This window comes from Fibrobacterota bacterium (assembly GCA_019509785.1).
GTDB lineage: Bacteria > Fibrobacterota > Fibrobacteria > UBA11236 > UBA11236 > Chersky-265.
Genome location: JAEKLQ010000053.1, coordinates 1 through 48,866, shown reverse-complemented (window position 1 = coordinate 48,866; position 48,866 = coordinate 1). Strand labels below are relative to the sequence as shown.

The following is a 48,866-nucleotide window of genomic DNA, read 5'->3' as shown; positions in this document are numbered from 1 at the left end:
GTAAGGCATCCGCTTCGGCCCGATGACCCCGATGATTCCCTGGCCGCCACCGAGGTGGAAGGCCGAGGTCACGATGGACACCGAGCGGAGGTTATGGCCTTCCCGATTTTCTTCTCCGATGGTAACGTGGACTCCCTCTTTTTCGTTTCTTTGTCGCAAGAAATGTACCAGCGCCATTTTCGAGTCCAATAGGTCCAATATCGCTTCTAAATCCTCTAGTTTCTCGAAATCCGCCTTAGAGAAGATATTCTTAGTGCCCGAAAATTGAACCTCGGAGTGGCTTTGGGACTTAAATAGCTTCGAAATAGAACGGTCAAAGAAAGAAAACGCCCTCTTTTCTTCGTCCGACGAGGGCGCATCTTCAGGATTCCGAAGATAGTTGTTCAAAAATGAAACAGGCTTGCCTTGCATCCGTTCATTGATGCGACGCGCAATGGATTCCAAGCGATAAATCGAAGTATCAATCTGGGCATCCACCAAGGTGGTCCGGAAGACGGATTCGGAAATGGATAGGACGATCATGAGGCGGTTTTCGTCGAGGGGGACCAGGGACAGGTTCTTGAACTGCGCCTGTTCCACGGCGGGGGAAACCGCTACGCCCAATTGACGCGTCAGTTTTCCCAACAGTCGGGCGACCTCGGCCATGAGGTCTTGTTCATCATTCGTTTGCGACACCGCGGATTCGATGACCCGGGCCTCTTCGGCAGGCAAGGGTTCGACTTGCATCAGGTCGTTGACATAGGTGCGATAGCCCCGATCGGTGGGGGTGCGACCCGCCGAGGTATGCGGCTGCTCCACGAATCCCATCTCTTCGAGTTCGGCCATGGTATTGCGGATGGTGGCGCTGCTCGCGGCCAATACGGGATTCTGGCTCTATTCTAAAGCGAAAAGTCCCCGGACTCCTTGCGGCGTCCGGGGACGGATTGCTGAGGCGAGAGGCCCAGAACTACAGGCCCCGCACGCGTCGGGACCCGGTTCCGGATGGCCGGGATTACATCATCCCGTCCATGCCGCCCATGCCACCCATTCCTCCCATGCCGCCGCCCATTCCGCCGGCGCCGCCGGAAGACTTCTCTTCCTTCTTCTCGGCGATGAGGCAGTCGGTGGTCAGCAGCAGGCCGGCGATGGACGCGGCGTTGCGCAGGGCGGTGGTGGTCACCTTGGCGGGGTCGATGACGCCGTCGGCCAGCAGGTTGGCGTACTTGCCGGTGCGGGCGTTGAAGCCGTAGTCATCCTTGCCTTCCTTCACCTTGTTCGCCACCACCGACGGCTCTTCGCCGGCGTTGAGGGCGATCTGGCGCAGGGGCTCTTCGATGGCGCGGCGCACGATGGCGGCGCCCACGGCCTGGTCGCCTTCCAGCTTCAGGCTATCCAGCGCGCGGGCGGCGCGGATGAGGGCCACACCTCCGCCGGCCACTACGCCGGATTCCACGGCGGCGCGGGTCGCATGCAGGGCATCGTCCACGCGATCCTTCTTTTCCTTCATGGCGGTCTCGGTCGCGGCTCCGACCTCGATCACGGCAACGCCGCCGGCCAGCTTGGCCAGGCGTTCTTGCAGCTTTTCGCGGTCATAATCCGAGGTGGTCTCGTCGATCTGGCGGCGGATCTGGGCCACGCGGGCCTTGATATCCGAAGCCTTGCCGGCGCCGTCCACGATGGTGGTGTTGTCCTTGTCGATCTTGATCGACTTGGCGGTCCCGAGATCGTCGAAGGTGGTGTTCTCTAGCTTGAGCCCGGTCTCTTCCGAGATTACGCGCCCGCCGGTCAGGATGGCGATGTCCTCGAGCATGGCCTTACGGCGGTCGCCGAATCCGGGGGCCTTGACGGCCGCGACCTTCAGGGTGCCGCGCAGCTTGTTCACGACCAAGGTGGCCAGGGCTTCGCCCTCGACATCCTCGGCGATGATCAAGAGGGGCTTGCCGCTCTGGGCGACCTTCTCCAGGATCGGGAGCAGGTCCTTCATGGCGGAAATCTTCTTGTCGTAGATGAGGAGGGCGGCGTTTTCGAGGACCGCTTCCATCGAATCAGGGTTGGTCACGAAGTAGGGCGACACGTAGCCGCGGTCGAAGAGCATGCCTTCGGTGACGCGCACCTTGGTCTCGGCCGACTTGGCCTCTTCGATCTGGATGACGCCGTCCTTGCCGACCTTGTCCATGGCTTCGGCGATGAGGTTGCCGATCTCGATCTCGTTATTGGCCGAGATGGAGGCGACCTTGGCCCATTCTTCCTTGGTCTTGACGGGCTTGGCCATCTTGTCGATTTCCTTGGCCACCGCGTCGGCGGCGGCGTCGATGCCGCGCTTCAGCTCGATGGGCGAGGCCCCGGCGATGACGTTCTTCAGGCCTTCCGTGACGATGGCCTGGGCCAGCACGGTGGCGGTGGTGGTGCCGTCGCCGGCGATGTCGGAGGTCTTGGAGGCGACTTCCTTCACGAGCTGGGCGCCCATGTTCTCGAAGGGGTCTTCCAGCTCGATTTCCTTGGCGACGGAGACGCCGTCCTTGGTGCTGGTGGGCGAGCCGAAGCTCTTGGCGATCACGACGTTGCGGCCCTTGGGGCCGAGGGTGATCTTGACGGCGTTCGCCAGCTTGTCCACGCCCCTCTTGAGGGCGGCGCGGGCGGCAGTATCGAATACGAGTTGCTTGGCCATTGTGTTTCTCTCCTTGTTATGAATCTTCGTTCGGGGGCGCGGCCGTCCGGCAGGGCCCGGGTTGAATCATGAGGTCTTAGATGATCGCGAGAACGTCGCTCTCGCGCATGATCAGGTAATCCTTGCCGTCCACGGAGACTTCGGTGCCGGAGTACTTGCCGTAGAGGACGGTGTCGCCGACTTTGACTTCCAACTTCACGATGGTGCCGTTGTCGGCGGCTTTGCCGGGACCGGCCGCGATGATACGGCCCTTCTGGGGCTTCTCTTTGGCGGTGTCCGGTACATATAGGCCGCCGGCGGTTTTTTCCGCGGCTTCCAGGGCTTCGACGAGGACGCGATCAGCGAGGGGCTTCACGTTCATGGTTCTACTCCTTATGGGGTGGGTTTACGAAAATTTGAAGTTGATTTTTAGCAGTCATATTGATTGAGTGCTAATGTTGCGGGCTAATATACTGCCTGTTTTCCCCGATTTCAAGTATCGTGCAGGTTTCAGCGGCGAAGTTTTGGCTGCTCCGTACTATTGTGAAACGTCGGTCGGGAATTTTCGGCAAATAGACGGCCGCGGTTAAGGCCGAAATTTTTGGACCTATTTTTCCGTATCCATGCTTCGCGCCTTCGCCCGCCGCCGCAAGGCCGTCTTACTGGTGCTCTTCCTCACGGCCTGGGGTGCAGGGCTCTTGGAAGGCTTGTTCGTATGGATCGCCAAGATGGCGGTGGCCAACGAGCTCGGGGGCGCATGGGGCTGGCCTTTGGCTAGCCTGGCGGCCATCGTGACGGCGCGTTCCCTGCTTCTCATCTTCGCGGCGCGCCTGGAAGCGCGGGCCGTGTTCGCGTGGTTGGCGGAGAGGCGCGCTTCCTTGCTGAACGCGGCCGCCGGCCGGGACTTCCCCGCCTACCGGGATCCCTGGCGTAACATCCTGGTTACCTCCCTGGAGGCGGGAGTGAACGCCCTCGCGGAGGGGATGGGCGCGGGTTTCCGTTGCCTGGCCGCCGCGGCGAACGCCATCGCCTTGGCGCCCATGCTCTTCCTGTTCGGATGGCGGCCCGCGGCCGCGGCCGCGGCCCTCGCGTTTCCGGCCTGGTTGGCGGGACGATGGAAATCCCGATCCCTAACCTCATCCGCCGATGCCTGGAACCGTTCGCGCTTGGAGCTCTCCGGGGAATTGGAAGCCTTCGCGGACGGTTTGGAATCGGAGGCGGGAAACGGGCGGTTGCCCGGGGCGGCGGCGCGGGTCGGGACCGGCCTCGATGCCCATGCGGAACGCGCTTGGCGCTGGGAAATCTCCAAGTCCATATTCCCGCCGGCCCTCGAGTGGTTCGGCTTCATGGCCTTGGCCGTCCTGGCCTGGGCGGCGCGGGGGGCTGGACCCGGCGGCGCGCCATCGGCCGGTTCCGGCGGCGGTTTCATCGCTCTGCTGCCCTTCGGGGCCTTGCTGATTCTGTTGTACCGTCCCATCCGGGAATGGGCCCGTAATCATCCCGCCTATGCTTTGGGCAAACGCGCCTTCGCGGACCAGGTTAACCTCCAGGTTACCCTGGAGGGGTTCCCGCGCCGCGCGCCGCGCCCTCCGGTCCCCGGGGGTGGCGTGGCGCTGGAGGGCGTGGCTTTCGGCTACGGCTCGGCGCCGGTTTTCTATGGGCTGGATTTGCGCCTAGCGGGCGGGGAATTGGCCTGGATCACCGGGCGCAACGGGGCGGGAAAGTCGACCTTGCTGAAATTGATCGCCGGCATCGAAAGCCCTGCTGCGGGCCGCATCCTGGGGCCGGGCGGCGAGGCGCCTTGCGCATACCTGCCGCAACGCGCCTACATGGAGCCGGATTATGCCGACTGGGCGCGGGCCTATCGCTCGACCCATCCTTCCCAATGGAGGGAGCTGGACGCGGTCTTGGGCCTGGAAAGCTTGCTCGAAAAAGGGGACGGGCGCGGACGCTGGGAGGGCCTTTCGGGCGGCGAGCGGCAGAGGCTTTGCCTGGGGCGGGTTTTCGCTTCGCCGGCGGCCTTCCTTCTCTTGGACGAGCCGACTACCTGGCTGACTGCCGCCGATCGGGAGCGTATCCTCGGCGATCTGCTGGCCTTCTGGAGGCGGCCCCGCGCAGATGGATCGCAACGAGGCGGGGCCTTGGTTTCCCATGAGCCGTTCCTAGGCGAATTCTGCGCGCGCACGGTTCCGCTGGGGGCCATGCGGGCGGGTGTGGCGGTATGAAGCCAGGGGGCCCGGATGAAACCCCGAGGCTAGGAGGTATCAGGATCGTAAGCGGCATCCATTTCGCCTGGCGCGGATGGATCTTGGCCGCGCTCTTGGGCGCCTTGGCGTTGGCCCGCTACCGTTCCCATGCGCCTTTACAGCCCGCATGGCTGGCCTTGTTGGCCGCGGGACTGGGCTGGCGCGCCTGGGCGGGAGCCCATATCGATGGCCATAGCAATGGGGCCGTTCTTTCCGGGCCTTCCCTGGCCGCGGGGGGACCGTACCGGATTTCCCGTCATCCCCTGTACTTCGCCAACCTGCTTTGCGCCGCGGGCATCGTCCTATATGCCCATTGCCTGCCGCTTTGGGCGGCGGTTTTGGGAATCGCCGTGGCGGTCGCCCATCATGAGGCCCTGGCGCGCGCCGAGGAGAAGTTCCTGCTGGCGCGTCATGGCGAAATCTACCGGCGTTACATGCAGGTTACCCCACGATGGCCGGGAATGGCGATGCGGAAGGAAGGTCAGGGCGCCCCCGGCCAAGCGGACGGCGGAGGGTCCGGTCCAGGGGAAGCCGATCGCGGAAGGGACGCGCCCGCGAAGGCGGAAGTTTGGCGGCCGCTCATGGCCCGGCAAGGGTGGAACCTCGCGAAAGGCTGCGCCTGCGCGCTTATCATCCGCATCGCGGCGGCGGCGTCGGGATGACCGGATTCCCGTCGAGTGCGGCTTGTTGGCTCTGGCTTTACCGCTCGGCCTGGATCCTGGCGTTGCCGGGTATCCGCCTGTTGGCGCGCGCGCGCCTCCTCCCCCGTAACTGGCGTGTTACGGAACGCCTCTCGACCGATTCCCCTTGGCCGGCGTCCATGCGCCCCCTCTGGATGCACTGCGCTTCCCTGGGCGAGGCCAAAGGCCTCTGGACCTTGGCCCGCGCCCTGCCGCCGGACTTTCCCGTATTGCTCACGGCCGCGACCGCCGAGGGGATCGATTATCTGGCGCTCCAATGCGCCGGTTCCGAGGCTTCCCGGCGTACCCGGTTGGCGCCGTTCGATCATCCCGGCCTCATCGATGCCTTCCTGGAGCGCGGGGGCATCCGGGGATTGTGCTTGTATGAAGCGGAGCTGTGGCCGAATGCCCTTGCGGCGTGCGCCCGCCGAGGCCTTCCGGTAGCCCTGGCCGCCGGCCGCCTCACTCCGGAAGCCTTACGGGTGTATCGTCGTTTCGGGGGCGCGGCCCTCCGTCTTCTGGACGGCATGGCTTGGATCGATGCCCAGTCCGAAGGGGATCGCTCCCGCTTCGCCCAAGCGGTTTCGGCCCCCGTCGTTTCCGGCGGCGATTATAAGGCCTTGGCCTTCCTCTCCGGCGCTCCCTCGCGCGAAGGGCCGCGTTCCGGATTCGCATTCGTCTCCCTGCACCTGGAAGAGCTGCGCCTCTTGCTGCCGGTGCTACCGGCCTTGCAGGCCCGGAGCGGGATCGTGGTGTTTCCGCGTAGGCCTGGCGAGTTCGAGGGTTTCGACAAGGCGCTCGGGCCCATGGGGTTCGCCCGCGCCAGTGATAATCCGGACGCGCGCCATCTTTGGGTGGACGGGTTCGGGCAGGTGCTTGCCCGGTTGCCGCATTGCCATACGGCTTTCGTCGGCGGAAGCCTGATCCCGCATGGTTGCCATAACCTGTGGGAGCCGCTGGCCGCGGGTTGCCGAATCCTGTTCGGGCCGCATTATAGCCATCAACGTTCCATCGCCGATCTGTTGCTGGCGCGCGACCTGGCCCAAGTGGTCGCCGAACCGGCGACGCTGGCCGCCTGGCCCGAACCGGATGCGGGCCAACCGGTCGCTTGCGCCGCCTTCGCGCGGGAGCTCGAAAACGCCTTGGGCGCGTCCCTGCAGGCATGTCGCGAAAGGATAATTGCTACTTTCTTCCCCATCGCCCCGGCCCCGCCGGCGGGCCGGCAGGCCGGCCTCGCGGCACCCGCGGGTAAAGGAAATAAACGGTGAAAATCTTCCTGGCTTCCCCCCGCGGCTTCTGCGCCGGCGTACAACGGGCCATCAGCATCGTCGAAAAGGCCTTGGAGCGTTTCGGCGCCCCGGTCTACGTACGGCACGAAATCGTGCATAACCAGGCCGTGGTTTCGCGCCTGCGCGAGAAGGGCGCGGTCTTCGTCGAGGAATTGGAAGAGGTCCCCATCAATTCGGTGGCCATCTTCTCCGCGCATGGGGTACCCACCGCGGTCTACACGGAAGCCGATTCCCGCAAGCTTCTCACCATCGATGCCACATGCCCGCTGGTCAAGCGGGTGCATTCCGCGGTGATGCGGCATAACAAGAACGAATTGCAGATCGTCCTCATCGGCCACGCCGGGCATCCCGAAGTGGTAGGGACCATGGGCCAGTTGCCGGAAGGCAAGATGATCCTGGTGGAGACCCCGGACGACGTGCGCAAGCTGGAAGGCGTCAATGAGGATGGCCTGGCCTACACCACCCAGACCACGCTTTCCATCGAAGAGACCAAGGACATCATCAAGGCGCTGAAGCAGCGGTTCCCTAACATCAAGGGCCCGGAAAAGGGCGATTTGTGCTATGCCACCACCAACCGCCAATCGGCGGTGACCGAGATGGCCAAGCTGGTGGACATACTCTTGGTGATCGGGTCGGCGAACAGTTCCAATTCCAACCGCCTACGCGAACTGGGCGAGCGCATGGGCAAGCCCTCCTACCTGATCGACGGCCCCGGGAACATGAAGTCCGAATGGCTGCTGGGCGTGGAGAACGTCGGCATTTCTTCGGGCGCATCCGCTCCCGAGGACCTGGTGCAGGACGTGGTCAGGTGGATCCAGAAAGAGGTTCCCGGCACGACCGCCGAGGACTACGTGATCCTCGAGGAGAACGTGCACTTTTCCCTGCCCGACATCCTCAACGCCCCCGCTTGAAGCGCGTCGCCTTCTTCCTCTCGGGACATGGCTTCGGCCATGCCGTACGCCAGTCGGCCCTGATCGAGGCCCTGCCCGCCCACGTCTCCGTCGATATCTATACCTCGGTTCCCGAGTCCTTCTTCCGCGACGAGGTGCGCCGAGAGGTACGCGTGATCCCTTGCGAGATCGACTGCGGTTGCCTCCAGACCGATACCGTGGAAGTGGACGTGGAAGCCACGTTGGAGCGTTACGCCGGCATCGAGTCGGGCCGGAGCGATCAGGTCGCGCGCTTCGCGCCGATGCTGCGCGCCGCCGGGACCGACCTGGTCGTCGGCGACACTCCGCCCCTGGCTTTCCCCATCGCCCGCGCCGCCGGGGTCCCGGCCTGGTGCGTTTGTAACTTCACTTGGTTGGACATCTACGGCCCTTACGTCGCGAAATACCCCCGTTACCTGGGCATGCTCGCGCGCATGCGCGAAGATTACGCCTTGGCTGATCGGCATCTCCGCATGTTTCCGCATATGGCCGGCGATGTCTCGTTATCCGCGGAATCGGTGGGGATGATTTGCCGCCCGGGGCAATCCCGCCGCGAGGAGTTCGCCCGCCGCTTCGGTTTCGATCCGCAAAAGAAATGGGCCCTCATCTACGTGGGCAGTTTCGGGTTGGAGGGAGTGGACTGGCATCGCCTCGCGCGCTATCCGGATTGGGAGTTCATGGGGCTGTATCCCTTGGAAGGGGCGCCGGCCAATTACCGCTTCCTCAAGAAGGATTTGTCCTTCCGTTATTCGGACCTGAACGCGTCCTGCGACTTGGTAATCGGCAAACTGGGGTACGGCCTGGTGGCGGAATGCCTGGCCTCGGCCAAACCGGTCCTGTTCCTGGGCCGCAAGGATTTCGCCGAATTCGAACTCCTCAAGGGTTTGGTGGAGGGGCGGGGAATGGGCCGGGAGATCCCCTTGGAACGCTTTAAAAAGGCCGATTTCGGGGAAGATTTGCAGGCATTGGCCGGTAAGTCCATGGAGCCGCTTCAGGCCGCGGGGGTGGCCGATATCCTTAGATTATTAGGTGTTGGCCCCTGATCCCTGGAATCCACGGGACTTTTTTCTATAATTGTCCCTCCAAGTTTTCACCCAGTTTTCAGCTGGTATCAGCCAAGAGGCGAGGTTTTTCATGAGCCGCATTTGCGACGTGACCGGGAAGAGAAGGCAGAAGGGCAATCAGGTTTCCCATGCCATGAACCATACCCGGAAGTTCTTCCAGCCCAACCTGCACAAGAAGCGTTTCTGGCTCGCCAACGAAAAGCGCTGGATCACCCTCAAGGTGAGCGGCGCGGGCCTTCGCTTCATCGCCAAGAACGGCATCGAAGCCGCCCTGAAGCGCGCCGACGAGCTCTGCAAGGCCGAATAATCCAAACGCCTTAGTCCTCAGGAACCGGACCCAATCGGGCCCGGTTTTTCTTTTTCGGCGCTTTCCATTCCGGCCCTTCCGTATTCAGCCTCACGGTGACTCCGTGAACGGGCTTTTTATCCCTTAACGAATCAGCGCTGGTCCGAAGCGGGGCGGAAAACGAATTCGACCAGCAGCAATACGGTTCCGACCGTGATCAACGAATCGGCCAGATTGAAGACGGGGAAGTCCCAGCGGTCGCGCCAATGCACGTATACGAAGTCGACCACGTAACCATGGGCGAGGCGATCCTGCAGATTTCCCAACGCCCCGGCGAGGATGAGCGCCAAAGGGACGAGGCGGGCCACGCCTTGCCTGCGCATGCTCCAGATGAGGGATAGCAAGGCGGCCAGCGCCAGCGAGCTCAAACCCAATACCAGGGGCGCGCGGGATTTGTCCGGAAGATTGTGCAACATGCTGAAGGCGATGGCGCGGTTCTCGGCGTAGCGGAGCTCGAGCATCTGGGGCACTACGGTCATCGGCCTTTCCTGGATGGACCCTTTGGCCCATGCCTTGGTGGCCATGTCGGCGCGGCACCCCGCCAAGAGCAGGGCGCTGAGCGCTATCCAACGGAGCAGGGACCGGAAGGCGGCCGTGGAAGGGGATTGTTCCAGCATTCTATTGCAATCTAGCGAAATCGCGGCCGGGGCGACAAGCCGGATCCGCCCGAATCAATCGGGACGGGCCGCGGTCTTGGTTTCCCGGGGCGCCGCGGCGCGGGCCTGGGTGAGCTCGGGCCAGGAAGAACGGGGGGCTTGCAGCTTGGCCGTCTTGCGGAACAGGTCGGAGGCCACCTCGGCATAGCCGTCCTCCTCGGCGAATTTGGCCGACCAGAGCACAGCCAGATAGTCGCGCGGATCCCGGCTTAGGAGGAATTGCACGATGGAGGCGGCCATTTTCTTTTCGCCTTCGGCTCGATAGGCCCGCGCCCGATTGATATATACCTCGTCCGATTGCGCCCCCAAATCGATGGCGGTCTGCAAGGCGCCGCTGGCGGCCTTCAAATCCGGGACCAGCGCCAGGGCATTGCCGAGGTTTTCCCATGCCGAGGCGTCCGTCGGATGCGCTTCCGCCACGCGGCGGTAGTGCCGGGCGGCCTCGCCGTATTCATGGGCCGCTTGGCGCACCGCTCCCATGGCCGCATTGGCTTCGGGATTCAGGGAATCGACCCGGTATACGGCGCTGTAAGCCGCGGCCAGTTCCGGCTTACCGTCGAAGCGTTTGGCGGTGTTGAGCATTTCCACGGCGGCCTCATCCGATGCGGAGTCCGAGGTCAAGGCGGAGGCGTAAGCGGCATAGGCCTCCCGCCATTGCTTCTTCTCCGCCAAGCACTCACCCAACCGCAACCACGATTCCGTGAGGCCGGGCATCTTCGGCGTCGCGGCCTTCAGGCCTAGACCCAAGGCGGCTATGGCCTTGTCCAGTTGGCCGTCGTGGGCCATTTGCATGCCGTATTGCAGGGCGGCTTCGCTCCACCCTTCTCCTTCGCGCTCTCCCGCGGGCAATACGGTACGGCCACGGAAGAGATCCGCGTAGATCGCCATCGCGCCGCGCCCATCGCCCGTGGCGGCCTTGACCAGGCCGAGGCGAAGGCGCTCGGCTTCGCTCGCCCAAGCGCTGTCTTGCAAGGACTGCAAGGCTTCCTTTTCCTTGGGAAGATCCCCGGCAAGGCGGCGCATGCGCGCGGCGGCCCGCAAGGATTCCTTGTTTCCGGTGCGGGCGAAATGGGTTTCGTAAGCCGAGGCCGCGCCGGGGTAATCCTTGCTTGCGAGCAGGCATTCCGCCAGCATGGGGCCCGCTTCGGGAAAGGAATCGCGGGCGGCGCGCAGCCGCGGGATGGCCGAGTCCCACGCCTGCGCGGCCCAATACGAGCGGCCCAGGAGGAAGTCGGCTTCCGGGAGGGACGCATGCCCGGCGATGGCGGTCAGAACCTGGCGGGCTTCGGCCTCTTTTCCCGCCGCGAGCAAGGCCTTGGCGGCCTCCAAGGAATGCGATGCATCGTCCGGGTATTCGGCGGCCAAGCGGGCGGCATATCCGGCCGCCACGGGGAAGTTCCGCGATTGCAGGGCGAGGGCGATCATGGTTCGTCCGGTTTCGCGGTCGAAGCCCAAGGCAAGTTGCTTGGAACCGATGAGCATGGCCAGGCCCAGCGAAGCCGGATCGCCGCAGGCGGCGAGATCCTGGAAAGCGTCGCGCCGTCCTTCCAGCGACTTCGGTTCCAATTCCGCCAGGCGCGTCCAGGCCCGACAAGCGCTCGGCCGATTTCCCGCGAGGCTGTAGGCGCGGGCCGCCAGCAAGTCCAGCCGGGGCGAAGCGGCATCCTTTTCGAAACGTTCTTCCAAAAGGGCGGCATGCGCCCGGATCAGGCTGTCGCCTTCGATGGCCTCGGGCAAGCGCTCAAGGTATACGGTATTACCGGGAGATGCGCGTAAGGCGAGCTCGAGATGGGCATAGGCCGCTTTGCGATCCCCGGACTTCAGCAACAGCCCGGCCATGCGGAAATGCAGGTCCGCGGAGGCGTTGTCCCGTGCCATGGCCTTTACGAGCAATCCATTCAAGGCGCCCTCGCCGGCCGCGCCTGCGCCTTCCAGGATGGAAAGCGCATGGCGGAGCGCAGCGCTATCGGCCGGGTCGCGGGACCAGATTTCGGACCAGATGGCGGCGGCAGCGGCCTTATCCCCCATGGCTAGGTGGATGTTCGCGAGCCGGGCGCCTAATGCTTTATTCGTGGGATCTTCCACGCGCGCTTGGACCACCAGGACGGCGGCATCGGCGAGCCGTCCATGGATCGCGAGCAAGTCCGCCGCGCGTCCGGCGGCCCCTGTGTCCTTCGCCAAACGATCCCGTTGCTTCCAATAAAGGTCCATGGCTTCGCCGAAACGCATTTGCGCTTCCATGCGGCCGGCCAATTCCACTTCGGCTTGCCCATCGCCGGTCCGGATGGCGAGGTAACGTTGATACAGGACGATGGACGCGGGATCGGTGGCCGGTAGGGCCCGCGCCGCGCGTAAGCGCCATGCGGCGGCCTCGTAACCATCCCCGCAACCTTCCAACGTTTCAGCCATGAACAACATGGCGGCGGGCCGGGGCGCGACGAGCTGGCCGAAGTAAGCTTTCGCTTCGGTATATTCCCCGCGATCCAGGTAGAGGATGCCCTCCGCCTCGATCAGCCGTTCGTCCTTCTCCCCCCATTTGAGTCGCCCCGCGATGCGCTCGAGCAAAGCAATGGTGTCGATACCCGGATAGGCATGCGCCAACACGGGACGGATGTCCTGAAGCAGCGCTGCGGATGATCCGGCGGCGGAATCTCCGGCTGCGGCGGTCGCGTCACCGTTCGCGGCGCGGACGGCGGAAACGCAGGCTAAGAGGGACAAACCCCAGGCCGCAAGGAGGCGGATTCCAATGCGGGGGCGATAGAACATAGAGACATCCTTCCAGACTCGGGCCTTGGCTCGCGAGGAGCCGAGACCCGATGCCGGTCTGACGTCTGAAAACTAAACAAATAAGGATCCGCAGGGAGAGCCCCATTTTTAAAAGAGGATCACCCAATAACGCAAAATTCGCGCACTACGGCGGAAGAGTGTAAATGAATCCGGCGTTATCAGGCGAATTGCGCGAAGCTCAAAGGCGCTCCGTGTACGCTTTCGAAGGATTTCACCGCTTGATCCATCGCGAGGTCCTTGTCCTGATAACGCTTGCGCAGGCACGTGCACATGACCTCTTTGAGCACCACGCAATCATAAGTGGCGCGATGCAGCTCCCCGCGGTTCAGTACCATTCCGGTTTGATCCCCGAGCTTGCGCGCGATCTCGCTAAGCTTGTGGGAAGCGTATTCGGGCATGATTTTGCGGATGAATTTGAGGCTGTCGATGATGGGATTCTGGGGCATCACCAGGCCCTGCTTGCGGATGGCTTTGCCCAGGAAGGCCGCGTCGAAGGAGGCGTTATGCGCGACCAGGATGGGGCTGAGCCCGCAGAAGCGGAGGAATGCCTGGAGCACGGGCTTCTGGTCCGGAGCGTTCTCCACCATTTGATTCGTGATATTGTTGACGCGCGTTGCGTCTTCGGGGATGAGCTTGGAGGGCCTGACCAGGCTGCAATACTGCGAGATCTCCTTGGTGGCAAGCTTGCCGTCGCGTTTTTCGAACGTGAATTTCACTCCCGCGATTTCGAGCAAGTCTTCTTTGTCCGGATCGAGCCCTGTGGTTTCGACGTCGAAGGCGACCATGGTGACGAAGGGAAGCAAGCGATCCTCCTGAGCGGAGACTAAATATAGGAAAGACGGGTTTCCGGATTCGGCGCTTCCGCATCTTCCATGGCCCGCGCCAATTCGTCGGTAGACCCTGGGAAAACCGGCGATCCCAGCTTTATTTCGACGCGCGAAAACGGGAACGGAACGAGGGCGCGGTCCCAGGTGCCCAGCCGGAAGGCCTTGGGGGCTTCGATGAACACGGGGACGATGGGAACTCCCAGGCGCCGCGCGAGCCATAAAGAACCGGGCTTGGGCTCCCGGCGCGGCCCGCGGGGACCGTCCAAGGCCATGCCGACGAGGGATTTCCCCGTTTCGGCGGCGCGGGCCAAGGTCCGCAAGCCCCCGAAGGCCTTCGCCTGCGCCCCCGCCGATATCCGGGCGGTGGCCGAGGAAGAGCCGCGATGCACGCGGTAGCCCATACGCGCGCAGGCGCGCGCGGCCCATTCGCCGTCCCCGCTCTTGGATATGAGTACGTGGATGCCGCGCCCGGCGAAGGCGCGCATGCAAATGGGCAAATGCTCATGCCAGAGGACGATGACGGCGCCGCCAGGCAAGGCGGAGCCTGCCGGCCAACGCAGGCGCAGGGTCTTGAGCCAGAGGCACGCGAGACCCAACAGCAAGGTTCGCAAGGTTTTCAGAGCGGAGGGAGAGGGGCCGCGGATCCCAGCGCCACACGGAATTCGCGGATACGGTAGACACCGGGCTTTTCGTATAGGCGGCGCAGGAAATCCTTGCGGCGGAATTCAGTGCGGTGGTTTTCGCAATATTTCGGATATAAGGCTTGATTGGGCACCAGGGTAATCGCGAAGCTTCCGGTGCAGCCCATTAATTGGCATTCGCAGGTGCGCGCGACCGTATGCTTGAAATTATGCACCAGGATCTGGTTGTTCCGGGTCACCCGTTCCAGCAGGGGATTGCCTTGCTGCCCCAGGGCCGCCAGGATGGCTTTCTCCACGTTCCCGTCGCTCATAATCCTAGTATGCTTTCCGCTCCCGGGTTTGTCCAGGGGCAAACGCCTTCCCCCGAATATACGTCTTATCGGCGCCTGCGCCTGCCCGTTATAGTTACGGTTGGCGGCATTTTTCCCTTGACGGAACGGCCCGAACGCAGTAATGGGGCTCGGGCTGCGGGGCCCGGCGCGATTGGCCCCCGGGGAGGGTAACGCGCACGTTACCTACGGCGTTTCGGGGCGGGTTGGCAACTTGGGCAATGGACCGTGCCGCGTTGGGCGACTACGGATTTCACTAAAGGCGTTCCGCATTCGAGGCAGGGTTCGCCTCCCCGTCCGTACACTTGCAAGCGCTCATAGTTGCCTCCCTCGCTGCCGTCCGGTTTACGGTAATCGGAGAAGGATGTGCCCTGGTTCCGGATCCCCTTGCGCAGTACGACCTTGATCGATTCCATCAGCGCGATGCGTTGGGCTTCCTTCAGATCGCGCACCTTGGCCTGGGGGTGGATGCCGCTGCGGAAGAGCGCTTCGTCGGCGTAGATATTGCCCACGCCGGCCAGGAAAGATTGATCCAACAGCAAGGCTTTGACGGGCCGGGCGCTGTCGCTGGGGAAGGCCTCGGCCAGGAAGGCCTTCACCTTCACGTCCAGGGGCTCGGCGCCGAGGATGCGCAAGCGCGGATGCTCCGGCCAGGAGCGGCCCGGAACCAGGAAGATTTTCCCGAAGGTCCGCGGGTCCCGGAAAAGGATGCGTTCGCCTCCGTCGAGATGAAGGAGCAAATGGGTGTGTTTGTCGACGGGATGGACGCCCTTCGCCCGTTCCAGGCCGGTAAGGGTGCGCGCGAAGCCTTCGGTTTCCCTGTACTCCGCGGGGGACCAGGTGAGTTGGCCCGTCATGCCGAGATGGACGACCAAGGTGCAGCCTTCCAATTCCACCACGATATATTTCCCCCGCCGCAGGACGCGTTCGATACGGCGGCCCGCGAGGGCGGCGGGGAGTTCGGCGGCGGGCATCCCCAACAGGATGCGCGGTAGGCGCAGCTCGGCCGCGGCGATGCGGCGCCCTTGGGCATTGGGGGCCAGCATGCGGACGATGGTTTCGACTTCGGGGAGTTCCGGCATAGGTCGGGGGCCCAATATATTAGATTTGGGCGTGGGAGCGTCATGCATGACGCCCTCAAACCAAAGATAGCAAGGATCCGGAGGGAGGGCCGCCAGGCCCATGGCCGCCGGGGGAAGGCGAAGGCATGCCCGCGCAAGCGGAAATCCCGCGGACGGCGACGGCCGCGGCGTCGGAACGGATGAGCGTGAAAACGCTCATCCTGCGGCTGGATTTGCCCGCGGAAGGTTTCCGCTTGGTATCCGGCCGCTTCCTCAAGGAAGTCCAGGTCGCGTACGAGATCTACGGGACGCTCAACGCGGCCAAGTCCAATGCCGTGATGATCTGTTCCCCCCTCACGACGGACGCGCATGCGGCCGGGTACAACCCCGATTACGAGCGCGAAAAGGATCGCATCGGCTGGTGGGACGACATGATCGGGCCCGGGAAGGCCATCGACACCAACCGGTATTTCGTCATCGCGTCGAATATGCTGGGCGGATGCAAGGGAACGACGGGGCCGGGCTCCATCAATCCCGAGACCGGACTGCCGTACGGGGCCTCCTTCCCCAAGATCACCGTGGAGGACATGGTCGCCGTGCAGCGGCTGCTGGCGACGCAATTGGGCATCGACGTGCTGGAGGCGGTGGTGGGCGGCAGCATGGGCGGCATGCAGGCCCTGCAATGGGCCGTCGCCTATCCGGACAAGGTGCGCAAGTGCATTTGCATCGCCGCGGCGACCTGCCTTTCGGCGCAGGCTTTGGGATTCGAGATCATCGGGCGGAAGGTAATCGTCAACGATCCGCATTTCCAGGACGGAAACTATTACGGCGATGGCCAACTGCCGGCGCGCGGCCTTGCCTACGCGCGCATGATCGGCCATCTCACCTACCTTTCGGCGCTTTCCATGCATGAGAAGTTCGGGCGCAACCGGAAGGAAGAGTGGAACGAGGTCCGATTCGAAACGGGTTTCGAGGTGGAGAGTTACCTCAACCATCAAGGCGATCAGTTCGTGAAGCGCTTCGACGCGAACTCGTACCTGCATATCACCTGGGCCATGGATCATTTCGATCTGGTCCAGCGCTACGGTTCGTTGGACAAGGCTTTCGCGCCCTCCAAGGCCGAGTTCGTCCTGGTGGCGCTTTCTTCCGACTGGCTCTTTTTCCCGGAGCAGACCCGGGACCTGGGGCGCGTGTTGTTGCGCCAGAAGAAAATCGTTTCCCTGGTGGAACTGGAGTCGCCCTATGGGCACGATGCGTTCTTGCTGGAGGTGGCTAATCTTTCGCAGGTGATCAACGGCTTCATGGAAAAGCCCGCCTTCGCGGAAGCCGCTAAAGGGGTGGCCGCCGGGGTTCCGCCGAAAAACGGGTCCGCCAAGGGCGGGACGGCTTCGGATGCGGGCGTCCGCAACGGCGGGTCCGTGGCCGCTTTCGGAGCGGGCCAGGACATCCGCGCGATGGCTTCCTTGATCGGGCCCGGCAGCCATATCCTGGACATCGGATGCGGCGACGGGCAGTTGATCGACAGCCTGTACCGTAGCCTGGGAGTGACGGGTATCGGGATCGACATCGCCTTGCCCCACGTGGTGGAATGCCTGCGCAAGAACGTGCCCGTGCTGCAGAGCGACGTGGATATGGGGTTGTCCTTGATCGGCGACGGCGCCTTCGACTACGCGGTGCTGAACCGGACCTTGCAGGAAGTTAAGAAGCCGCAACTCGTGCTGAACGAGATGCTGCGGGTGGCCCGCAAGGGCATCGTCGCATTCCCCAATTTCGCGTTCGTGGGCAACCGGTTGTCCTTGCTGGCCACCGGGGTGATGCCGGTTTCGGAAGCCCTGCCTTACAATTGGCATGATACCCCCAACATCCATCTATTCAGCCTGGACGATTTCCGCATCCTATGCCAACGCGAAGGCATCCGCGTCGAGAAAGTGCTTTTCCTGGGGGCCTCCCTGCTTTCCAAGGCATTCCTGGGATTGGGCCGGCCCAACCTGGGCGCCGAATTCGTAATCGCCCGCATCGCCAGGGACGGCGCTCCGGCGCGGCCGGCCGATCGGTCCTGAGCCCGAGGGCGATTCATGTCTCGCCATTACTTCGATCACAACGCCACGACTCCCATGCTGCCCGAAGCGGCCGAGGCCTACGCCCGCGGCGCTTTCGGGAATCCTTCCAGCCTGCATTGGGCCGGTCGCGCGGCGCGGGCCGCGGTGGAGGACGCCCGCGAGATGCTGGCCGGCTGGCTGGGCGTGTCGCCTGGCGAGATCGTTTTCTGCGCGGGCGGTACCGAAGCCGATAACCTGGCCTTATTGGGGGCCGCGGATTCGGGCAAGTTGCGCGGCTGCCATATCGTGGCCGCCTCCTTCGAGCATCCCGCCGTGCTGGAGCCGATCGGCAAGCTGGCGGCCGCCGGGTGGGAAGTGACCTGGGTGGATCCCGATCGCGACGGGGTGGTCCGGCCCGCTGCCGTAGCGGCGGCGTTACGTCCGGATACCGCCTTGGCGACGGTGATGGCGGCCAATAACGAGACGGGGGCGCTGCAGCCGGTGGCCGAGATCGGGGCCCTGCTGCGGGACCGCGGGGTGCCCTTCCATTGCGATGCGGTCCAGGCTTTGGGCAAAAGCGAGGTGCGCCCGCGCGATTGGCAGACCGATTACGTCGCGCTGTCGGCGCATAAGATCAACGGGCCCAAGGGCGTGGGGGCTCTGTACGTCCGGAAGGGCGCGCCCCTCGCGGCCCGATCGTTGGGCGGGCCCCAGGAACGGAAATTGCGCGGAGGCACGGAGAACGCGCCAGGGATCGCCGCCTTCGGGGCGGCCGCCGCATGGTGGCGCGGGCATGCCGATGCCGAGCGCGTCCGTTTGGCCGCCCTCCGCGATGCCTTGACCCTGGCCCTTAAACAGCGCATCCCCGATCTGATCGTGAATGCAGAACGGTCCCCCCGTGTTCCCAATACGCTTAACCTGACTCTTCCCGGTTGTCGCTCCGATCTGATGGTGATGGCTCTGGATATGCGCGAAGTCGCGGTCTCGGCGGGTTCGGCCTGCGCTTCGGGCGCCGTGCAGCATTCCCACGTGCTGCTTTCGATGGGTTTGGGGAAAGAGGCTGCGTCTACCGCCTTGCGCTTCTCTATGGGACTAGGGAATACCCTTGAGGAAATCGGACCTTGCGCCGATCGCGTGGCCGAGGCGGCCACCGCGGTGCGGGGGACCTGATCCCCGGTTAGCGGAGCGCCAATGGCGCTCCGAATGGCGCTCCATTGGCGCGCCAGCCCTTCAAGCCTTAAGGTAGCCGGTACCCCAAGCGGATGCCTGCCACCGTGCCGCCCCTGTAGTCGGCCCCGCTTCCGCCTCCGCCGCCCGTTCCTCCGGCCCTTTCGATGCGGACCCGGGATGGCAACACCGCCTGGCCCCCGAAGGTAACGGAGAAGTTACCCCAGGCCCGGAACAGTTCCGCGGACAAGGGAATCAGGTCCGCTTCGACGGTAGGGTAGATCCGATCCTCGTTCGCTTCGGAATAGCCGAGCAGGAACTCGGTGCGACGGCGCGTGAGATGCGAGTTCGCTTCCAGGATCAGGTATTGGTACCCGGCGGAAAACCGATAAGCGAAGCCGGCCAAGTTATAGCGCCACCATAACCCGAGGCCGGCATGGCCCGCATAGGCCGCGCCGTTCAGGAGCCAGGTCTCTCCGCTGAACAAACCTAACAAGCTGCCTTGGTAGGAATCCACCACGCCGTTCCGGTCCCAGAACCAGCGTCCATAGGCGCTATTGTCGGGACGGAGCGCGTCGTACTCGGATTCGCCGGCGGCCAGCCATGCGCCCAACGTGTCCTTGCGCATAGCCATGGAGACGTCGGTCCGCACCGAGTAGTCCGCTTGCTCGCCGCCTTGCCAGGAGAAGGGATACAAGGTCCCGTCCTTGCGGGTGAGACCGCGGAAAACGTGGTGGCCGCCCCCCAAGCCCAAATCCAGGGCCGCCGCGAAGCCGCCCCGGGCATACGCGGCGCGGGTCTCTTGCTGCCATACGGCGCCGCTATCCTCCAGGGAATAGCCTACGGGCCGGGTCGAAGGCGGCCTGGCCCAGGTTCGGCGGCCCGACCACGATAGATCCCAAGGGCCGAGGGAATAGTCCAGTCCGGCTTCGGCGAAATCCTGCCGCAGCAAGAAGGGCAAGGAAAGGGAAGCGTAACCGGGAAGCTTCAGGTCGACAGGATAATCGCGATGGATGCGGCCCCAGGCGCAGGACCAGGAAAGGCCGATAGGCGCGGCGCCGCGGAAGGCCAGGGCCTCAAGGGCATCGGCTGCGGGGTCGGAAGAGCGCGCGCCCACCACCACGGATGGGATCAGAAACGGGGTGAGGGGGAAGGACAAGGCGGCGCGCCATCCCCAATCGGTCCCGTCCAGGTTGGCGGAGACGGCGGTATCGCCGATGGAGAGTTCCCGGGCATCGCGATCGGCGGCGAAGCGTAGTTCCACCCCGGGTATCGCCGTCAAGAGGAAGCCGAAAGCATCGTCGGAGCGGTGATGCGAGAAAGAGAAATGGGCATCGCGACGGATGAGATCCCGTTGCCACAGGGTCGCGGTGGCGGTTAGTCGGGCCGGGCGTTCGTTCACGTCCTGCGGCCCTGGCACTTCGTCGCCGCCCGTCATGCCGGGAGCGAACGGGAAGGAACCGGAAAAACCCGGCAAGGTCCCGACGGCGGGGCGCGGGGCCACCGGGGTGGGCAGCAATTGGCGGGAATAATCGATGCCTAATGCGTCCTCGAAAGGATCGCCCTCGCAGAGAACGGGCCGGGCGCAAAGGAGGAGGCAAAAAGAAAGGCGGGCCAGGGGCCCGCCTTTCCGTGCGAAGACGAAGGGCATGCGCGGAAAACTAGTTCCCGATCAAGGACAGGGCGAAGTCGGGCCGCAGGGTCGAAGCGGCGGTTTTGACGAACACCACATGGGTGGAATCTTGAATCGGTCCCAGGTGGGTTTCCGATTGCTTCGCCTTTTTCAGGAGAATGCTCCAAATGGCGTCCTCGGTGGCGCCGGGCAAGAAACCTTGGAAGGTCGGGTCTTGCAGATGGATCACGGCGCGGATCTGGGCGACCACCTCGGAGGCCGGCGTGCCGAGGCTATCGGCCGCGTCGGAGATGTGCTTCAAGGTCATGATGTCTCCCGTGATATTGCCGGCCTTATCGGTGAAGTAGATCGCCGGCTTGGCGTCGCTCCAGTCCTTGGGATCATAAAAACCGTAGTAAGGGAGCATCTTCTTATAGTCTTGCACCCGGAAGTAGGCGGAGAAATCCACCTTGATGGAGGTATCGATATCGGTCAAGCGGACCACGAAGGGCTGATTCATGTACTTGCGGGCGCTGTCCACCACGTTCATAGCGTTCTGGTAATCCGGAGAGGCGATGCAGGAGCCCGTCTCGAAGGAAGCGCAGATGTGGATCAAATCGTCGTCCTGCGCGTCCGTCTCCTTGGCGATGGAGCCCAGGCTCTCGCGCACGATGTCCAGGGAAGCATTGATCTCGTCGTCCACCTTGGACAGGCGGTCCTTCCAGGCGGGCCGCACGGCCAGGAACGGGGCGTTGGGCCCGAACAGCTCGGTGCCTTTCCTGAGGGCGTCCCGCTGATCCGCCGTTAGGTCGGAGAATTTCTTGACCGAGCCGATATCGTTCAAGGCTTCGATCCAGGCGTAGGATCCGTTATAATCGATGTCCACGTCGTAAGACAGCCAAAGGGTGACCAAGCCATGCAGGGCATGGATCCCGGCCAAGAGGATGCCGGCTTCCGCATGATCGAGCTCGCGGGTCGTTCCCTGGATGGTCAGGGTCATGGAAAAGTTCGGGTCGTCATAGGCGATCTTGACGCGCGCGATGGCATCCTCCAAAGCGGGCAGCAGAACCTTTTCGATGGAGTCCTGGATCTCGTGGAACTCCGGCCAGGTCGAGGCATCGGCGACTTTGGCAAGTACCACCGAGCGCAACAATGGGGCGCCGCCCGCGAGCTTCGAGTCGAAAGGGGACTTGCCGTCGACGGTGCGATTGAGGACGTCGGCGAGGCGGGGATCCTGGGCGGCCAAAAGGATATTGGTCAAGGCCAGCCCCAATTGGGCCTTGGAGTTGCCCGGGTTGAGGCGGGCGGCTTCGGCGTAGTTGGCTTGGGATTGCTTCAGCTGGGTCAAATCCTCTTTGCCGTACTGGAATTGGGAACTCGTCAAATTGGTCACGGCGCCTTCCAACTGTCCGGAACCTTGGGCGGTAACCGCATCCGATTGCTTTTTCTGATCTGCGGTGGGTCCGCTGTCGTCGGCGCTGAGGAAACAGCCCGCGAGCCAGACTGAAGAGGCCGCCACCGCGGCGGTGAAAAGGATCCTGGGTGTCGTGCGCATGCGTTCTCCTTCGGCGGGTATGGCTTCATCCGCCCCCGCGAGGGCGGCGTATCGGGTAAATCGGAGCGATCCGGAGGGACCGCTGCCTTGCTTTGACGAATCGCGTCGGGCCTTTGTTCCAGGCCGGGTATCCCGAAAGATAACACCGTGGCGCCGGAAGCGCTTAGTTTGATATAAATAGACCATGATACCTGCACATACGGACATTAACGAAGCCATCCTTAAATCGGGCCGGGAAATCTGGGAAGAAATGCGGGGGGAGGTTCCCGGGATTTTCAACAAGGATTTTTGGCAGGGTCGCATCCTGGAGTGGGCCATGAAGGATCCCTCCTTCCGGGTGGACTTGTTCCGCCTGGTGGACGTGCTGCCGGTGCTGAAGAGCCGCAAGCAGGTTTGGCACCACATGCGCGACTACCTGCTTAGGGAGGGACGCGAATTGCCCACGGTGCTCAGCGTGGCGCTCAAGGCGGCTTCGGGCGGCCTGACCGGCGTGGTGGGCGTGGAAGTCATCAAGCGCAACGTGGTGAAGATGGCCGAGAATTTCATCTTGGGGCGGGACGCTTCCGAAGCCATCCCCATCTTGCGCAAACTGCATTCGCAGGGGATCGGGTTCACCGCCGATCTGCTGGGCGAGGCGACCCTGACCGAAGGCGAAGCCCATGCTTATCTCGCCCGTTACCGCGATCTCATCGAAACCTTGTCGGCCGAGGTGCGCGGCTGGAAACCGGACCCGGTGCTGGATACCGGGCATACCGGTCCCGTCCCCCTGGCCAACGTGTCCCTTAAGCTTTCGGCCCTGGAAGGCCGCCTCGACCCCGTCAATACGGCCGGTTGCGTGGCCCGCCTGAAGGCTAAGGTGTTGCCGCTGTTCCTGCTGGCCAAGGAACGTGGTGTCTTCCTCAACGTCGACCTGGAAAATTGGCAATTGCACGGGATCACCTACGATTTGTTCGAAGAGGTGCTGGCCCATCCCGAACTGCGCGGCTGGCCGCATATCGGGATCGTGGTGCAGGCCTACCTGAAATCGGCGCCGGCCGACCTCGATCGGCTGCTGGCCCTGGCGAAGGGCCGCGGAACGCCTCTCACGGTGCGCTTGGTTAAGGGCGCCTATTGGGATTACGAAGTGGCGATGGCGAAGCAATGGGGCCTTCCCTGCCCGGTGCTGACGGCGAAATCGGCCACCGATGCGCAATACGAATCGCTCAGCCGCAAGCTCTTGTCGGAGTACCGGCATTTGTCTCCCGCCTTCGGAAGCCATAACCTGCGTTCGTTGGTGCATGCCGTGGCCGCGGCCGAGGAAATGAAGGTCCCGAAGAACGCCTTCGAGATGCAGATGCTGTACGGCATGGCCGAACCGGAACGCAAGGTCCTGCGGGGCCGGGGATACCGCCTGCGGGTGTATTCGCCCGTGGGCGCGCTGCTTCCTGGCATGGCCTATCTGGTGCGGCGGCTTTTGGAGAATACCTCCAACGCGGGTTTCCTGCGGCAGAGCTATCACGAAGGCGAAGACATCGCGGCGCTGCTGGCCGCGCCCAATCCCGCCCCATCGCCCGCCGCGTCAACGGGGGCCGTGCCTCCGGGGCCGGCCACCGCCGGCCTTTCGCCCGAGGTAACCGACATGGTACCCGGGGATCTCGCGAGCCCGTTCCGGAATTGCCCGCGCAGCGATTTCACCCGGCCGGAGGCGCGCCGGGAATTCGCCCGCGCCATCGCGGATTGGAAAAGCCGTTTCCCGGTGCGCGTTCCCGTGATGCGGGACGGTCGCGAGGATGCGGCGCGCGAGTCGATCCCATGGACTTCGCCCAATGATGAAAACCTCATCGTCGCCCAGGTGGACATGGCTTCGGCCGCGCAAGCCGACTTGGCCGTGGAGGCCGCAGATATGGCATTTCCCGCTTGGCGGGATCGTCCTTTGATGGAGCGCGCGGCCCTGTTGGAAAAGCTGGGTTCGATCCTGGAGGCGGACCGGGTGCGCCTGGCGGCCTTGCAAACCTTGGAAACGGCGAAGCCTTGGCAGGAAGCGGACCTCGACGTCGCGGAGGCGGTGGATTTTTGCCGATACTACGCGCGGCAAGCCTTGATCGAATTGGGGCCGCGTAGTCAGGGCCAGGTTCCCGGGGAGCAGAATACCTTGGCCTATATGGGCCGGGGGCCCGTGGCGGTGATCGCCCCCTGGAATTTCCCGTTGGCTATCCTTTGCGGGATGGCGACGGCGGCCTTGGTCGCGGGCAATCCGGTGATCCTGAAGCCGGCCGAGCAGAGCAGCTTGATGGCTTTGCTGTTATACCAAGCCATGCTCAAGGCCGGCTTTCCGCCCGGGGTCGTGCAATTCCTTCCGGGACAAGGCGAGGTGGCGGGCGCCCGTTTGGTGGAACATCCCCGCGTGGCGCAGATCGCTTTCACCGGCAGCCTGCAAGTCGGCACCGTAATCCTGCGCGAGGCCGCGCGAATCCGGCCTGGACAACCGCGCCTCAAACGCGTGGTCTGCGAGATGGGCGGTAAGAACGCCATCGTGATCGACGACGACGCGGATTTGGATGAGGCCGTGACCGGGGTCTTGAAAAGCGCTTTCGGCTACGCGGGCCAGAAATGCTCCGCGTGTTCGCGGGTGATCGCGGTGGGCGATGTTTACGGGCCTTTCCTGGAGCGGCTGGCTGCCGCTTGCGCCACCTTGGCCATAACGCCCGCCGATGATCCCGCCTGCGACGTCCCTCCGGTGATCGACTCCATGTCGCGCGACCGCCTGTCCGCCGTGATCGCCGATCCCGGCCCTGGCGCCCGCTTGATCTATCAAGGCCCCGCGCCGCAAGGGGGGCGATTCGTGGGGCCGGCGCTCTTCGAGGTCACGGATGCGGGCCATCGGCTGATGCAGGACGAACTCTTCGGCCCGGTGTTGGCCATAATCAAGGCGGTGGATTTCGATGAAGCCTTGCGCCTGGCCGGAGCGACCCCATTTGCATTGACGGGAGCCGTTTTCACCCGCAGCCCTAGCCACATCGAGGCCGCGCGCGAGAAGTTCCGGGTGGGCAATCTCTACGTCAACCGCGGATCGACCGGAGCCCTGGTGGACCGGCAGCCTTTCGGGGGGTTCGGGCATAGCGGTTTGGGGACCAAGGCCGGCGGTCCCGGGTATCTTGCCCATTTCGCGGATCCCTACTGCGTTACCGAAAATACGATGCGGCACGGTTTCACTCCCGACATCGCCTAGCCGCCTTCATTTCGATCCTGTTACTTTCGCTTCCCCTCACCCGGGGAGAAGCTTATTTTGCATGCTCCCGGGTTACCTTCCGGCCGGATTCAGGAGTCTAAATCGCGTGCAAATCAGTACCTCATTTTCCTCTTACGGGGTTTTCATCTTGGGAATGTTCGGGATAGTGCTCGGATTACTCGCCATGCGCGGCGGCGTACGCAAGCCGGCCGGGCTACCGGGAAATGGCTTAGGCAAGGGTTCGGGCAAGGATCCGGAGCGATTGCTGAGCGAAATCGGCCGCGGCTTGCGCATGTTGTCGACACCGACGCGGTTCGGGGGCACGGGGCTCCTGCGTGAGAAGCAATACGAGGTGGCCCGTCAATTGGGCGAATTGCAACGTTGCCTACGCCATCTCGAAGATAAAGCCCGGGAACGGTACGAAGATCGCGCCCAGCGGGTCTTGGAACTGGCCGCCCGCTGCGGGATTACCGTACCTCCTCCTTAGCGCGGCCCGAATCCCCCTTTTTCCGGTTCTTATCCGGGTTTCACTATATTTAAGGGCTTTTCGGAAGGCCCCCTCCATGGATTCACATCCTCTGCCCTCGCGCTTGAATGCCCTTGATCTGGCCGAGAAGAGCTTGGCGGGCGAGGAATTGACGCGGGAAGAGGCGTTGGCCGTGCTGGCCTGGCCGGACGAGGACATCCTCTCCCTGATGCAGGCCGCCTATAAGGTACGGCATGCGGCCTTCGGCAAGAAGGTGCGCCTCAATTACCTGGTCAATATCCAAAGCGGCATTTGCCAGGAGGATTGCGGATACTGCTCCCAATCGGCGGTGGCCGACGTGCCGGTGGAGAAGTACAAGCTGATGACCCCGGAAGAGGTGGAGTCGGCGGCGGAAAAGGCGGTGGCTAACCACGCCGCGCGTTTGTGCATGGTGGCTTCCATGCGCGGGCCATCGGACCGGGACGTGGCGGGTGTGGCGGCCGCGGTGCGCCGGGTGAAGGAACGGTTCCCGCAATTGGAATTGTGCGCCTGCTTAGGGCTGTTGAAGGATGGCCAGGCGGACAAATTGAACGAGGCGGGCGTGGACGCCTATAACCATAACCTGAATACCAGCGAACGCCATTACGGTGAAATCTGCTCCACCCATGGCTTCACCGATCGCCTGGACACGGTGCGGAAAGTGCGCGAAGCGGGAATTTCCTCTTGCAGCGGCGCCCTTTTCGGCATGGGGGAGACCCGCGACGACGTGGTCGACGTGGCGTTCCGCTTGCGCGAGTTGGGGGTGGATTCCATCCCGGTGAACTTCCTGATCCCCTTTAAGGGCACCGCCCAGGGCCATCGCGAGGAGTTATCGCCGGTGTATTGCCTAAAGATCCTGGCCCTGTTCCGCTTGGCCAACCCATTCTCCGAGATCCGCATCGCGGGAGGCCGCGAACTGCATTTGCGGAGCCTGCAAGCGCTGGGCTTGTATGCGGCCAACTCCATCTTCGTGGGCGACTACCTGACCACCGAAGGCCAAGCGGGCTCCCTGGATCGCGAGATGATCCGCGACCTCGGCTTCGAAGTGGTCGGGGAAATCCCGGCCGAGGCCTCGGCCGTTCCCTTGGTGGATCGCGTCACCCTGACTTCGCGCAAGGTGCGCGAGGCGAAAGGGGCCTGAGGGCGGCGGACCTGCGGTCCGCTGCGCAATCCCATGATCGTCCTGGTCGACTATAAAGCAGGCAACCTTACTTCGGTGCAACTAGCGCTGGCGGAAGTGGGATTCGATTCCGTGATCTCTTCCGATCCCGAGGTCATCTCCGGCGCCGATCGATTGGTATTCCCCGGCGTGGGCGCCGCGGGTTCGGCGATGGAAGAATTGAACCGCATGGGACTGGGCCCGGTTCTGAAAGCGTTTGTCGCGAGCAGGCGTCCCTTCCTGGGCATTTGCGTGGGTTGCCAGATTATCCTCGACTGGAGTTTGGAAGACGGCCGTACGCCTTGCCTGGGACTGCTTCCGGGCGGCACCGAGATTTTCAACGCGGGACCGGGCGCGAAGGTGCCGCACATGGGCTGGAACCACGTGGGTTTCTACCGTCCCCATCCCCTCTTCGCCGGCATTCCGGATAAGAGCCATTTCTATTACGTGCACAGCTATTATCCTACCCCCGCGGATCCGGCCGATATCCTGGCGGAATCGGACTATGCCGGTGTCCGTTTCGCGGCCGTCATCGGGCGCAAGAACCTGGTGGCTTGCCAGTTCCACGTGGAGAAGAGCGGGAAGCACGGCCTGCGCCTGCTCGAGAACTTCTGCAAGTGGAATGGCCAGGATGGCCGTTCCACCGGGGACGGCCGGGAAAGCGCCTGATGCTGTCCAAGCGCGTCATCGTTTGCCTGGACGTACGTAACGGGAAGGTTACCAAAGGCGTGAAGTTCGCCGGCAACGTGGACCTGGGCGATCCCGTGGAGATGGGCGCGCAATATTACCGCGAAGGCGTGGACGAACTGGTGTTCTACGACATCATGGCTTCCGCCGAAAAGCGCCCCATCGACATCGCAATGGTACGCGCGGTGGCCCGCAAGGTCTTCATCCCCTTCTCGGTGGGCGGAGGCATACGCAATCTGGAGGACATGCGCGAGGTACTGATGGCCGGTGCGGAAAAGGTTTCGCTGAATTCCCTGGCCGTGCAAAACCCCGAAATCATCTCCCAAGGCGCGCGGGCTTTCGGGAAGCAATGCATCGTGCTGGGGATGGATGCCAAGCGATCGACGGCTCCGGGCCTGCCTTCGGGCTATGAGGTTTACGTGCAAGGCGGGCGCAAGGCCATGGGACTCGATGCGGTCGAGTGGGCGAAGCGCGCGGTGGCGCTGGGGGCGGGGGAAATCTGCGTGAACTCCATCGACGCCGACGGCACCAAGGACGGATACGAGCTGACCCTGACGCGCCTGATCGCCGATGCCGTGGACGTGCCCGTAATCGCTTCGGGAGGCGCGGGCGTGCCCCGCCATTTGGCCGAAGTCTTCGAAAAGGGCCATGCGGACGCGGGCCTGGTGGCCTCCATGGTGCACTACGGAACCTGGTCGATCCCCGCGATCAAGGTCGAGCTGGCGCTGGCAGGCATCCCCGTGCGCGCCGTCTCTTAATTACCCATCTCCAAATACCGACACGGTTCCGATAATTGTGCGTCTGCGCACGATTAACACTGATTCCGATGTGTATCTATTCCTGGGTCAGGCTGGGCCCCAGTGGAAGCTTGCGACACACAGTGTATTGACATTCATTGTCAATACACTGTGCTTATTGCGGCTGTGGCACCAGGGGGGGACTCCCTACGTACCGTCATTAGCAAGGAGAAGCCGCATGGAATCCTCTTTTACAACCGAGATGCGGAGGCGGGTCGAATTGGCCCGCCGGCTTCAAGAGGATGTGGCGAAATACGATGAGTGGTTAGATGGTGAAGTGAAGGATTGCACCGTAAATTTCCGCATCGCAAAGTCCGACTTGATAAAACTCAAGACCCTGGCGCGCTCGCGAAATATGAAGTACCAGACCTGCCTTCGTGAGATCATTAAAAGGGAAATCGAGTTGGACGAGGGGAGCGGGCAGGCTCTCAAGGCCGCGCGGGCCCGGAGGCCGTATTGAGGCTTACCATCGCTCTCAAAATGAGAGAGAAAATCGCGGGCCGGAAAACCCAGCTGACGCGGATCCGGGCTATCTTTTGTGAATGGCGACAACACCCAGCTTCACGATAGAAGGGCGCTCAGCCCATAGCTTCAAGAATATCCCGATCCTTGCGGGATTCGCGGGCTTGATAGGTTTGATGGGAATCGGGGCAGCCTGCCTTTCAGGCTGCGATCCCGCGTCGGGCGGGGGCGATGCCTCCAACCTGTCCGGTTGTTGGTCCGTTCAGGATACGATTTACATCGAAGCCGGCCGCACGCGTTACGAAACCGGTATACTTAAGTTATCACCTCATGAAATGGACATAACGGGCAATATCATGTGGATCAACTCCACTCGGCCCGAGGACAGCGTTTCGGTACGGCGGAACGGGGATTCCCTGAACTTGACGCTGATCGAAAAAAGCGTTTCCGAAGCGTGGATGCTCCACGGGGCGATGCAAGACTCCGATCACTTCTACGTTACCATGTACCGTATGATGGGAACCGGCTTCAGTTTTTCCGCGTCCCGGCTTCTTCAATGCCCGGACCCCAACGTACCCAACCCGAATCCCCAGAAGCTGCAAATGCAAGCGACCCCTGATTCGATCGGCGTGAGCCATATCGATTCGATCGGCCTGAACGCGTTCGCCAGCTACGCGTATTTCGGGGACAGCGACGTCGTGCGTTTTTCCAAGGCCTACGACACGTTGACTTTCACCTACCGTTCCTTCCAGGACCGCGAGCGGGGTTCCAAGAGCATGGCAAGCCTGGCCTTTTCCCTGTTGACGACGCCGCAAGGGGAGAAGGTGCTGTACGGTTATCTGATTCCCTATTTCGACGATGGCGTCGTCATCATGGATTCGACCGATTATTCCTTGAATGGAAATGTCGTCATACCCGGCGGATTGCCGAAAGGCAAATACAAAATCGTCCTCCGCATCCAGGTTTCATGCTTTTGCGCCCCGCATCCCAGCGATTTTTATTCGCAAGAGTTCACCCTCGAATAAACGCCCGGCCCCATACCGGCGCGGTCGCCCCCTGGGTAGCGCCGATGCCCCTTTAGAGTACGCCCAAGGCGCCCTGGTTTTCCTATCTTTGCGGGCGCAACTCCGAGGAGCTTCCCGTGGAAGAGATCAAGAGTCTGAAGGATCGCGTGCAGCGCCTATGGGGGTATCTTTGACCTCCCACGCAAGCAAGAAGAGATAGCGCTTCTCGAGCGCAACGCGTCGGAGCCGGGGTTCTGGTCCGATGCCGCCAAAGCCCAGAAGGCCCAAAAGCAAATCAAGATGCTCCAGTGGTGGGTGGACCAATGGAAGTCGCTGGACGGCCAGGTCCAGGAACTGGAGATGCTGGCCCAGATGGCGGAAGAGGACAAGGACGAAGCCTCCCTGCGGGAGGCGCGCGAGTCCGTCGCGGTATTGGCGGGGAAGATCGGCGAGCTCGAGCTGAAGAAGATGCTCGGGGGCGAGGATGACGAGAAGCCAGCCATCATGACCATCCATCCGGGGGCGGGCGGCACCGAGTCGCAGGACTGGGCGCGCATGCTGCTGCGGATGTACGTCAGTTGGTTCCAGAAGAAGGGCTTCAAGTTCGAGATCCTCGACGAGCAGCCCGCCGAGGATGGCGGCATCAAGAGCGCCACCATCGAAATCCAAAGCGAGTACGCTTTCGGCTACCTGCGATCGGAGATCGGGGTGCATCGCCTGGTCCGCATTTCCCCCTTCGATGCCAACGCGCGGCGGCATACTTCCTTTACCGCCGTCTACGTCTATCCGGAAATCGAGGACGTGGATTTCGATATCGACGAGAAGGATATCAAGGTGGACACCTTCCGCGCGGGGGGCGCCGGCGGGCAGCACATCAACAAGACCGATTCGGCCGTGCGCATGACCCATCTTCCCACGGGAATCGTGGTCTCGTGCCAGAGCGAGCGCAGCCAGCACAAGAACCGCGCCAGCGCCATGAAGCTGCTGAAGGCGCGGGTGTGGCAGAAGCTGAAGGATGAAGAGGACGCGAGGCGCGAGTCCAAGCTGGCCTCCAAGCTGAAGATCGAATGGGGCAGCCAGATCCGCAATTACGTCTTGCAGCCGTACCAGATGGTGAAGGATGCGCGTACCGATTACGAATCCTCAGATGCCTACGGCGTGTTGGACGGGAATTTGGACGGATTCATCAACGCGTACCTGCTTGCCGCCGATGCGGAGCGCAAGCAGACCTAAGGCCTCCGTTCCCTGATTCCGGGCTCAAAATAATTGGTGCTTTTCGGGCGGCCGCCGCATCCTAATGGATGCGGATCGCCCGGGGGGCCCCCTAAGGGGCCCTGGGTTCGCTTCGCCTCAACCAAAAGGAGCATCCATGACATCCCATTTCTTCGGAAAGTATCTGCCCCTTCCCCGGCTGGGAAGCCTGGCTTTCACGGGTTTGCTGGCTTTTTCCGCGGTTTCGGCCGATCCGGGGGCCCCGCCCCCCGCGGGCAAGACTTACCAGGACTCCCAAAAGGATTCCCAGTGCGACCGTTCCGGCAAGAATGCCAGCGTGGTGGCCCTGGATTTTTACGACAAGCTGGGGAAGGGCGATCTCCCCGGCATGCTCGCCGACTTCGCGACGGACGCGAAATGGGTGCTCTATGGACCGGCGGGCATCCCTTTCGCGGGCGTTCATGAAGGCCAGGCCGGCATCAAGGCCTTCATCGAAACCTTCGGCGCGAACGCGAAGGTGACCCGCTTAGAGCCCAAGGAGTTCCTCTCGGACAAGCATAAGACGGTGTTCCAGGGGTACGAGGAAGCGACGGCGATTCCTACGGGCAAGAGCTGGAAAGCCCATTGGACGCATAGCTTCACCGTGGAGCATGGCAAGATCGTGCTGGTGGAAGAGGTGCTGGATACGGCTCCCGTGCTGGCGGCCTTCCAACCCTGATTCCCGCTTGGGCCGGGTTCCGATCCCGGCCCATTATCTGGCCTTATCCAGCCTTTTCTACCTTTCCGCCCCTATGGAGATCAACGATCAGGTCGAAGCCCGCTTGGATAAGTTGCGCAAGCTGCGGGAGATGGGGATCAATCCCTATCCTTACCGCTTCGCGCCCACCCATGACAGCGCCCAGCTGATCGCGGCGAAGGATACGCTACTGCCCGCTCCGGTCGCAGAAGGCGCCGAGGCCGCGCCCGGGACCGAGATCGCCTTCGCCGGCCGCATCGTCCGGTACAACCTGAAAGGCAAGCTGGCCTTCGTCCACCTGAAGGATGATATGGGCCGCATGCAGGTGATGTTCGGCCGGGAGCAGGTGGGGGAACCCGCTTTCGAGCTGGTCAGGATCCTGGACATCGGCGACTGGGTCGGGGTCAAGGGGACCATGTTCGTCACCCGCGCGGGGGAATATACCATCCACGCGAAAACGGCCGAGCTGCTTTCCAAGGCCGTGCGTCCGCTGCCCATCCCGAAAGAGAAGATCGAGGACGGGAAGAAGATCATCTTCGACGAGTTCAAGGACGTCGAGACCCGGTATCGCCAGCGTTACGTCGATCTCACCCTGAACGACGGCGTGCGGGAAACCTTTAAGAAGCGCTCGCGCATCATCCAGGCCATCCGGCAATACTTGCTGGACAACAACTACCTCGAGGTCGAGACGCCCGTTTTGCAGGCGGTGTACGGCGGCGCCAATGCGCGGCCCTTCCTGACGCACCATAACGCCTTGGATATCCCCCTGTATCTGCGCGTGAGCAACGAGCTTTACCTGAAGCGCTGTATCACCGGCGGCTTCCCGCGCGTGTTCGAGTTCGCCAAGGACTTCCGCAACGAGGGCATCGATCGCACCCATAATCCCGAATTCACCCTGCTGGAATTCTACCAGGCCTACGCCGACTACAACGACATGATGAAGCATTTCGAGAGCCTCTACGCGGCGGCCTGCGTCGCCGCCAACGGGACGATGAAGTTCAGCTACCAGGGGAAGGAATTCGATCTCACTCCGCCCTGGCCCCGCCTGACGGTCAAGGAAGCCTTGAAGAAATTCGCCGGCCTCGACTTCGATGCCATGGACGATGCCGCCATCCAAGCCTTGCTCGCCAAGGACCATATCGAGCTGAAGGGCAAATACCTGCGCGGTCTCGCCATGAAGGCGCTTTTCGAAGCCAAGTGCGAGCCCCATCTCGATGGCCCCATCTTCATCATCGACCATCCCAGGGAAAGCACGCCTTTGTGCAAGGTCCATCGCCAGGACCCGGACTTGGTGGAGCAATTCGAGCCTTACATCAACGGCTGGGAGGTGGGCAACGCCTATTCCGAGTTGAACGATCCCCTGGTCCAGCGCAAGCTGCTGGAAGATCAGGTCGAGCGCGGACGGGGCGGCGAGGACGAGACGCATCCCCTGGACGAGGATTTCCTGCGCGCCCTCGAGTACGGCATGCCTCCGACGGGCGGCGTGGGCATCGGTATCGATCGCATGATCATGCTTTTGACCGATAGCGCGACCATCAAGGACGTGCTGCTCTTCCCTTTGATGAAGCCCGAGTGAAGCGTTTCGAGTGGTTCATCGCCCGGAAGTATTTCTGGGCCCAACGCCGGACCCTTTCCACGGGGCTCATCGCCCTGTTTTCGGCCGCCGGCGTCACCGTCGGCACCTGGCTGCTCATCTTCGTGCTCTCCGCCATCAACGGCTTCGAGCACGAGGTCAAGCGCCAGCTGATCGGCAAGGACGCGCATATCGAGATCACCCAATACCAGTTCGCCCCCATCCGCGCCTACGATTCCCTGGCCACGCGCGTCCGCCATTTCCCCCAGGTCACCGCCGTCTCGCCCTTCATCATGTCCAAGACCATCATCTCGCGCAAGAAAAACCAGGACGGCATCGTGGTCTACGGCATCGATAGCGCGTCCAGCAAGGACGTGATCGGGCTGTCGGGCACCATTTCCCATGGTCGTTACCGTTTCCACGGCCTCAAGGACACCACCGGCAAGGCCTATCCCGGCATCATCCTCGGTTACGCCTTGGCCAATCGCTTGCAGGCTTCCATCGGGGACAAGGTATTCCTGGCCGACTTCACCGAGGCCGGCGAGCTGGGCGCGGCCGGATTCGCGCCGAAGATCGCGCCCTTCATCGTCTCCGCCACCTTCGAGTCGGGCATGTACCAGTTCGACGAATCCCTCGCTTACATCACCCTGGAAGACGCCCAAAAGCTGTTCGGGCTCAAGGGGGTGGCCACCGGCCTCCAGCTCCGCGTCGTCGATCCCTACAAGAGCGGCAAGATCGCCGATGCCATGGAGGATACCTTGGGCTTCCCCTACCGGGCCCTGGATTGGCAGGCCAAGAATTACACCCTCATCAAATGGATGTCGTACGAGAAGGTATTGGTCGGGCTGGCTTTGGGGATCATCATCATCATCGCCGCCTTCAACATCATCTCGTCGCTCGTCATGGCCGTCAACGACAAGGTCCGCGAGATCGGCATCCTGCGCGCCATGGGCGCCACCCGCAGCGGCATCCTGCGTATCTTCATGCTGGAAGGCATGCTCATCGGCCTGTCGGGCTCTTTCGCCGGCACGGCCCTGGGGTTGATCAGCTATTGGTTGCAGAGCCGGTTCGGGCTGATCCAGTTGCCGGGAGACGTCTATTTCGTGACCGTCTTGCCCGTTGAGCTTCGCTGGCCGGACGTGGCCATGGTATTGATCTTGACCAATTCCCTGTGCGGCATCGCGACCATCCTGCCGGCCATGAAGGCGGCCCGCCATGATCCCGTGGAGGCCATCCGCCATGAGTGACGCGGTCCTGCTTTCGGCGGAACGGATCCAAAAGGTCTTCGAGGAGACCGGCACGCGCATCGAGCTGTTCCGCGATCTCGACTTCGCCATCGGCCCGGGCGGCTTCGTCGCCATCAAGGGCGCTTCCGGGGTGGGGAAGAGCACCTTTCTGCATATCCTGGGATTGCTCGATCATCCCACCGCCGGACGGGTGCTCTTCAAGGGCAAGGATACCGTGGGCCTTTCCGATCGGGCCATGAGCCGGATCCGCAACCGCGAGATCGGTTTCGTGTTCCAGTTCCATCATCTCCTGCCCGATCTCACCGTGCGCGAGAACGTCTTGATGCCCGCGCGCGTAGACGGCCGCCTGGGGAAGGCGGAACAAGATCGGGCCCTCGAACTCATCAAAATGGTGGGCATGGATCATCGCCTACGCCATCTGCCGGCGGAACTTTCCGGCGGTGAACGCCAGCGCGTGGCCTTGGCCCGCGCCCTCATGAACAATCCCGGCATACTGCTGTGCGACGAACCTTCGGGAAATTTGGACGTCAAGAACGCCGCCCAGCTCCATGAACTCCTGCTCGACCTGAACGGCCGGCTCAACGTGGCCATCCTGGTGGTGACCCACGATCAGGCGCTGGCGGGCCTGGCCAAGAAGGTGTACATGATGGAAGGCGGGGGCCTGCGCCTGGAGCGGGACGGAGGCCGGGCGTGAGCGAAGCCAATTTCCCCGTGTGCACGCATTGCGGACATACCTGGGCCGAATACCGCGCCCGCGGTCTGCTCGGATGCCCGCATTGCTACGTCGCTTTCGGGGAAGCCTTGCAAGCCGACGTCGCCTGGCTGCACCAATCGTTGGCGTTCGCCATTCCCGAAGCCGCGCATGCGGCCGCCGCCCCGCCCGTCGCCGATCCCGAAACCTTGGCCCACTGGCGGGAACAAATGGCCGAGGCCGTGCGGGCCGAGAATTACGAGGAAGCCGCCCGCATCAAGGGCCTGCTGCGCGCCGCCGCTCCCAGGGGTCCCGGACTTGGGGTGGCCTGATCTCGCTTCCCGGCCCCTGCCCTGGAGTAACGCCGATGTTACCCCGGGGGATCCCCGTGCCGCGGTGGTCCTGACCCGGCTGCTCGCCTTCCGCAATTTCGCCGGCCTGCCCTTCCCGGTTTCCGCCACCCCCAACCAATGCGCCGTCGCCGCCGAACGCGCCCTGGCCTGGATGGCGCGCGCCGGCTATCCGTCCCCCGAGCCCTTGGCGGCCTGCCCGCCCCGAGTCGTACGCTTCTTGCGCGAGCGCGAGATCCTGCCCTGGCGCGCCATGCCCTTCCCGGGCAAGAAAGGCTTCAAGCATCTGGCCACCGCGCCCGACGGTTCCGCCTGGGCCTTGGCGAACGAGGTCGAGCATCTGACCTTGGGCCGATTGCACGCGGGCTGCCCGCATCCCGACTCCGCCGACTTCCCCGATCCCGGGCCCGGTCCCGACGGGTCCGGCTGGTCCCGATCCCTGCGCTACGGCTATCTCGCATCCGATCCCGGACGCGTAGGGCCGGGCGTCGCCATCGAGCAGGTGGTCCATCTTCCGGGCTTGGCCATGGCCAGGGAATTGCCCGCGGCCCGGAATTATTGCGTCGCCGCCGGCCTCGCCTTCGCGCCCGCTACGCCTCTGCCCGCGTCGATGCCCGGCCCCGCCGACGTGGGGCTCTTCCGCATCGCGTCCCGCGGACGACTCGGCCGGACTCCCGCGGAAGCCTATGCCGAACATCTCGAAGCCCTGGCGCCGGTACTCCGGCGGGAAGAGGAGATGCGCCGGGAATGCCAACGTCGCCATCCCGAACGGCTCGCCGCGCGCGTCCAGGCGGCTTTGGAACGGCTGACCGGCGCCCCGACGCTTTCCTATGAGGAACTGCTGTCTCTAAGCTCTTTCGCCCGCCTCGGGGCCGCGTTGGGCTTGGCGCGCCCCGAAATCGTCCGGATCCTGGAATCCTTGCGCGCTACGGCGGCAAGCGGTCACCTGGCGGTAAGTTGCGACAAGGATCTCCCGCAGGAAGAAGAAGACTTTTCGCGGGCGAATGTTGTAAGATTAACCTTAGGGAAACCAAGCGATGACGCCATATAAAGATTGGGATTTCGGGGGAAGGCAAGTATTTTAAACAGGGATGTGAGCGGGCCGGAATGCGCCGGCCCAACGGAGCGCAAACAATGAACGGCATGTTTACGGATCGGGTGAAGAAGGTCATGCAACTGGCGCGCGAAGAGAGCGTGCGTTTGGGGAATGACTACGTGGGCACGGAGCACCTGCTCCTGGGTCTCATCCGCGAAGGCGACGGCGTAGCGGTGGCGGTGCTGAAGAATCTCGGGATCGATCTCGACGATTTGGCCCGCAACATCGAGAAGTCGATCAGCTCTTCGGGCGGCATGATGACCATCGGCCAGATGATCCCCTTCACGCCCCGCGCGAAGAAGGTGCTGGAGATCGCCGCGCAGGAAGCGCGCTCCATGAGCCACAAGTACATCGGCACCGAGCATCTCCTGCTCGCCCTCATGAAGGACCATGAGTCCGCCGCCGCCAACGCCCTCGCGAGCATCGGCGTGGAGTACGAACGCGTGAAGGAAGAGATCGAGCGCGTGCTCCGCGGCGGCGACGCCCAGAGCGGCACCGACTTCGCCGGTTCGCGCAAGAAGAGCAAGACGCCCTTCCTCGATCATTTCGGACGCGACCTGACCGAGCTCGCCCGCCAGGGCCAGCTCGATCCCATCATCGGCCGCGGTCCCGAGATCGAGCGCGTCATCCAGATCCTGTCGCGCCGCAAGAAGAACAATCCCGTGCTCATCGGCGAACCCGGCGTGGGCAAGACCGCCATCGTCGAAGGCCTGGCCCAGAAGATCATCGAGCGGAACATCCCCGAGATCCTGGAATCCAAGCGCGTCGTCACCCTCGACATGGGCTCCATCGTCGCGGGCACCAAATATCGTGGCCAGTTCGAGGAACGCCTCAAGTCCCTGATGACCGAGCTGCAGAAGAACGACAACGTCATCATCTTCATCGACGAGTTGCACACCATCGTGGGCGCCGGCGGTTCCGAAGGTTCGCTCGACGCCAGCAACATCTTCAAGCCCGCCCTGTCGCGCGGAGAGTTCCAGTGCATCGGCGCCACCACCTTGGACGAGTACCGCAAGTACATCGAGAAGGACGGCGCGTTGGAACGCAGATTCCAGACCATCCTGGTCGACCCGCCCTCACTCGCCGATACCCTCCAGATCATCAAGGGCCTGCGCCCGAAGTACGAGGCGCATCACAAGGTCACCTATACCGAACAAGCCCTGGACGCATCCGTCCGCCTGTCGGACCGGTACCTTTCCGATCGCTTCATGCCGGACAAGGCCATCGACATCATCGACGAGGCCGGCGCCCGCGTGCGCCTGGCCAGCTTGTCCATCCCTCCCGAACTGCGCGCCAAAGAGCTCGAGCTCGAGGCCGTAGTGAAGGAGAAGGAAGCCTCGGTCGAGAACCAGGATTACGAAACCGCCGCCTCGCTGCGCGATACCCAGGAAAGCCTCAAGGCCGAACTGGAAGAGATGCGCAAGAAGTGGCGCGAGCAGAAGCGCGAAGAGCGCCTGATCGTCGATGAGGAAGCCATCCAGGAAGTGGTCGCCAAGATGACGGGCATCCCATTGGCTAAGATGGCCAACCAGGAAAGCCAACGCTTGCTCAACATGGAAACCGAGCTGCGCCAACGCGTGGTGGGCCAGGAACGCGCCATCGACGTGATCTCCAAGGCCATCCGCCGCTCGCGTTCGGGCGTGCATAGCACCAAGCGGCCCATGGGCAGCTTCATCTTCCTGGGACCGACGGGCGTGGGCAAGACCGAACTCGTGAAGGCCCTCGCCGGCTTCCTGTTCGAGACCGAAGAAGCCCTAATCCGCATCGACATGTCGGAGTACATGGAGAAGTTCGCGGTCTCCCGCCTGGTGGGCGCGCCTCCCGGGTACGTCGGCTATGAAGAAGGCGGGCAGCTCACCGAAAAGGTGCGCAAGAAGCCCTACTCCGTGATCCTGTTGGACGAAATCGAAAAGGCCCATCCGGACGTCTTCAACATCCTGTTGCAGATCCTCGATGACGGCCAATTGACCGATAGCTACGGCCGCAAGGTGAACTTCAAGAACACCCTGATCATCATGACCTCGAACCTCGGGGCCAAGGATATCAAGAAGGGCGTGGGCCTCGGCTTCGGCAAGGACGATACCGACAGCGAATACGAACGCATGGAGAAGATGGTCCGCGAAGAGGTGAAGCGCACCTTCAACCCGGAGTTCCTGAACCGCCTGGACGACCTGGTCGTGTTCCGGTCCCTGGAGAAGAAGGATATGGGCCGCATCGTCGATATCCTCATCGCCGAGCTGGAAACCCGCCTGGGCCCCCGCGACATCAAGGTCCAGATCTCGGACTCGGTGCGCGACCTCATCGTCGAGAAGGGCTTCGATCCCCAGCTGGGAGCCCGGCCGTTGCGCCGCGCCATCCAGAAGCTGATCGAGGATCCGCTCGCCGAGGAGATCCTCCGCGGCAAGATCACGGACAATTCCCTGCTCAAGGTCAGCCGCAAAGGCGATCAACTGACCTTCACTCCCGGCCCTTCGAAGACCGGGAAGAAGGAAGAGAAGGAACCCGCCGAAGTGAAGGGCGAGTAAGCGGGGGCCGCCTAAGGCGGCCCCTTTCGGAAAACTCATGAAGGGCGTCGGGATGTTCCCCGGCGCCCTTTTTGCTATGTTATTCCGGTTTCCAAAACCTCAGGAAGGCCTTTTGACCATCCCCAAGACGCTACGCGCTTTGCTCTTCCCGCTCTTTGGCCTGTTTCTCCTGGTACCCGCGGGCGCGCAGCAGCTCAACGGCCCGGGCTTCCACAGCCCGGTCAAAGAGGTCAAGATCGTGGACATCAAGATCGAGGGCAACCACACGGTCGACAAGTCCCTCATTTTCCGCACCCTGCAGATCGAAAAAGGCGAGGAATACCTCCCCCCGGTCCTGCGCCAACGGGTTTCGGCCTCGGTCACCGCCCTGAATAAGCTGGCCCTTTTCTCCGACATCCGCGTCGATATCGATTATCCGGATTCGGTGGAAGGCGCCATCCTCACTTTCGTGGTTACCGAGCTGCCCACCTTGGCCAAAGCGGAGATCAAAGGGAACGACAAGATCAAGACCGATGACCTGAAAGAGGTCATGGATTTGCTCGATGGGCAGGTCTATTCCCGCAGCGCGGTGGAGCGCAACCGGCAGAAGATCCTCGACAAGTACCATAGCAAGGGCTATTTGCTGGCCCAGGTGGACGTGGAAGAGGGCGTGGAAGAAAGCACGGGCCGGAAGACGGTGACGTTCAAGGTCAGCGAAGGCAAGAAAGTCCGCGTCCGTTATATAACCTTCGCCGGGAACCCCCACGTTTCCGACAAGGAATTGCGCAAGAAGCTGCCCACCAAGGAAGAGCGCTGGTGGCGCGACGGGGAGTACAAGGAAGACGAATACCGCCTAGGCCTCGATTCCCTGGTCGATCATTACCGCGAACTGGGTTACCTGGACGCGGCCGTGGAAGGCGAAAAGATCACTTATACCCCGGACAAGAAGTGGCTGGACATCCGCATCAACGTGACGGAAGGCAAGCGCTACAGGTTCGGGAAGGCCACCTTCATCCACAATAACATCGTCGAGGACGGGGCTTTGAAGGCCCAATTGCTGCTGGATTCGGGCGAGATCTTCAACATGAAGAAGTACGAAGCCACCAAGTTCCAGATCACCTCCCTCTACCGCGAGGAAGGCTACCTGTTCCTCGATTTGCAGGATCGTTTCGAGTACCAGGACACCGTGGTCAACGTGGTCTTCACCATCAAGGAAAACAGTATCGCGCATATCCACCTGGTGGACATCCGCGGGAATACCAAGACCAAGGATAAGGTGATCCGCCGCGAAGTCAAACTGTTCCCGGGGGACATCTTCCGGCAGTCCCTGATCGTCCGGGCCCAGCGCGATATCATGCAGCTGGCCTTCTTCGACAACGTGGAACCGAACATCGAACAGGTTAAGGACGGGGACGCCAGCGACGTGAACCTGGTCCTGAAGGTGACCGAGAAGCAGGCGGGTACGGGAACGGTTTCGGCGGGCCTCGCCTATAGCCAGCGCGAGAGCCTGGTGGGGACGGTAGGCTTGCAGATCCCCAACTTCATGGGCAACGGCCAGCGCGCGGATTTGAACCTGGAGTACGGCCAGCAAAAGCAATTGGCCTCGGTGGGCTTCCAGGAGCCCTGGTTCCTGGATACCCCGACCCTGGTGGGCGGCAACGTCTTCTACAGCTTCCAGAAGGCCATCACGGCGGACCAGAACGATTATACCCGTTACGGCCTGACCTTGAACCTGGGACGTCGCCTCACTTGGCCGGATGATTATTTCTCCGTGAGCAGCTCGTATAACCTGACCGAGAACGAGAACGGTCTGACCACGAACGCCAACTCCCTAATCATTCCGTCGGGCTTGGAGTCGTCGTTGCACCTGACCCTCACCCGCGACGATAAGAACCTGCCTTTCTTCCCCTCCGAGGGCTCGACCTACCGGTTCATCTACAGCCGTGTGGGCGGACCGCTGGGCGGCGATTTCAATTATCATGAAATCGAAACCAAGGTGAATTGGTGGTTCCCCACCGTCCAGAAGCTGGTCTTGGGCGTCGCTTCGTCCTTCGGGATGCTCTTGGGCGACAACATCCAGAGCTACGACTTGTTCCAGATGGGCGGCGTGCTGGGATACCAGGGCAAGATGCGCGGGTACGATCCCGGCAGCATCGGATCCTCCCGCATCGGGCGGAGCTATTTCTCCTTCATCACCGAACTCACCTATCCGGTGGTGGAAAACACCTTCTACTTGCTGGGCTTCTACGACGTGGGCAACGTGTTCGGGAACCTGCCGAAGTACGATCCGGCCAATCAGGGCTACTACAACCCCGTGTCCCATGCTTCGGTCCCGGATCCTTGGGAGGAAATCGACTTTTCGGATCTGCGCCGCGATTTCGGGTTCGGCTTCCGGCTGGTCATCCCCTTGGTGGCTCCCTTTGGCATGGGCTTCGACTTCGGTTGGCCCCTGGACGACGTGGAAACCTATAACGGCGATCGCCATCCCAAGGCGGGCAACGCGCCCGTCGTCAATTTCGTCATCGAGCAAGGATTTTAAGGAGGATATATGCGTAAATTGGCCCCCCTGTTCTTGGGCCTTCTTTTGGCCGGAACGACTTTCGCCGCCGACCTGAAGATAGCCCACGTGGATTCGAAAATGGTTTTCGACAAATACGCCGAGACCAAGAAAGCCCAGAAGCAATACGACCAGCAGGTCCAGAAATGGGAGCAGGATGCCGCTGCCAAGCAGAAGTCCCTGATGGAGCTGAAGGACAAGCTGGATAAGCAGTCCTTGATGCTTTCCGAAGAGAAGAAGAAGGAGATGGAAGCGGACTTCCTGAAGAAGAAGAGCGAGTACGAGCAATTCGTGCAGCAGATCTACGGGAAAGACGGCACCCTGTTCCAGAAGAACGAGGAGTTCTCCGGGCCCATCATCCAGAAGATCAAGAAGACCATCCAGGACGTGGCCAACCAGGAAGGCTACGATATGGTATTCGATCGCGCCGCCGGGGCCGTCGTCTACTGGAAGAAGGACAACGACCTGACCCAAAAGGTCATCGACGCGCTGAACAAAGAGGCCAAGTAGCAGGTTCCGAAGGAACCCGTTCCCGGAGGAAGCATGCGGCTGAGACGCGCGGATACCGGGAGTTTGCCGCTCGGGTCCGAGGTCGCGGCCCTCTTGGGCCCATTTTTGGTCCCGACCTTTCATCTTCCTCCTTCCCTTGATTTCCCGATCGCATCCCTCTGCGCGCCTGAGCGCGCGGAGTTCGGCTCCCTGGTTTGCGTGGGAGCCCGTACCCGTTTGTCCGTACGCGAGGCCTGGGCGAAATCCCCGGTGGATGGGTCGCCTACGAGTCCTGCGGCGACGGCATCAAGCGGCAACCTATCGTCCCGGCCCGCATTGATAGCCGCGGAAGCGGACGTTCACCTCCCGCCGTTGGATATTCCCGTCCTCCGAATCCGCTCGGCCCATGCCGCCCTCGCCGCTTTACTTTCCGCCTGGGGCGATCGATGGGAACGGGAATCCCCCTTCCCCCCCGGCGGAGAAAACCGGATCGCCCCGACGGCCGTCGTGGAAGGCGTCTTGGAGGGCGGGGTGGACGTGGGCCCGGGAGCTTATATCGCCAAGGGCGCGTTCATCGGCCGGGGAACCCGTATCGGGGCCAACGCGGTGATCGAGGCGCATTGCCATATCGGGAGGGCTTGCGAGATCCAGCCCGGGGTCGTGATCGGCTGCGCCGGTTTCGGATTCTACGCCCGGCCGATGGCGGCCCGGGATTCGGCCGCCCGGCCCCTGTCCGCCCGGGACTTACCCGTCGGATCCGCGCGGGCCGAACTGCTTCCCATGCCCCATCCCGCCGGGGTCCGCATCGGGGACGGTTGCTTTATCGGAGCCAACTCGGTGGTGGCCGCCGGCGTGTTGCACCCGACCTTTTTGGGCCAAGGTTGCAAGCTCGATTCCCATGTCCAAATCGCCCACAACGTGACGCTCGGCGAGGATTGCCTGCTGGCATCGCAGTCGGGGGTGGCGGGCTCGACCCTAGCCGGCGCGCGGCTGCGCTTGGGCGGCGCCGCCAGCGTGGACGGGCATTTACGATTGGGGGCCGATGTTTCGGTCGCCGCTTGTTCCGGCGTCACCAAGGATTTTCCCGATGGTTCGGTGGTGGCGGGATTCCCGGCCCGGCCCATCGCGGCTTGGCGGAAAAGCCGGATCGACGAACGGCGGACCGGTCGGAGCCCATGACCTCCCATCCCGCCGCGGAGAAGTCCGCCCGCCGGCCTGAGATCCTGTCGGGGGCCGGGGTGCATAGCGGAAGGCCATGCCGATTGGAAATCGGGTTGCGGGAAGCGGACGGGCGTCCGGGCGGGCCGATGTTCAGCTTCCCCGGCTTCCCGGGCGGGCAGACGATCGAAGACCTCGGGGGCCTGCCCCGGACGGCCCGGTGGGCCACCGTGCTGGGTAGCTTCCCCGCTACGGTAGGCACCCCGGAACACCTGCTGGCGGCGCTCCTCTTCTTCGCCGAGGAACCGCTATCCCTGCGGGCGGACGCCCCCGAATTGCCCGGTCTGGACGGCAGCGCCTTGCCTTATCGCGAAGCCCTGGCCCGCTTGGCGCCCTCCGCGGCACGCAGGCCCGTCTGGCGGGAATATCCCTGCGCCCTGGCATGGGAGGATAGCTGGGAAGACGGCCATCTTTCCATCCGGCCCGCGGATCGTTTCCGGGTGCTTTATGTCCTTGAACGCGGTCCGTTACGCCAGGCTTTCGCCTTGAACGATGCGGCCACGGCCTGGAACGAGATCCTTCCGGCGCGCACTTTCACATTCCATACGGAATGGCGCGCGGCCTTGGCGGCCGGCCTCATGACCGGAGCCGGCCGGGACTCGGGCCTGTTGTTGGCGGCCTCGGAAGCGGAATACCGCGATGTCCTCTCGCTGCATCCCGAATGGTCGGGCGCACCCTTTCCCTTGCTCAACCAGCCGGCCTGGCGGATGCCCGACGAACCGGTCAAGCATAAGATCCTCGACCTGCTCGGCGATCTGGCCCTCAATGGCTTGGCCCTGCCCCGCGCCGAGATCGAGGTACGCAATGGCGGGCATTCCGCGCACCACCGGCTGCTGGCGCGCCTGCGCGAATGCTAGATTTGGGCCTCACCTTCTACTAGCGCAAGGAAGCACAGCGCCATGGGCGATATCCCGGAATCCCTACCGAAATCGGAAAACCCGAAATTCATCCTCGATTACGCGGGCATCCTCAAGCTGTTGCCGCATCGTTACCCCTTTCTATTGGTGGACGGCATCACCGCCTTCGTAAAAGGGAAATCCATCGCCGGCGTCAAGAACGTCAGCTTTAACGAACCCTTCTTCGCGGGGCACTTCCCCGGCGAACCGGTCATGCCCGGAGTGCTCCAGATCGAGGCCTTGGCCCAACTCAGCTGCATGCTGGTTTTCCTGTCCTTCCCGGAAGAGTCGGCCGGGAAGCGCCCGGCTTTCGCGGGCATCGAAGAGGCCCGCTTCCGCCGCCCCGTGCGGCCGGGGCACGTGCTCACCCTTTCGGGCGAGTTGGATAAGTACCGCCGCGGCTTCGCCGTCATAAAGGCCCGGGCCGAAATCGATGGCGACCTCGCGGCGGAGGCGGTCATCAAGGCCTCCATGGTCTGATTCGCGCCATGCTAATCCATCCCACCGCGGTGGTGCATCCGTCCCTGGACCTGCCGCCCGATTCCGAGGTGGGCCCTTACGCCCTCCTGGACGAAGGCATTACCCTCGGGACAGGCGTCCGCATCGGTCCCTTTTGCCATCTCTATCCCGGTACCATTCTGGAAAACCATGTCCGTCTGGAGGATGGCGTCGTTCTCGGCAACCTGCCGCAGGACCTGAAATACCGCGGCGGGATTTCCGGCGTGCGCATCGGCGCCGGGGCCTGGCTACGCGAGTACGTGACCGTCAACCGGGCCACCACCGCCGGCGGTTACACTTCGGTCGGGGCGGACTGCCTGATCATGGCCTATGCCCATGTCGCCCATGACTGCGAGATCGGGAACCGCGCGGTGATCGCGAACGGGGTCCATATGGCGGGCCACGTGCGCGTGGGCCCGGGAGCGGTCGTCTCGGGCATGACGGGCATCCACCAATTCGTCTCCATCGGGGCGGGGGCCTTCGTAGGCGGAAACCTGCGCGTCGATAAGGACGTGCTGCCCTTCTCCAAGGCCCTCGGCGAGCCCTTGCGCTATGCCGGCCTGAATGCCTTGGGCCTGGAGCGGATGGGCCTGGGCCCCGGGCCGGCCGCCTGGCTACGCGATTTCTACCGCCGCTTCTCCGCCGAAGGCAAGGCCGCCGCTTTGGCCGCCTTCGCGGCGGAAAGGCCGGCGCCTGAGGGCCTTGAGCCCGCCGGCCTCCCGTCCTCCGCGCCGGAAGCCGATGGGGGAGCGGGGCGTTTGCGCGGCCTCCTCGCGGATTTCCTGCGCCAACAAAAACGCGGGCTGCTCACGCGCCCGCTTTAGCGAAGAAGGATTTTGCGGGCCGCCGTTCAGGCGTGATGGAGGTTGAGTTCTTCCTCGATCAGCGGCATCAGCTCATCCTTCAATTTCTCGAAACAGAACACTTGCTGGAACATGGACGTGCTGCGATGGGCTTCCGCCTTCTGCCGGATCCATTCCGCCACCTGGCGCTGCTTCTGCGCTAGATCGTCGCAACCGTCTATTTCGCGTTTGATGGCATCCGATTGCCGGGCCATGTATTGCGCCATATCGAAGGGCATGTTGTGCTGGATGATGAAGATCTTGATGAGCATGTCCAAGGGGCGCGGCCCCTCGATGCGCTGGAACTCCTGGATGAAGCAGAGCAGCTTGTCGCGATTATTGCGGATGAAAGGAAGGATGGACGCCTTGAGATCGTTCAGATCCCCGCAGTCGTAGGCGTTTTCCAGTCCTCTTACGATCTCGGATCCCACTCGTGAATCCTCTTGTAATGCATTGACGGGAAAAAGTAATAGCCTCTGATCATTATACCAAGGATAGCGCGGATCCCGGGAAAAGGCAGTAGCCGGCCCACCAGGTTCTTTGCGGTTTTTGCCGGGATTACGGCGGATTCAAGGTGTTTGGGTCGTCGCGGTCAAGAATAGGTAAAGCCGATATCGGAATCCTTTACACTCGCGCATGGCTTTGCCGTAGGGCGGCCGGCAAGATTTCGCACGTAACTCCCGTGTTACCTAACGAGGTTTACCTTTAGGGTTAACCAAATGAATAGGAACGGTGGATGGACGGGCCGGACCCTCGCCGGCACGCCCACAAGATCGCTTCATTCCGCGGACCCGGCCGCATGGCTTCCGGGCGCCGGCGCTCCTGTTGGAGCGGGCGCGGTGCCGCCGCTTCCGGAGAAACGGTTGTACTCATCCAGGGCCTCCTTGTTCAGCACCCTGAGTTCCGTACGGCGGTTGAGGGTCCGGCCTTCGGCGGTGCGATTGTCCGCCTTCGGGCTCGATTCCCCGAAACCTTTCGCGGCCAGCCTGCCGTTCAGGTCGGGCGCCTGGCTGATCAAGTAGCTTTGGACCGCCTTGGCCCTTCCTTCGCTCAGATTCTGGTTGTACACGTCCCCGCCCACGTTGTCGGTATGGCCGTCCACCTCGATTTGCAACTTGGGATACTTGGTAAGCATCTTGGCGAGCATGTCCAGGTAGGGCTTGGAATTGATGGAGATCTCCGTGCGGCCGGTTTCGAAATAGACGGCGTCGAGAACCAGGAGGCCCGTGGTGAGCAATTGGTTTTCCATTTCGCTCCGTTTGGATCGCTCGATGTCCAATTGCCGGCGGGCATCGGCGAGGGAGAGGGAATCCTGCCGCGCCTTGGACGCCCTAGCCGAGGAATCCTGGCGGGCCTTCTCCATCAAGGCCGCGGTATCGGGCGCGGGGGCGGCGGGCTGTCCGTTCTGGATCTTGATATTGACCTGGCGGGGGGCGGAGGCCGCCTCAAGCGGCCGTGCGGTGAGGCCGGCGAGTCCGGCCAAGGCGAGGGCGGCGGCGAAGATACGTTTGGATTGTCTCATGGGGAGTCCCTCCGTTGCGTCCATGCGGAAACGTTTCCGCCGATTGGGCCTAACGTCCAACTACGTTTCCCGGCCGCCCTATGCAAATGGCCCTAAATTCCGTCAAACCATCCGACAGAACGCGGAAATTGCGGTGATCGCAGTATCTCTAAGTGATATTCTCGGTGCGAATCGGGTTCTCCAAGAGGCGATCACCAGTGTATTTGGTAACCATTGGCATTCCGGAATGGTTTAAATTTACGGGAAACGGTCCCTAACACGGTGAGGATGGTTGCGGCAGTATAATGGAATCCCCCTACTCGCATTCGTATTCGTGCTCGGCGGCTGTTTTGAAACCGTCGAGGTTTCGCACCCCTCCTATACGGCTGCTGACGTGCTATATGAAACCCACGAAAACAGTTGCGACCCTTCGGAATCCTTCAATGTCGAAAATCCCCACGGAACGGAATTCGATAGCGTGCAAATCTGCCTTACGGCAGGAGCTTTCAAGAGCTGCGACTCGAAAGTCCGATCCACTTCGCCGTACGTTACTTCGGGATCGTTTCTTGAAGTCGAGACCGATCGGTTCGCCGGGGAGTACGAGTTCACCTATCGCGTGCTACTCAAAGGACGCGTCGCCGATTCCGGAACCATCCCGGTGCATGGGAAGACACGAGCGGAGGTGGAGAGGATGCCGGGGCGGATCGTCTTTTATTACCGCGGGGACTCGTTGGCCTGGGATTACCATCGGGAAGATTCGAGCTATTGGAGCGGAATTCTCCAACGTGGCGTACCAATCAAGGCGGGCCAGGAATTTTTCGTGGTTTCAACCTCCGGCATCGATTCAGCGGTGATTACCGGACTCCCGCCCGTACAGAAGTTTACGCTGCGGAATGAAGTGGGATCCGATTCCACGATTGGCTATTTGTCGACGATATCCTTCACGGACCGGTATCGATTGGTATTGGGAAATAAAGACAGGACATACGATTATTACGCCGGGCCCCTGGCAGAGTCGGGGCCTGCGGTCATGTGCTTTGAGTTGGGTTATGTATTCGGCGCCGACGAAAGGATGACCCGTAAGAACCTTCCGGATTTGATTCCTGATTTAAGGCTAGGCCCGGTCTCCAAGGGTAGGTACCTCGTTTTCGACGCCCGCTATCCGGGGCGTTATTTCCTCTGCGATTTCGGGATTGACTGCGAAGACGTCGACTCCCGATAATTTCCCGGACAAAAAAAGGAACCGGGCTTGCACCCGGTTCCTTATCGATGAACGGATTTCGGCTAAGGCTTAGGCCATCGCCATTTCGCGCTTGGCCCGGGCCGACGAAGGCTTGGCCTTGGGGGTGGCCTTCGCGGGCTTGGAGGCTTTGGCCTTAGGGGCTACGGCTTTCGCCTTCGCGGGCTTGGCCTTGGGCGCAGGTTTGGCTTTCGCCTTCGGAGCCGCGGCCTTGACAGGCTTGGAAGCCGATGCCTTGGCCTTCGGGGCCGACGCCTTCACGGCCTTAACCGGAGCCGCTTTGGCGGCCCCCGCCTTCTTATCGGCCACCGCGGCCTGGGCAGCCGCGAGGCGGGCGATCGGCACGCGGAACGGCGAGCAACTGACGTAGCTCAGGCCGATCTTATGGCAGAACTTCACCGATTCCGGATCGCCGCCATGCTCGCCGCAAATGCCGAGCTTGATGTCGGGACGGGTCTTGCGGCCCTTCTCGATGGCGATTTGCATGAGCTGTCCCACGCCGGTCTGATCGATGCTCGCGAAGGGGTTCTTCTTCACGAT

43 protein-coding genes and 1 pseudogene are annotated in these 48,866 nt (G+C 62.7%); 30 read left to right on the top strand and 14 right to left on the bottom strand.

What is annotated here, in order from left to right:
• The 3 genes from hrcA to groES all read right to left on the bottom strand — a co-directional run.
• The coding region (hrcA, locus tag JF616_16125) for a heat-inducible transcription repressor HrcA (protein MBW8889282.1) at positions 1-858 on the bottom strand (858 nt) is incomplete at its 3' end.
• 133 nt (positions 859-991) lie between these two features.
• Positions 992-2,647 carry a chaperonin GroEL gene (gene groL / locus JF616_16120; GenBank protein ID MBW8889281.1) on the bottom strand — a complete coding sequence of 552 codons (1,656 nt, stop codon included), beginning with the start codon at positions 2,645-2,647 and terminating at the stop codon, positions 992-994.
• A gap of 76 nt (positions 2,648-2,723) precedes the next feature.
• Positions 2,724-3,008, bottom strand: coding sequence for a co-chaperone GroES (gene groES, locus JF616_16115; GenBank protein MBW8889280.1), 285 nt, complete (start codon positions 3,006-3,008; stop codon positions 2,724-2,726).
• Between the two features lie 241 nt (positions 3,009-3,249).
• Here groES and JF616_16110 point away from each other — a divergent pair, with 241 nt between their 5' ends.
• The 6 genes from JF616_16110 (at position 3,250) to rpmB (ending at position 9,141) form a co-directional block, all read left to right on the top strand.
• Entirely contained in the window at positions 3,250-4,851 is a 1,602-nt protein-coding gene (locus tag JF616_16110) for an ABC transporter ATP-binding protein/permease (GenBank protein MBW8889279.1), read from the top strand.
• Positions 4,852-4,934: 83 nt separating this feature from the next.
• Positions 4,935-5,534: an isoprenylcysteine carboxylmethyltransferase family protein gene (locus JF616_16105; protein MBW8889278.1), complete on the top strand. Its 600-nt coding sequence runs from the start codon at positions 4,935-4,937 to the stop codon at positions 5,532-5,534.
• A complete protein-coding gene (locus JF616_16100; GenBank protein MBW8889277.1) occupies positions 5,531-6,820 on the top strand; it encodes a hypothetical protein in 1,290 nt (429 codons plus the stop codon). Before JF616_16105 ends, JF616_16100 begins: the two co-directional genes overlap by 4 nt.
• The gene (gene ispH, locus JF616_16095) at positions 6,817-7,752 is read left to right on the top strand and encodes a 4-hydroxy-3-methylbut-2-enyl diphosphate reductase (protein ID MBW8889276.1); all 936 of its coding nucleotides are present in this window, start codon (positions 6,817-6,819) and stop codon (positions 7,750-7,752) included. The genes JF616_16100 and ispH overlap by 4 nt, the downstream gene beginning before the upstream one ends.
• The gene (locus JF616_16090; GenBank protein ID MBW8889275.1) at positions 7,749-8,813 is read left to right on the top strand and encodes a hypothetical protein; all 1,065 of its coding nucleotides are present in this window, start codon (positions 7,749-7,751) and stop codon (positions 8,811-8,813) included. Before ispH ends, JF616_16090 begins: the two co-directional genes overlap by 4 nt.
• A gap of 91 nt (positions 8,814-8,904) precedes the next feature.
• Positions 8,905-9,141 (top strand): 50S ribosomal protein L28, encoded by a 237-nt coding sequence (rpmB, locus tag JF616_16085; GenBank protein ID MBW8889274.1) that lies wholly within the window; start codon positions 8,905-8,907, stop codon positions 9,139-9,141.
• 131 nt (positions 9,142-9,272) lie between these two features.
• Here rpmB and lspA read toward each other — a convergent pair whose 3' ends face one another.
• From lspA to mutM, 6 genes are all read right to left on the bottom strand, one after another.
• A complete protein-coding gene (lspA, locus tag JF616_16080) occupies positions 9,273-9,797 on the bottom strand; it encodes a signal peptidase II (protein MBW8889273.1) in 525 nt (174 codons plus the stop codon).
• 54 nt (positions 9,798-9,851) lie between these two features.
• Positions 9,852-12,602 (bottom strand): hypothetical protein, encoded by a 2,751-nt coding sequence (locus tag JF616_16075; protein ID MBW8889272.1) that lies wholly within the window; start codon positions 12,600-12,602, stop codon positions 9,852-9,854.
• A 179-nt stretch (positions 12,603-12,781) separates the two neighbouring features.
• The gene (locus JF616_16070; protein ID MBW8889271.1) at positions 12,782-13,426 is read right to left on the bottom strand and encodes a 3'-5' exonuclease; all 645 of its coding nucleotides are present in this window, start codon (positions 13,424-13,426) and stop codon (positions 12,782-12,784) included.
• A 20-nt stretch (positions 13,427-13,446) separates the two neighbouring features.
• Positions 13,447-14,061: a DUF374 domain-containing protein gene (locus tag JF616_16065; protein MBW8889270.1), complete on the bottom strand. Its 615-nt coding sequence runs from the start codon at positions 14,059-14,061 to the stop codon at positions 13,447-13,449.
• Positions 14,062-14,066: 5 nt separating this feature from the next.
• Positions 14,067-14,402: a hypothetical protein gene (locus JF616_16060; GenBank protein MBW8889269.1), complete on the bottom strand. Its 336-nt coding sequence runs from the start codon at positions 14,400-14,402 to the stop codon at positions 14,067-14,069.
• 200 nt (positions 14,403-14,602) lie between these two features.
• On the bottom strand, positions 14,603-15,502 hold the full coding sequence (gene mutM / locus JF616_16055) for a bifunctional DNA-formamidopyrimidine glycosylase/DNA-(apurinic or apyrimidinic site) lyase (protein MBW8889268.1): 900 nt from the start codon (positions 15,500-15,502) through the stop codon (positions 14,603-14,605).
• A 125-nt stretch (positions 15,503-15,627) separates the two neighbouring features.
• Here mutM and JF616_16050 point away from each other — a divergent pair, with 125 nt between their 5' ends.
• The gene (locus JF616_16050) at positions 15,628-17,541 is read left to right on the top strand and encodes a homoserine O-acetyltransferase (GenBank protein ID MBW8889267.1); all 1,914 of its coding nucleotides are present in this window, start codon (positions 15,628-15,630) and stop codon (positions 17,539-17,541) included.
• 15 nt (positions 17,542-17,556) lie between these two features.
• Positions 17,557-18,690: a cysteine desulfurase gene (locus JF616_16045; protein MBW8889266.1), complete on the top strand. Its 1,134-nt coding sequence runs from the start codon at positions 17,557-17,559 to the stop codon at positions 18,688-18,690.
• A 67-nt stretch (positions 18,691-18,757) separates the two neighbouring features.
• Here the strand turns inward: JF616_16045 and JF616_16040 are convergent, their stop codons facing one another.
• The gene (locus JF616_16040) at positions 18,758-20,338 is read right to left on the bottom strand and encodes a hypothetical protein (GenBank protein MBW8889265.1); all 1,581 of its coding nucleotides are present in this window, start codon (positions 20,336-20,338) and stop codon (positions 18,758-18,760) included.
• Positions 20,339-20,348: 10 nt separating this feature from the next.
• On the bottom strand, positions 20,349-21,854 hold the full coding sequence (locus JF616_16035) for a hypothetical protein (GenBank protein MBW8889264.1): 1,506 nt from the start codon (positions 21,852-21,854) through the stop codon (positions 20,349-20,351).
• A 184-nt stretch (positions 21,855-22,038) separates the two neighbouring features.
• On the opposite strand from JF616_16035, the gene JF616_16030 reads away from it, so the two are divergent.
• The 21 genes from JF616_16030 to lpxA all read left to right on the top strand — a co-directional run bounded on the left by JF616_16030 (position 22,039) and on the right by lpxA (position 45,567).
• Positions 22,039-25,062: a proline dehydrogenase family protein gene (locus tag JF616_16030; GenBank protein ID MBW8889263.1), complete on the top strand. Its 3,024-nt coding sequence runs from the start codon at positions 22,039-22,041 to the stop codon at positions 25,060-25,062.
• Between the two features lie 106 nt (positions 25,063-25,168).
• Positions 25,169-25,549 carry a hypothetical protein gene (locus JF616_16025; GenBank protein ID MBW8889262.1) on the top strand — a complete coding sequence of 127 codons (381 nt, stop codon included), beginning with the start codon at positions 25,169-25,171 and terminating at the stop codon, positions 25,547-25,549.
• Between the two features lie 76 nt (positions 25,550-25,625).
• Entirely contained in the window at positions 25,626-26,708 is a 1,083-nt protein-coding gene (bioB, locus tag JF616_16020; protein MBW8889261.1) for a biotin synthase BioB, read from the top strand.
• A 33-nt stretch (positions 26,709-26,741) separates the two neighbouring features.
• Positions 26,742-27,395 (top strand): imidazole glycerol phosphate synthase subunit HisH, encoded by a 654-nt coding sequence (hisH, locus tag JF616_16015; GenBank protein ID MBW8889260.1) that lies wholly within the window; start codon positions 26,742-26,744, stop codon positions 27,393-27,395.
• Complete coding sequence (gene hisF, locus JF616_16010) at positions 27,395-28,171, top strand: imidazole glycerol phosphate synthase subunit HisF (protein MBW8889259.1); 777 nt, start codon at positions 27,395-27,397, stop codon at positions 28,169-28,171. Before hisH ends, hisF begins: the two co-directional genes overlap by 1 nt.
• A gap of 217 nt (positions 28,172-28,388) precedes the next feature.
• The gene (locus tag JF616_16005; protein ID MBW8889258.1) at positions 28,389-28,670 is read left to right on the top strand and encodes a hypothetical protein; all 282 of its coding nucleotides are present in this window, start codon (positions 28,389-28,391) and stop codon (positions 28,668-28,670) included.
• Between the two features lie 178 nt (positions 28,671-28,848).
• A complete protein-coding gene (locus tag JF616_16000; GenBank protein MBW8889257.1) occupies positions 28,849-29,697 on the top strand; it encodes a hypothetical protein in 849 nt (282 codons plus the stop codon).
• Between the two features lie 116 nt (positions 29,698-29,813).
• A protein-coding gene (gene prfB / locus JF616_15995; GenBank protein MBW8889256.1) for a peptide chain release factor 2 occupies positions 29,814-30,909 on the top strand; the annotation gives its coding sequence in 2 pieces (ribosomal slippage) (positions 29,814-29,867 and positions 29,869-30,909; 1,095 coding nt in all).
• 136 nt (positions 30,910-31,045) lie between these two features.
• Positions 31,046-31,606, top strand: coding sequence for a nuclear transport factor 2 family protein (locus JF616_15990; protein ID MBW8889255.1), 561 nt, complete (start codon positions 31,046-31,048; stop codon positions 31,604-31,606).
• 73 nt (positions 31,607-31,679) lie between these two features.
• Positions 31,680-33,200 carry a lysine--tRNA ligase gene (gene lysS / locus JF616_15985; GenBank protein MBW8889254.1) on the top strand — a complete coding sequence of 507 codons (1,521 nt, stop codon included), beginning with the start codon at positions 31,680-31,682 and terminating at the stop codon, positions 33,198-33,200.
• Positions 33,197-34,444 carry an ABC transporter permease gene (locus JF616_15980; protein MBW8889253.1) on the top strand — a complete coding sequence of 416 codons (1,248 nt, stop codon included), beginning with the start codon at positions 33,197-33,199 and terminating at the stop codon, positions 34,442-34,444. Before lysS ends, JF616_15980 begins: the two co-directional genes overlap by 4 nt.
• Positions 34,437-35,138: an ABC transporter ATP-binding protein gene (locus JF616_15975; protein MBW8889252.1), complete on the top strand. Its 702-nt coding sequence runs from the start codon at positions 34,437-34,439 to the stop codon at positions 35,136-35,138. The genes JF616_15980 and JF616_15975 overlap by 8 nt, the downstream gene beginning before the upstream one ends.
• On the top strand, positions 35,135-35,467 hold the full coding sequence (locus JF616_15970; protein MBW8889251.1) for a UvrB/UvrC motif-containing protein: 333 nt from the start codon (positions 35,135-35,137) through the stop codon (positions 35,465-35,467). The genes JF616_15975 and JF616_15970 overlap by 4 nt, the downstream gene beginning before the upstream one ends.
• On the top strand, positions 35,454-36,536 hold the full coding sequence (locus JF616_15965; protein MBW8889250.1) for a hypothetical protein: 1,083 nt from the start codon (positions 35,454-35,456) through the stop codon (positions 36,534-36,536). The genes JF616_15970 and JF616_15965 overlap by 14 nt, the downstream gene beginning before the upstream one ends.
• Positions 36,537-36,619: 83 nt before the next feature.
• A complete protein-coding gene (locus JF616_15960) occupies positions 36,620-39,106 on the top strand; it encodes an ATP-dependent Clp protease ATP-binding subunit (protein MBW8889249.1) in 2,487 nt (828 codons plus the stop codon).
• Positions 39,107-39,218: 112 nt separating this feature from the next.
• Entirely contained in the window at positions 39,219-41,624 is a 2,406-nt protein-coding gene (bamA, locus tag JF616_15955; protein MBW8889248.1) for an outer membrane protein assembly factor BamA, read from the top strand.
• Positions 41,625-41,633: 9 nt separating this feature from the next.
• Complete coding sequence (locus JF616_15950; GenBank protein MBW8889247.1) at positions 41,634-42,152, top strand: OmpH family outer membrane protein; 519 nt, start codon at positions 41,634-41,636, stop codon at positions 42,150-42,152.
• A 33-nt stretch (positions 42,153-42,185) separates the two neighbouring features.
• Complete coding sequence (locus JF616_15945) at positions 42,186-43,310, top strand: hypothetical protein (GenBank protein ID MBW8889246.1); 1,125 nt, start codon at positions 42,186-42,188, stop codon at positions 43,308-43,310.
• Complete coding sequence (locus JF616_15940) at positions 43,307-44,206, top strand: UDP-3-O-acyl-N-acetylglucosamine deacetylase (protein MBW8889245.1); 900 nt, start codon at positions 43,307-43,309, stop codon at positions 44,204-44,206. Before JF616_15945 ends, JF616_15940 begins: the two co-directional genes overlap by 4 nt.
• Positions 44,207-44,248: 42 nt before the next feature.
• Entirely contained in the window at positions 44,249-44,725 is a 477-nt protein-coding gene (fabZ, locus tag JF616_15935; GenBank protein MBW8889244.1) for a 3-hydroxyacyl-ACP dehydratase FabZ, read from the top strand.
• Between the two features lie 8 nt (positions 44,726-44,733).
• Positions 44,734-45,567 (top strand): acyl-ACP--UDP-N-acetylglucosamine O-acyltransferase, encoded by an 834-nt coding sequence (gene lpxA / locus JF616_15930; GenBank protein MBW8889243.1) that lies wholly within the window; start codon positions 44,734-44,736, stop codon positions 45,565-45,567.
• A 26-nt stretch (positions 45,568-45,593) separates the two neighbouring features.
• Here lpxA and JF616_15925 read toward each other — a convergent pair whose 3' ends face one another.
• Positions 45,594-46,016 carry a hypothetical protein gene (locus JF616_15925; GenBank protein ID MBW8889242.1) on the bottom strand — a complete coding sequence of 141 codons (423 nt, stop codon included), beginning with the start codon at positions 46,014-46,016 and terminating at the stop codon, positions 45,594-45,596.
• Between the two features lie 347 nt (positions 46,017-46,363).
• Positions 46,364-47,107 carry an OmpA family protein gene (locus JF616_15920; protein MBW8889241.1) on the bottom strand — a complete coding sequence of 248 codons (744 nt, stop codon included), beginning with the start codon at positions 47,105-47,107 and terminating at the stop codon, positions 46,364-46,366.
• Between the two features lie 373 nt (positions 47,108-47,480).
• On the opposite strand from JF616_15920, the gene JF616_15915 reads away from it, so the two are divergent.
• The gene (locus tag JF616_15915) at positions 47,481-48,308 is read left to right on the top strand and encodes a hypothetical protein (GenBank protein MBW8889240.1); all 828 of its coding nucleotides are present in this window, start codon (positions 47,481-47,483) and stop codon (positions 48,306-48,308) included.
• 324 nt (positions 48,309-48,632) lie between these two features.
• Here JF616_15915 and JF616_15910 read toward each other — a convergent pair.
• Positions 48,633-48,866, bottom strand: a pseudogene (locus JF616_15910) (hypothetical protein).

Coding starts and splice junctions, on each gene's coding strand:
- JF616_16045 (MBW8889266.1), top strand. CDS start 17,557: ATGTCTCGCCATTACTTCGATCACAACGCCACGACTCCCATGCTGCCC.
- JF616_15975 (MBW8889252.1), top strand. CDS start 34,437: ATGAGTGACGCGGTCCTGCTTTCGGCGGAACGGATCCAAAAGGTCTTC.
- JF616_16030 (MBW8889263.1), top strand. CDS start 22,039: ATGATACCTGCACATACGGACATTAACGAAGCCATCCTTAAATCGGGC.
- JF616_16100 (MBW8889277.1), top strand. CDS start 5,531: ATGACCGGATTCCCGTCGAGTGCGGCTTGTTGGCTCTGGCTTTACCGC.
- groL (MBW8889281.1), bottom strand. CDS start 2,647: ATGGCCAAGCAACTCGTATTCGATACTGCCGCCCGCGCCGCCCTCAAG.
- JF616_16035 (MBW8889264.1), bottom strand. CDS start 21,854: ATGCGCACGACACCCAGGATCCTTTTCACCGCCGCGGTGGCGGCCTCT.
- JF616_15950 (MBW8889247.1), top strand. CDS start 41,634: ATGCGTAAATTGGCCCCCCTGTTCTTGGGCCTTCTTTTGGCCGGAACG.
- JF616_16060 (MBW8889269.1), bottom strand. CDS start 14,402: ATGAGCGACGGGAACGTGGAGAAAGCCATCCTGGCGGCCCTGGGGCAG.
- JF616_16110 (MBW8889279.1), top strand. CDS start 3,250: ATGCTTCGCGCCTTCGCCCGCCGCCGCAAGGCCGTCTTACTGGTGCTC.
- mutM (MBW8889268.1), bottom strand. CDS start 15,502: ATGCCGGAACTCCCCGAAGTCGAAACCATCGTCCGCATGCTGGCCCCC.
- lysS (MBW8889254.1), top strand. CDS start 31,680: ATGGAGATCAACGATCAGGTCGAAGCCCGCTTGGATAAGTTGCGCAAG.
- hisF (MBW8889259.1), top strand. CDS start 27,395: ATGCTGTCCAAGCGCGTCATCGTTTGCCTGGACGTACGTAACGGGAAG.
- JF616_15945 (MBW8889246.1), top strand. CDS start 42,186: ATGCGGCTGAGACGCGCGGATACCGGGAGTTTGCCGCTCGGGTCCGAG.
- hisH (MBW8889260.1), top strand. CDS start 26,742: ATGATCGTCCTGGTCGACTATAAAGCAGGCAACCTTACTTCGGTGCAA.
- JF616_15940 (MBW8889245.1), top strand. CDS start 43,307: ATGACCTCCCATCCCGCCGCGGAGAAGTCCGCCCGCCGGCCTGAGATC.
- JF616_15990 (MBW8889255.1), top strand. CDS start 31,046: ATGACATCCCATTTCTTCGGAAAGTATCTGCCCCTTCCCCGGCTGGGA.
- JF616_16075 (MBW8889272.1), bottom strand. CDS start 12,602: ATGTTCTATCGCCCCCGCATTGGAATCCGCCTCCTTGCGGCCTGGGGT.
- bioB (MBW8889261.1), top strand. CDS start 25,626: ATGGATTCACATCCTCTGCCCTCGCGCTTGAATGCCCTTGATCTGGCC.
- lpxA (MBW8889243.1), top strand. CDS start 44,734: ATGCTAATCCATCCCACCGCGGTGGTGCATCCGTCCCTGGACCTGCCG.
- JF616_16005 (MBW8889258.1), top strand. CDS start 28,389: ATGGAATCCTCTTTTACAACCGAGATGCGGAGGCGGGTCGAATTGGCC.
- JF616_15960 (MBW8889249.1), top strand. CDS start 36,620: ATGAACGGCATGTTTACGGATCGGGTGAAGAAGGTCATGCAACTGGCG.
- lspA (MBW8889273.1), bottom strand. CDS start 9,797: ATGCTGGAACAATCCCCTTCCACGGCCGCCTTCCGGTCCCTGCTCCGT.
- JF616_16040 (MBW8889265.1), bottom strand. CDS start 20,338: ATGCCCTTCGTCTTCGCACGGAAAGGCGGGCCCCTGGCCCGCCTTTCT.
- JF616_16000 (MBW8889257.1), top strand. CDS start 28,849: ATGGGAATCGGGGCAGCCTGCCTTTCAGGCTGCGATCCCGCGTCGGGC.
- fabZ (MBW8889244.1), top strand. CDS start 44,249: ATGGGCGATATCCCGGAATCCCTACCGAAATCGGAAAACCCGAAATTC.
- groES (MBW8889280.1), bottom strand. CDS start 3,008: ATGAACGTGAAGCCCCTCGCTGATCGCGTCCTCGTCGAAGCCCTGGAA.
- JF616_16050 (MBW8889267.1), top strand. CDS start 15,628: ATGCCCGCGCAAGCGGAAATCCCGCGGACGGCGACGGCCGCGGCGTCG.
- rpmB (MBW8889274.1), top strand. CDS start 8,905: ATGAGCCGCATTTGCGACGTGACCGGGAAGAGAAGGCAGAAGGGCAAT.
- JF616_15920 (MBW8889241.1), bottom strand. CDS start 47,107: ATGAGACAATCCAAACGTATCTTCGCCGCCGCCCTCGCCTTGGCCGGA.